Source organism: Micromonospora sp. NPDC005979 (assembly GCF_040614415.1).
Classification (GTDB): domain Bacteria; phylum Actinomycetota; class Actinomycetes; order Mycobacteriales; family Micromonosporaceae; genus Micromonospora.
In genome coordinates this window covers 113460-166067 of the sequence record NZ_JBEXUR010000015.1, presented here as the reverse complement: position 1 = coordinate 166067, position 52608 = coordinate 113460, and the positions used below count along the sequence as shown (strand labels likewise).

General features: G+C 72.3%; 43 protein-coding genes (1 of these 43 cut by a window edge). 18 read left to right on the top strand and 25 right to left on the bottom strand.

All coding sequences use genetic code 11. From position 1 onward, the window contains the following. Positions 1–97: 97 nt before the first annotated feature. Positions 98–1108: a hypothetical protein gene (locus tag ABZ272_RS24105; RefSeq protein WP_355052174.1), complete on the bottom strand. Its 1011-nt coding sequence runs from the start codon at positions 1106–1108 to the stop codon at positions 98–100. Between the two features lie 358 nt (positions 1109–1466). Here ABZ272_RS24105 and ABZ272_RS24100 point away from each other — a divergent pair, with 358 nt between their 5' ends. Next, the gene (locus ABZ272_RS24100; protein ID WP_355052173.1) at positions 1467–1823 is read left to right on the top strand and encodes a hypothetical protein; all 357 of its coding nucleotides are present in this window, start codon (positions 1467–1469) and stop codon (positions 1821–1823) included. 112 nt (positions 1824–1935) lie between these two features. Here ABZ272_RS24100 and serA read toward each other — a convergent pair whose 3' ends face one another. From serA to ABZ272_RS24075, 5 genes are all read right to left on the bottom strand, one after another. Further along, positions 1936–3534, bottom strand: a complete 1599-nt coding sequence (gene serA, locus ABZ272_RS24095) for a phosphoglycerate dehydrogenase (RefSeq protein WP_355052172.1) — start codon at positions 3532–3534, stop codon at positions 1936–1938. 397 nt (positions 3535–3931) lie between these two features. Further along, complete coding sequence (gene ilvC, locus ABZ272_RS24090; protein WP_355052171.1) at positions 3932–4945, bottom strand: ketol-acid reductoisomerase; 1014 nt, start codon at positions 4943–4945, stop codon at positions 3932–3934. A 56-nt stretch (positions 4946–5001) separates the two neighbouring features. Beyond that, positions 5002–5517 carry an acetolactate synthase small subunit gene (gene ilvN, locus ABZ272_RS24085; RefSeq protein ID WP_355052170.1) on the bottom strand — a complete coding sequence of 172 codons (516 nt, stop codon included), beginning with the start codon at positions 5515–5517 and terminating at the stop codon, positions 5002–5004. An 82-nt stretch (positions 5518–5599) separates the two neighbouring features. Beyond that, on the bottom strand, positions 5600–7480 hold the full coding sequence (locus ABZ272_RS24080) for an acetolactate synthase large subunit (RefSeq protein ID WP_355052169.1): 1881 nt from the start codon (positions 7478–7480) through the stop codon (positions 5600–5602). 188 nt (positions 7481–7668) lie between these two features. Continuing rightward, on the bottom strand, positions 7669–10041 hold the full coding sequence (locus ABZ272_RS24075) for an EAL domain-containing protein (RefSeq protein ID WP_355052168.1): 2373 nt from the start codon (positions 10039–10041) through the stop codon (positions 7669–7671). A gap of 112 nt (positions 10042–10153) precedes the next feature. On the opposite strand from ABZ272_RS24075, the gene ilvD reads away from it, so the two are divergent. Next, a complete protein-coding gene (gene ilvD / locus ABZ272_RS24070; RefSeq protein ID WP_355052167.1) occupies positions 10154–12001 on the top strand; it encodes a dihydroxy-acid dehydratase in 1848 nt (615 codons plus the stop codon). Between the two features lie 118 nt (positions 12002–12119). Here ilvD and ABZ272_RS24065 read toward each other — a convergent pair whose 3' ends face one another. After that, on the bottom strand, positions 12120–14144 hold the full coding sequence (locus tag ABZ272_RS24065; protein WP_355052166.1) for a hypothetical protein: 2025 nt from the start codon (positions 14142–14144) through the stop codon (positions 12120–12122). Continuing rightward, positions 14141–14392: a hypothetical protein gene (locus ABZ272_RS24060; RefSeq protein WP_355052165.1), complete on the bottom strand. Its 252-nt coding sequence runs from the start codon at positions 14390–14392 to the stop codon at positions 14141–14143. Before ABZ272_RS24060 ends, ABZ272_RS24065 begins: the two co-directional genes overlap by 4 nt. Positions 14393–14634: 242 nt before the next feature. On the opposite strand from ABZ272_RS24060, the gene ABZ272_RS24055 reads away from it, so the two are divergent. From ABZ272_RS24055 to ABZ272_RS24020, 8 genes are all read left to right on the top strand, one after another. Beyond that, entirely contained in the window at positions 14635–15519 is an 885-nt protein-coding gene (locus ABZ272_RS24055; protein WP_355052185.1) for a helix-turn-helix transcriptional regulator, read from the top strand. Next, entirely contained in the window at positions 15512–15706 is a 195-nt protein-coding gene (locus tag ABZ272_RS24050; protein WP_355052164.1) for a DUF397 domain-containing protein, read from the top strand. The genes ABZ272_RS24055 and ABZ272_RS24050 overlap by 8 nt, the downstream gene beginning before the upstream one ends. A gap of 86 nt (positions 15707–15792) precedes the next feature. After that, positions 15793–16053, top strand: a complete 261-nt coding sequence (locus ABZ272_RS24045; RefSeq protein ID WP_355052163.1) for a hypothetical protein — start codon at positions 15793–15795, stop codon at positions 16051–16053. Further along, a complete protein-coding gene (locus ABZ272_RS24040; protein WP_355052162.1) occupies positions 16050–16760 on the top strand; it encodes a hypothetical protein in 711 nt (236 codons plus the stop codon). The genes ABZ272_RS24045 and ABZ272_RS24040 overlap by 4 nt, the downstream gene beginning before the upstream one ends. Continuing rightward, positions 16708–17139 (top strand): hypothetical protein, encoded by a 432-nt coding sequence (locus ABZ272_RS24035; protein ID WP_355052161.1) that lies wholly within the window; start codon positions 16708–16710, stop codon positions 17137–17139. The genes ABZ272_RS24040 and ABZ272_RS24035 overlap by 53 nt, the downstream gene beginning before the upstream one ends. A gap of 55 nt (positions 17140–17194) precedes the next feature. After that, positions 17195–17350 (top strand): hypothetical protein, encoded by a 156-nt coding sequence (locus ABZ272_RS24030; protein WP_355052160.1) that lies wholly within the window; start codon positions 17195–17197, stop codon positions 17348–17350. A 163-nt stretch (positions 17351–17513) separates the two neighbouring features. Next, positions 17514–18584, top strand: coding sequence for a TIR domain-containing protein (locus ABZ272_RS24025; protein WP_355052159.1), 1071 nt, complete (start codon positions 17514–17516; stop codon positions 18582–18584). Beyond that, positions 18571–18870: a hypothetical protein gene (locus tag ABZ272_RS24020; protein WP_355052158.1), complete on the top strand. Its 300-nt coding sequence runs from the start codon at positions 18571–18573 to the stop codon at positions 18868–18870. The genes ABZ272_RS24025 and ABZ272_RS24020 overlap by 14 nt, the downstream gene beginning before the upstream one ends. Positions 18871–18967: 97 nt before the next feature. Here ABZ272_RS24020 and ABZ272_RS24015 read toward each other — a convergent pair whose 3' ends face one another. Next, positions 18968–21379 carry a glycoside hydrolase family 2 protein gene (locus ABZ272_RS24015; protein WP_355052184.1) on the bottom strand — a complete coding sequence of 804 codons (2412 nt, stop codon included), beginning with the start codon at positions 21377–21379 and terminating at the stop codon, positions 18968–18970. Between the two features lie 152 nt (positions 21380–21531). On the opposite strand from ABZ272_RS24015, the gene ABZ272_RS24010 reads away from it, so the two are divergent. Continuing rightward, positions 21532–22551, top strand: a complete 1020-nt coding sequence (locus ABZ272_RS24010) for a LacI family DNA-binding transcriptional regulator (protein WP_355052157.1) — start codon at positions 21532–21534, stop codon at positions 22549–22551. Between the two features lie 9 nt (positions 22552–22560). Here ABZ272_RS24010 and ABZ272_RS24005 read toward each other — a convergent pair whose 3' ends face one another. Next, complete coding sequence (locus ABZ272_RS24005) at positions 22561–24906, bottom strand: GGDEF domain-containing phosphodiesterase (RefSeq protein WP_355052156.1); 2346 nt, start codon at positions 24904–24906, stop codon at positions 22561–22563. Between the two features lie 243 nt (positions 24907–25149). On the opposite strand from ABZ272_RS24005, the gene ABZ272_RS24000 reads away from it, so the two are divergent. Next, entirely contained in the window at positions 25150–25542 is a 393-nt protein-coding gene (locus ABZ272_RS24000) for a PH domain-containing protein (RefSeq protein ID WP_355052155.1), read from the top strand. A 23-nt stretch (positions 25543–25565) separates the two neighbouring features. Here ABZ272_RS24000 and ABZ272_RS23995 read toward each other — a convergent pair whose 3' ends face one another. Beyond that, positions 25566–26492, bottom strand: a complete 927-nt coding sequence (locus tag ABZ272_RS23995; RefSeq protein WP_355052154.1) for a 2-hydroxyacid dehydrogenase — start codon at positions 26490–26492, stop codon at positions 25566–25568. A 186-nt stretch (positions 26493–26678) separates the two neighbouring features. Between ABZ272_RS23995 and ABZ272_RS23990 the strand changes: the two genes are divergently transcribed. The 3 genes from ABZ272_RS23990 (at position 26679) to ABZ272_RS23980 (ending at position 31349) form a co-directional block, all read left to right on the top strand. Then, positions 26679–28496 (top strand): SpoIIE family protein phosphatase, encoded by a 1818-nt coding sequence (locus ABZ272_RS23990; RefSeq protein WP_355052153.1) that lies wholly within the window; start codon positions 26679–26681, stop codon positions 28494–28496. A gap of 47 nt (positions 28497–28543) precedes the next feature. After that, positions 28544–29716 (top strand): PQQ-dependent sugar dehydrogenase, encoded by a 1173-nt coding sequence (locus ABZ272_RS23985; protein WP_355052152.1) that lies wholly within the window; start codon positions 28544–28546, stop codon positions 29714–29716. Positions 29717–29777: 61 nt separating this feature from the next. Beyond that, complete coding sequence (locus ABZ272_RS23980) at positions 29778–31349, top strand: metallophosphoesterase (protein ID WP_355052151.1); 1572 nt, start codon at positions 29778–29780, stop codon at positions 31347–31349. 413 nt (positions 31350–31762) lie between these two features. Here ABZ272_RS23980 and ABZ272_RS23975 read toward each other — a convergent pair whose 3' ends face one another. The 6 genes from ABZ272_RS23975 to ligA all read right to left on the bottom strand — a co-directional run bounded on the left by ABZ272_RS23975 (position 31763) and on the right by ligA (position 42686). Next, on the bottom strand, positions 31763–34120 hold the full coding sequence (locus ABZ272_RS23975) for a pyruvate dehydrogenase (protein WP_355052150.1): 2358 nt from the start codon (positions 34118–34120) through the stop codon (positions 31763–31765). Positions 34121–34235: 115 nt separating this feature from the next. Beyond that, the gene (gene gatB, locus ABZ272_RS23970) at positions 34236–35735 is read right to left on the bottom strand and encodes an Asp-tRNA(Asn)/Glu-tRNA(Gln) amidotransferase subunit GatB (RefSeq protein WP_355052149.1); all 1500 of its coding nucleotides are present in this window, start codon (positions 35733–35735) and stop codon (positions 34236–34238) included. 13 nt (positions 35736–35748) lie between these two features. Beyond that, positions 35749–37224: an Asp-tRNA(Asn)/Glu-tRNA(Gln) amidotransferase subunit GatA gene (gene gatA / locus ABZ272_RS23965; RefSeq protein WP_355052148.1), complete on the bottom strand. Its 1476-nt coding sequence runs from the start codon at positions 37222–37224 to the stop codon at positions 35749–35751. A 76-nt stretch (positions 37225–37300) separates the two neighbouring features. After that, positions 37301–37606 (bottom strand): Asp-tRNA(Asn)/Glu-tRNA(Gln) amidotransferase subunit GatC, encoded by a 306-nt coding sequence (gatC, locus tag ABZ272_RS23960; protein ID WP_355052147.1) that lies wholly within the window; start codon positions 37604–37606, stop codon positions 37301–37303. A gap of 123 nt (positions 37607–37729) precedes the next feature. Further along, positions 37730–40396, bottom strand: a complete 2667-nt coding sequence (locus ABZ272_RS23955) for an EAL domain-containing protein (RefSeq protein WP_355052146.1) — start codon at positions 40394–40396, stop codon at positions 37730–37732. A gap of 154 nt (positions 40397–40550) precedes the next feature. After that, positions 40551–42686, bottom strand: coding sequence for an NAD-dependent DNA ligase LigA (ligA, locus tag ABZ272_RS23950; RefSeq protein WP_355052145.1), 2136 nt, complete (start codon positions 42684–42686; stop codon positions 40551–40553). Positions 42687–43388: 702 nt separating this feature from the next. Between ligA and ABZ272_RS23945 the strand changes: the two genes are divergently transcribed. Further along, positions 43389–43934: a type II toxin-antitoxin system PemK/MazF family toxin gene (locus ABZ272_RS23945; RefSeq protein ID WP_355052144.1), complete on the top strand. Its 546-nt coding sequence runs from the start codon at positions 43389–43391 to the stop codon at positions 43932–43934. Positions 43935–44077: 143 nt separating this feature from the next. Here the strand turns inward: ABZ272_RS23945 and ABZ272_RS23940 are convergent, their stop codons facing one another. The 7 genes from ABZ272_RS23940 to ABZ272_RS23910 all read right to left on the bottom strand — a co-directional run bounded on the left by ABZ272_RS23940 (position 44078) and on the right by ABZ272_RS23910 (position 50711). Continuing rightward, a complete protein-coding gene (locus tag ABZ272_RS23940; protein WP_355052143.1) occupies positions 44078–45091 on the bottom strand; it encodes an ADP-ribosylglycohydrolase family protein in 1014 nt (337 codons plus the stop codon). A 31-nt stretch (positions 45092–45122) separates the two neighbouring features. After that, positions 45123–45491, bottom strand: coding sequence for a VOC family protein (locus ABZ272_RS23935; protein ID WP_355052142.1), 369 nt, complete (start codon positions 45489–45491; stop codon positions 45123–45125). A gap of 37 nt (positions 45492–45528) precedes the next feature. Further along, on the bottom strand, positions 45529–46533 hold the full coding sequence (locus ABZ272_RS23930) for a methionine synthase (protein ID WP_355052141.1): 1005 nt from the start codon (positions 46531–46533) through the stop codon (positions 45529–45531). Positions 46534–46676: 143 nt separating this feature from the next. After that, entirely contained in the window at positions 46677–47750 is a 1074-nt protein-coding gene (mnmA, locus tag ABZ272_RS23925; RefSeq protein WP_355052140.1) for a tRNA 2-thiouridine(34) synthase MnmA, read from the bottom strand. Between the two features lie 199 nt (positions 47751–47949). Further along, positions 47950–49125, bottom strand: coding sequence for a cysteine desulfurase family protein (locus ABZ272_RS23920; protein ID WP_355052139.1), 1176 nt, complete (start codon positions 49123–49125; stop codon positions 47950–47952). Positions 49126–49233: 108 nt separating this feature from the next. Then, complete coding sequence (locus ABZ272_RS23915) at positions 49234–49884, bottom strand: class F sortase (RefSeq protein ID WP_355052138.1); 651 nt, start codon at positions 49882–49884, stop codon at positions 49234–49236. Then, complete coding sequence (locus ABZ272_RS23910; RefSeq protein ID WP_355052137.1) at positions 49881–50711, bottom strand: DUF4397 domain-containing protein; 831 nt, start codon at positions 50709–50711, stop codon at positions 49881–49883. The genes ABZ272_RS23915 and ABZ272_RS23910 overlap by 4 nt, the downstream gene beginning before the upstream one ends. A gap of 230 nt (positions 50712–50941) precedes the next feature. Here ABZ272_RS23910 and ABZ272_RS23905 point away from each other — a divergent pair, with 230 nt between their 5' ends. Both ABZ272_RS23905 and ABZ272_RS23900 read left to right on the top strand, forming a co-directional pair. Beyond that, positions 50942–51544 carry a sigma-70 family RNA polymerase sigma factor gene (locus ABZ272_RS23905; protein WP_355052136.1) on the top strand — a complete coding sequence of 201 codons (603 nt, stop codon included), beginning with the start codon at positions 50942–50944 and terminating at the stop codon, positions 51542–51544. Next, positions 51498–52337 carry an anti-sigma factor gene (locus tag ABZ272_RS23900; protein ID WP_355052183.1) on the top strand — a complete coding sequence of 280 codons (840 nt, stop codon included), beginning with the start codon at positions 51498–51500 and terminating at the stop codon, positions 52335–52337. Before ABZ272_RS23905 ends, ABZ272_RS23900 begins: the two co-directional genes overlap by 47 nt. Before the next feature lie 97 nt (positions 52338–52434). Here ABZ272_RS23900 and ABZ272_RS23895 read toward each other — a convergent pair whose 3' ends face one another. Then, a protein-coding gene (locus ABZ272_RS23895) for an electron transfer flavoprotein subunit alpha/FixB family protein (RefSeq protein ID WP_355052135.1) crosses the window boundary here: on the bottom strand, positions 52435–52608 show its 3' end. 786 nt of this gene lie beyond the right edge of the window; only the last 174 of its 960 coding nucleotides appear in the window; its start codon lies beyond the right edge, outside the window; the stop codon is at positions 52435–52437.

Below are 52608 nucleotides of genomic sequence, written 5' to 3'. Positions count from 1 at the left end.
TTCGTCCGGATACCGGTGTTGTATCCGGACGAAACCGCAACGCCGCCGGTCGTCGTCCGGGCCCGCCGCAGGCCGGCCAGTTCTTATGAAACAGGCCCTAGCGTCCCGTGCTGGGGTCCGGCACGGTCACCCGCGCCGGGGTCCGTGCCCCGAAGACGGTGGCGACCAGATCGCTCACCGCGTGCACCCCCACATCGATCCCCTTGCCGGGTGGCAGTTGGTACATGATGGCGACGACGTAGCGCTGGTCGTCGCCGGCGAACCCCACGGTGTTGGTGACCCAGTGCTCTCCGCCCGGGTCCGGCTCGATCGACCAGCCGTCCTTGGTGCCAGGGTGCTTGTCGCTGCCGGCCGCCCAGACACCCCAACGCTGGATCGAGCCGACCGAACGCATCGCGCCGACGAGGTAGGCCCGGTCGGTCGGGTCGAGGTCGTCCAGCACGTACGACATCAACCGCTGCAGATCCTCGGCCGTGCACTTGAGGTGACCCCAGAAGCGCGCGTAACCGGCGACGGTGGTCAGCCCGGTCATGCCGTAGCGCTGCTGGAAGCGTTTGAGCTGTCCGTCCCGGCCGTAGCGGTTCCACAGGGCGGTGGCCGCGTCGTCGGAGGAGAAGTTCAGCATGTCGGCGATCTGCCGACGCGCGGTGCTGTCGAGCGTGATCTCGCCCGCACGTGAGCGCTCCAGCAGCCCGACGGCCATCGCGAGCTTGATGGTGGAGGCCGTCCAGATCGGATGGTCGGTGGTCCCCGCCCGCCAGGACTTGCCGGTGCGCCGGTCCCGTACCAGGATTCCGAGGACCCCCGGCTTGCTCTTCAGGAGGGTGGCCGCCGCCGCGAAACGGCGGCGTTGGGCCTCGTCCGCGCCGACCGTGCCGGGCTGCCGGCCCCCGGCCGGGCCCAGCCCACTCGTCGACCGCGGCTCGGTGGTCCCCGGAGCAGGCGACGAGTCGCGCGAAGCGGGCGAGCCGGTCGGATCGGGCGAACAGCCGGCCAGCACGAGCACCGCCACCAGGGCCGCGAGGAGCCGCGTCGACCGCAGGGCTCGTCGTGGCGGCGCGGGTCGCCGCAGCCGGGCGACCCGGCGGCCGTTCTGGACGCTTGTCACGGCGGCCGATCATAGTCGGGTCGCACGTCAGAAGGGGTGACCCGCAGCGCGCCGGGATTGCGATCGGCCCCCACGGCCTCGGCAACGGCTGTGGGGGCCGATCAGCGACGAGTGCGCGTGGCTCGCACAATCGAGGGGTGCGGAACCGGTCGGGCCGGACGTCGGCCGCGCCACCCGAAGACGGGCCGGCGCCACGGCCTGGCGGCCAGTAACCGCAGTCGTACGCTAGCGAATCGACGCAACTCGACGCAAGAGTCTCCACAGCGGACGCCTTCGGACGCCACCCGCACGGGTTCGGCGATTGGCCTGCGGCGAGGCAGTTTCGACATGGTGAACGACGGATGGCACGCTGTCCGCCGTGAGTTTCGATCTGAGTGTGTGGGCCCTGGAGGACGGGGCGACGCCCGAGGACGTGCGGGCAGCGGTCGAGGGTTGCCGGCAGGGGCGGCACGTGGACCGATACCCGGACCCGCGCGTCGTCGGCTTCTACCGGGCGATCACCGCGTCCTATCCGGACCGTCACCCCGGCCCGGACAGCCCGTGGGCGGTTGCACCGCTGCACGCCGCCCACGATCACGTCGAGCTGAACCTGCACCCGACCTGCCCGGACCAGGTGCTGCTCGACATCGAGCGGCTGGCCGGCGAGCACGGGCTGATGCTCTTCGACCCCCAGGACGGTTCGGTCTACCCGCCCCCGGCCCGGTTGCCGAACTGACCGCTCCCGGGGCGGAACACCTCCCGGCGTACGACGAAGGGGCCCGGCGCTGTCGCCGGGCCCCCCGTGGTGCTGTCGTCAGTGCCGCCACCTGTCGCGTGGCGGCCGCTGGCTACTCGTCGCGCAGGTCAGCCGCGCTGGCGGCGGTCGCGCCGATCGAGTCGGCCGCCGAGGTCAGCAGATCGGCGCCGAGCGCCTGGTCGACGGTGAGAGTCATCAACGTCTCGCCGCCCGCCTCGCGCCGGGCCACCTGCATCGCGGCGATGTTGATGCCCGACTCGCCGAGCAGCGTACCGACGGTGCCGACGACGCCCGGCCGGTCCGCGTACCGCAGGAACAGCAGGATGCCCTCCGCGGCGATCTCCACGTCGAAGCCGTCCACTTCGGTCAGCCGCGGGACGTCGCGGTTGCCCGCGTGGGTGACCGTCCCGGAGACGCTCACCGCCCGGCCGTCCGGCAGGGCACCGCGCACCGTGACCAGGAGAGGCTGGTCGGCGGTCTCGACCTGACTGTCGAGAGTGACCTCGACGCCGCGCTCGGCGGCCAGGTGCGGGGCGTTGACGTAGGTGACCTGATCCTCGACCACCGAGCTGAACAGGCCCTTCGTCGCGGCCAGCTTGAGCACCGACACGTCGTGGCCGACGATCTCGCCGCGAACCTCGACGGTGACGCTGGCCGCGACCCCACCGGCGACGGCGGTGAAGGCCCGGCCCAGCTTCTCGGCCAGCGGCAGCAGCGGGCGGACGTCCTCGGCCACCACGCCGCCGGCCTGGACGTTGACGGCGTCCGGCACGAACTCGCCCTGCAGGGCCAGCTTCACGCTCTTGGCAACCGCCAGACCGGCCTTGTCCTGCGCCTCATGGGTCGAGGCGCCCAGGTGCGGGGTGGCCACCACGTTGTCGAACGCGAACAGCGGCGAGGAGGTGCAGGGCTCCTTGGAGTACACGTCGACGCCGGCACCGGCGACCCGCCCCTCGGCGATGGCGTCGGCGAGCGCCTGCTCGTCGACCAGGCCACCGCGGGCGGCGTTCACGATGCGGACGCTGGGCTTGACGAGCGCCAGCTCCTTCTCGCCGATCAGACCGACCGTCTCCGGGGTCTTCGGGAGGTGGATCGAGATGAAGTCGCTCTCGCGCAGCAACTCCTCCAGCCCGACCAGCCGTACGCCGAGCTGCGCCGCCCGAGCCGGCTGGATGTACGGGTCGTACGCGATCAGCCGGGTGCCGAACGCGGCGATGCGCTGCGCGAAGAGCACCCCGATGCGGCCGAGCCCGACCACACCGACGGTCTTGCCCTGCACCTCGACGCCCGTGTACTTGGACCGCTTCCACTCGCCCGCCTTGAGCGCCGCGCTGGCGCTGGCGGTGTTGCGGGCGACGGCGAGCAGCAGTGCGACGGCCTGCTCGGCGGCGGAGACGATGTTCGAGGTGGGTGCGTTGACGACCATCACGCCCCGCGCGGTGGCCGCCGGCACCTCGACGTTGTCGAGCCCGACGCCCGCGCGGGCGACCACCTTGAGTCGCGGCGCGGCGGCGACCGCCTCGGCGTCGATCTGGGTCGCGCTGCGCACGATGACGGCGTCGGCCTCGGAGAGCGCCGAGAGCAGGGCCGGACGGTCGGTGCCGTCGACGTGACGGACGTCGAAGTCGTGGGCGAGCACCTCGATGGCGGCGGGGGCGAGTTCTTCGGCGATCAGTACGACAGGATTCATCGGTCCTCGTAGAGGTCGTGTTTGCGATCGGCGCGGGTGGCGGGGCGCCGCACTGCACCCCGTGCTGATCCGTGCCGTGGCCGTCAGGTGCCGGCTCAGCGCACCTACCCGCGATCGTAGGGGCCGCGCTGGCCGGCGTGTTCCGGTCTGCGGGGTGAGTGCCCTCACACGCCCGGACAAGCGACCGACATCAACCGTTCACCACCCCGAAACCCCACCCACCCCCGCCGCCCCATCCCCGCGATCTTGCACTTTCTGCTGCGACGTAAGGGGCCAACCCCCACAAATCGCCATCCGAAAGTGCAAGATCGACGAGGGCGAGGGCGAGGGCGAGGGTGGGCGGGCGCGGGCCCCGGGCGCGCGCTTGGGAGAGCGCGCGTCCGGGGCCTCGGGGTGGTCAGGCGGTTTCGGTGATCGGGCGGTCGACCCAGCTCATCATGCCGCGCAGCTTCCGACCGGTCTCCTCGATCGGGTGCGCCGCGCCCTCGGCCTGCCACTTGGTGAAGTTGGGGCGGCCGGCCTCGTCCTCGGCGACCCACTCGCGGGCGAACTCGCCGGACTGGATCTCGCCCAGGATCTTGCGCATCTCGTCCTTGACCCGGGAGTCGATGATGCGCGAGCCCCGGGAGAGGTCGCCGTACTCGGCGGTGTCGGAGATGCTGTACCGCATCTTCGCGATGCCGCCCTCGTACATCAGGTCGACGATCAGCTTCAGCTCGTGCAGGCACTCGAAGTAGGCGACCTCCGGGGCGTAGCCCGCCTCGGTGAGCACCTCGAAACCGGTCTGCACCAGTGCCGACGCGCCGCCGCAGAGCACCGCCTGCTCGCCGAAGAGGTCGGTCTCGGTCTCCTCGGTGAAGGTGGTCTTGATCGCGCCGGCCCGGGTGCCGCCGATCCCCTTGGCGTACGCGAGGGCGAGGGCGAACGCGGTGCCGGTGGCGTCCTGCTCGACGGCGACCAGACAGGGCACGCCCTTGCCGTCGACGTACTGGCGGCGCACCAGGTGGCCGGGGCCCTTGGGGGCGACCATGGCAACGTCCACCTCGGCCGGCGGCTTGATCAGGCCGTACCGGATGTTGAAACCGTGGCCGAAGAAGATCGCCTTGCCGGGGGCCAGGTGCGGCTCGATCGACTCGGCGTAGATCTTGCGCTGGGCGGTGTCCGGCGCAAGCACCATGATCACGTCCGCCTCGGCCGAGGCCTCGGCCGGCGTGAGCACCCGAAGGCCCTGCTCCTCGGCCTTGGGACGGCTCTTCGAGCCCTCCGGCAGACCGATCACCACGTCGACGCCGGAATCACGCAGCGACAGCGCGTGGGCGTGACCCTGGCTGCCGTAGCCGATCACCGCGACCTTCTTGGCCTGGATCAGGCCGAGGTCGGCATCGTCGTCGTAGTACACCTCAACGCTCATGAGAACTTCCCTTTCGTACGACGGCCTGAGTGCCCGTCGTGGTCTTTGCGGATGGGTCAGGCGGCCCGCAGCGCGGGACCGGCGGTGATCGAACGCGAGCCGCGCCCGATGGCCACCAGCCCGGACTGGACCATTTCCTTGATGCCGAAGGGCTCGAGGTCGCGCAGCAGCGCGTCGAGCTTGTCCGGCGTGCCGGTGGCCTCGATGGTCAGCGTGTCCGGTGCGACGTCCACCACCCGGGCCCGGAACAGGTTGACGGTCTCCAGCACCTGGGACCGGGCGGCCCGGTCGGCGCGGACCTTGACCAGCAGCAACTCCCGGGCGACCGAGACCTGCGGATCCAACTCAACGATCTTGAGTACGTTGACCAGCTTGTTGAGCTGCTTGGTGACCTGCTCCAGCGGGGACGAGTCCGCGTTCACCACGATGGTGATCCGGGAGACGTCCGGGTTCTCGGTCTCGCCGACGGCGAGGCTGTCGATGTTGAACCCGCGGCGGGAGAACAGGCCGGACACCCGGGCGAGAACGCCCGGCTTGTTCTCCACGAGCACGGACAGAGTGTGCATAGTCATGCCACGACCTCGCTTCGCTCGGTCGCGCCCTGACGACCCGCATCACTGAGCTTGATGATTCGTTCGCTTCGCTCACTCATGATCAGATGTCATCCTCGTCGAAGACCGGGCGGACGCCGCGGGCGAACATGATCTCGTCGTTACTGGTGCCGGCGGCGACCATCGGCCAGACCATGGCGTCCTTGCCGACCACGAAGTCGATCACCACCGGGGCGTCGTTGATCTCCATGGCGGCGGCGATGGTCTTGTCCACGTCCTCGGCGGTCTCGCAGCGCAGCCCGACGCAGCCCAGCGCCTCGGCGAGCTTGACGAAGTCGGGGATACGGTGCTTGTGCGTGCCCAGCTCGGTGTTGGAGTAGCGCTCGTTGTAGAAGAGCGTCTGCCACTGCCGGACCATGCCGAGGTTGCCGTTGTTGATGACGGCGATCTTGACCGGGATGCCCTCCAGCGCGCAGGTCGCCAACTCCTGGTTGGTCATCTGGAAGCAACCGTCGCCGTCGATCGCCCACACCACCGCGTCCGGCTTGCCGACCTTCGCGCCCATGGCCGCCGGCACCGCGTAGCCCATGGTGCCGAGGCCGCCGGAGTTCAACCAGGTGTACGGCTTCTCGTAGGAGATGAACTGCGACGCCCACATCTGGTGCTGCCCCACCCCGGCCACGAAGATCGTGTCGGGGCCGACGATCTCCCCCAACCGCTTGATCACGTACTGCGGGGAGAGCGTGCCGTCGGACGGCTCGTCGTAACCCAGCGGATAGCGGTTACGCAGGTCGTCGAGCTGGGTCCACCAGTCGCCCAGGTCGGTGACGTGCCCCCCCGCGCGCTCCACGGTGACCGCCGCGATCAGCTCGTCGATGACGTGCTTGGCGTCACCGACGATGGGGACGTCCGCGTGCCGGTTCTTGCCGATCTCGGCGGGGTCGATGTCGGCGTGCACCACCGCCGCGTCCGGAGCGAACGAGTCGAGCTTGCCGGTGACCCGGTCGTCGAACCGCGCGCCCAGCGCGACGATCAGATCGGCCTTCTGGAGGCCGTACACGGCGGCGACGGTGCCGTGCATGCCGGGCATGCCCAGGTGCTGCGGGTGCGAGTCGGGGAACGCGCCGAGCGCCATCAGCGTGGTGATGACCGGGATGCCGGTCAGGTCGGCGAGCCGACGCAGCCCCTCGGTGGCGCCGGCCTTGAGCACCCCGCCGCCCACGTAGAGCACCGGCCGCCGGGCGCCGGCCAGCAACCGGGCCGCCTCGCGGATCTGCTTGCCGTGCGGGTGCAGGGTGGGCCGGTAGCCGGGCAGGTCCAGCGTGGGCGGCCAGGTGAAGGTGGTCGACGCCTGGAGCACGTCCTTCGGGATGTCGACCAGCACCGGGCCGGGCCGGCCGGTGCTGGCCAGGTGGAACGCCTCGGCCAGCACCTGCGGGATCTCCTCGGCGGTCTGCACGAGGAAGTTGTGCTTGGTGATCGGCAGCGTGATGCCCTGGATGTCCGCCTCCTGGAAGGCGTCGGTGCCGATCGACGGGCGAGCCACCTGACCGGTGATCGCCACCATCGCGACCGAGTCCATGTACGCGTCGGCGATCGGCGTCACCAGGTTGGTCGCGCCCGGGCCGGAGGTGGCGATGCAGACGCCGACCCTGCCGGTGGCCTGCGCGTACCCGGTCGCCGCGTGACCGGCGCCCTGCTCGTGGCGGACCAGGATGTGCCGGACGGTGGAGTCGTAGAGCGGGTCGTACGCCGGCAGGATCGCGCCGCCCGGGATGCCGAAGACGACGTCGACGCCGAGCGCCTCGAGGGACCGCACCAGCGAGCCGGCGCCGGAGACCTGGGCCGGGGCGGATGTCCGTACGGCCGGGACTGCCGGCGTGGCCGCGGCGCGGGTGGCGGGGTCGGCGGCGCCGGCCGGGTCGGCGGTCGCGCGGGCCCGCCGGGCGGTGTGGGCGAGGGTCTCGGGCGTTGGTCTCGTCATGGTGGTTCTGGCCTTCGGCTGGAGTGGCTGGGGCTTGTTCAGCGATGCGACGTGGGCGTGGGCCCGTCGCGACAGGTTCCGACGGCAATAAAAACGGCCCTCGTGCAGATGCACGGGGCCAGCGCACTCTCGACGGAGGAGAGTGCGCTCAGATAAGTACTCGCAGCGACCGGTACGACGACATGCGGCTAAGCCTGACGCATCTCACGCGATGAGTCAACTGATCCCACATGTTGGTTAACGGACGGCGGCGCGTCGGCCGACGCCGCGCCGCCACCAGGGGGCATGACCTGCCCGGACCCCCCGGGCGCGCGGCGCTGGACGGGCACCGGACCGGGCCGTGCGCCCGGCGAGGTGGCCGCCTCCAGCATCGCCTCCAGGTGCTCCGCGGGCACCCCCCAGCCGAACAGCGCTCCCTGACCGAACCGGCAGCCCGCGGCGACCACGGCGGCCAGCTCCGTCGGCGTGGTGACGCCCTCGGCGATGACCTCCATGCCCAACTGGTGGCCCAGCCGCATGACGATGTCGACCATGGGCGCGAACGCCGGACCGTCCTTGCCCACCGGACGGACCGGCTCGTGCTCGGCCACCAGGCTGTGGTCGATCTTCAGGATGTCGATGGGGAGCCGGCGTAGCTGCCCCAGGGACGAGTACCCGGCGCCGAAGTCGTCCAGCGCGATCCGTACGCCGGTCAGCCGCAGCGCGGTCAACCGCCGGATCAGCTCGTCCAGATCGGTGGCGACCGCGTGCTCGGTGACCTCCAGCACCAACCGCTGCGGCGGTACGTGGTGGGCACGCAGGGCCTCGGCGACCTGGACCACGTACTCCGGGGCGTGCAGCTCGCGCGGCGAGACGTTCACCGAGACCCAGACGTCGTGCCCGTCGGCCAGCCAGCGGGAGAGCTGGTAGCAGGCCTGGTGCAGCACCCAGGCGCCGAGCGTGGAGATCATCCCCCCCTCCTCGGCGAGGGGGATGAACTCGTCCGGGCGGACGTTGCCCAGCTCGGGGTGGTGCCAGCGGAGCAGCGCCTCGGCGCCGACCGGCCGGACCGACGGCAGCGACGCCACCGGTTGGAAGGCGAGCCGCAGCTCGTCGCGGTCGATCGCGCCCCGCAGCTCGTGCTCCACGGTGGTGCGGCGGCGCAGCAACTGGTCGTACGCCGCGTCGTAGCGCTCGATCCGGTTCTTGCCGCGTTGCTTGGCGTAGCGCAGCGCCAGGTCGGCGTGGCGCAGCAGCAACTCCACGTCCGGCTCGGCGGCCCACCCGGCCACGCCGATGCTCACGGACAGGAAGACCGGGCCCTCCGGCTGGTCGTACGGGCGATTCAGCACCCCGAGCAGCCGCTCGGCCACCCGGTCCGCCTCGGCGGGGCGGGCCGGCATGAGCACGGCGAACTCGTCGCCGCCGAGCCGGGCCGCCACGTCGCCGGGACGGAGGTTGCCGCGCAGCCGACGGCCCACCTCGGCCAGCACCGCGTCCCCCACGTCGTGGCCGCGCATGTCGTTGACGTTCTTGAAGCCGTCCAGGTCCAGACCGAGCAGGACGCACGGGGTGCCCGCCGCCGCGCCGTCGTGCAGCGCCCGCAGCAGCCCGCGCCGGTTGGCCAGCGACGTCAACGGGTCGGTGTGCGCCAGCTCACGGAAGTGCGCCTCCCGCTCGACCAGGCGGCCGGCGTAGTCCCGGACGTCCTTGAGGGTGAGGTACTGCCGTGCCACCAGGGCGAAGCCCTCCACGCTGCCGGCCAGGATGCCCGGCGCGGTGAAGCGGCCGTCCTGGAGCAGGTGGTACATCGCCGACGCCGCCATCGCCAGCATCGGGGCGAGGGCGTACTCACCGTCCCGACCGATGAGGTCCAGCGCGACCTCCCCCGGCTGATCGGCCCGGCGCACCTCGAGCGCGACGGCCAGCAGGCCGGCCGACAGCAGCGCCGCGCCGGCCAGCGCCATGGTCGGCCCGGACTGGCAGAGCCCCGCGCTGAGGCCCAGCCCGCCGCAGCTCACCGCGGTAATGCCGGTCGCGAGCACGGCCAGCCGGCGACGCGGGGCGGCGGCCCGGAAGACGACGATCACGGCGAGGCCGGCCCCGAGCGCGGCGCTCACCGTCGTGACCAGGATCGCCGGACAGGCCATCGGGGTGGCGGCGCCGAGCAGCCGGGTCGGCTCGGAGAAGAGCACCCAGCCGACGAACCACAGCGCCGCCGCCACGGTGACGCCGTCCAGCGCGAGCCGGGCGGTCCCCGCAGCGGTGGCGGCGACCCCCGGCAGCCGGAGCAGACCAGCCGCGAAGGCCAGCCCGGCCAGCGCCATACCGATCGCCGTGGCGGTGGCCCATCCGGTCCGCTGCCCCTGCTCGTGCGCCCAGTGGTCGCTCGCCGACAGCACCGCCACCACGCCGGCCAGCAGGCTGACCAGGGACACCCCGGCGGCACCCGCGAGTAGCACGTGCGCCGGTCGACGCGGCCCGGTCCGCTGCCCGACGACCATGGTGAGCAGCGCGGTGGCCACGGCCGCGACCAGCCCGCTCAGCGCCGCGACGGCGACCATGCCCGGGGGGAGATGCACGACAACAAGAGTGCCGGATGAGCGCACGTCGCGGGAGACCGGATGTGCATCTGTTGGGACACGGGCCCTCTACCGCGGGGTCCCGCGCGGCGGCGGTGTCATGCTGGTACGCATGCCTGAGCTGCGATCGAGGACGTCCACACACGGTCGGACGATGGCCGGCGCCCGGGCCCTCTGGCGGGCCACCGGGATGACCGACGACGACTTCGGCAAGCCGATCGTCGCCATCGCCAACAGTTTCACCCAGTTCGTGCCGGGTCACGTACACCTCAAGGACATGGGTGGCCTGGTGGCGGACGCGGTGGCCGAGGCCGGCGGCGTCGGCCGGGAGTTCAACACGATCGCGGTCGACGACGGCATCGCGATGGGGCACGGCGGCATGCTCTACTCCCTGCCCAGCCGCGAGCTGATCGCCGACGCGGTGGAGTACATGGTCAACGCGCACTGCGCGGACGCCCTGGTCTGCATCTCGAACTGCGACAAGATCACCCCAGGCATGCTGCTGGCCGCGCTGCGCCTCAACATCCCGACCGTCTTCGTCTCCGGCGGCCCGATGGAGGCCGGCAAGACGGCGGCGATCGAGGGCATCGTGCACAGCAAGATCGACCTGATCGACGCGATGATCGCCTCGTCGAACGAGGCGGTCACCGACGCGCAGCTCGGCGAGATCGAGCGCTCCGCCTGCCCCACCTGCGGCTCCTGCTCCGGCATGTTCACCGCCAACTCGATGAACTGCCTCACCGAGGCCATCGGGCTCGCGCTCCCCGGCAACGGTTCGACCCTCGCCACCCACGCCGCGCGCCGGTCGCTGTTCGTCGAGGCCGGCCGGACCGTCGTCGACATCGCCAAGCGGTGGTACGACGGCGACGACGACTCGGTGCTCCCGCGCACCGTCGCGTCCAAGGCCGCCTTCGAGAACGCCGTCGCCCTGGACGTGGCGATGGGCGGCTCCACCAACACGGTGCTGCACCTGCTCGCCGCCGCCCGCGAGGCGGAGCTGGACTTCGGCGTCGCCGACATCGACGCCATCTCCCGGCGGGTTCCGTGCCTGGCCAAGGTCGCCCCGAACTCCCCGAAGTACCACATGGAGGACGTGCACCGCGCCGGTGGCATCCCCGCCATCCTCGGTGAGCTGGACCGGGCCGGCCAGCTCAACCGGAACGTGCACGCCGTGCACTCCCCCTCGCTCGCCCAGTGGCTGACCGACTGGGACGTGCGCGGTGGCTCGCCGACGCCGGAGGCGGTCGAGCTGTTCCACGCCGCGCCGGGCGGGGTGCGGACCGTGGAGCCCTTCTCCACCACCAACCGCTGGTCGTCGCTCGACACCGACGCCGCCGAGGGCTGCATCCGCGACCGCGAGCACGCGTACTCCGCCGACGGTGGCCTGGCCATCCTGCACGGCAACCTGGCCCCGGAGGGCTGCGTCGTGAAGACCGCCGGCGTGCCGGACGACTGCCTGACGTTCCGCGGCCCGGCAAAGGTGTACGAGTCGCAGGACGACGCCGTCACCGCGATCCTGGCCAAGGAGGTCGTCGCCGGGGACGTCGTGGTGATCCGGTACGAGGGCCCCAAGGGCGGGCCGGGCATGCAGGAGATGCTGTACCCCACCTCGTTCCTCAAGGGACGCGGGCTGGGCCGGTCCTGCGCGCTGCTCACCGACGGCCGCTTCTCCGGCGGCACGTCCGGCCTCTCCATCGGGCACGCCTCCCCCGAGGCCGCCTCCGGCGGGTTGATCGCGCTGGTCCGCGAGGGCGACGAGATCGTCATCGACATCCCGGCCCGGTCGATCGAGCTGAACGTGCCGGAGGACGAGCTGGAGGCACGACGGGTGGCCGAGGAGAAGCGCGACAAGCCGTACACCCCGACGGATCGCCAGCGCCCGGTGTCGGCGGCGCTGCGCGCGTACGCCTCGATGGCAACCTCGGCCAGCGACGGCGCCTACCGCCGCGTCCCCGAGTAAGCCGCGCCCGCACTCCAGCGGCTCGGCCGCTTGATCAACGCGACTTCGCCGATGTCGCGGTATCCCTGGCAATGGGATGCCACGACATCGGCGATCTCGTGTCGATCACCTGCCCGACTCAATCTGTCGAGAGGTCGCGCAGGTCGCGAGCTTCGGCGATGAGGCGTACTACGTCGTCGCCGTGCCGGTGCACGGTGCAGCCGGCGCGGGTGAAGCGGATGGTGACCACCTCTCCGGCGTGCTGGGCGGCCAACCGCAGAAGCTCCTGCTCGGGGTCGGCGACGTCACGTGGCCCCGAGCAGGGCAACGGGATCGGCGTCGTCGGGTCAGACGGAACAGCCCCGGCGACGGCGTCGGTCAGGCACTCCGCGCACCAGGCGAGCGCGGCCGCCAGGCTCGGCCGGCAGGGAAAGGCGTCGGGGCGGACGGGCGCGTCCCGAGGCGCGATCTCGACCGACCAGCTCAAGCCGTCGGCCAGCAGCGGGTCACAGGCGTCGTGCCGGTCGTCGCACACGCTCACCACGAGGACCAGGTCGAGGCCGAGGGCGAGCCGCACCAGCTCCGACAGCGGCGGCGCTTCGGGAGGGGCCACCGTCACGATCAGGCGGCCGGCGGCTGCGCCGCGCCCGGCCTCGCGCACGTACTCACCGACCGGATCGGCGCCGGCCCACGGCAGTGTGACGTACCCGTCGCGTAGGGACTTGCCGATGGCGAACCCGCCGTCGGCGTCGGCGAGGTGTTCGGGTCGCCCACCGAGGGCGGCTGCCCACGCGCCGAGCCGATAACGCTCGGGAAGCTGCACCACCGGCTTGCCGCCGGGCTGGGTGGCGACCAGCGGAGCAGCCTCGGGTGTACCGGCGTCCCAGGCCAGGTGCACCACGCGGTGCCGCAGGTCGGTGAGGGTGACCAGTACCGTGCGATGGAGGCGATGGGTGCCGCCACAGGTGAAGCAGGGAAACGCCGAGGGGCGCAGGCCAGCGCCGCAGCAGTGCGGGCAGTCGGGCTCGGCGGTACGCCCACCGAGTTGGCAGTCGCAGACGCGCAGCCGACTGCCGGGGCGGCAGTCGGGGCAGGGCCGCCAGGCGACGGGTTCCCCCAGCCACGGCGGGGCTGGTGGCTCGTAGCCACGGGTCAGCGGCACCCGCACGCGGCGGACCACCTGACCGGTGGGCTGCTCCGCGAGTACCTCCTCCGGCTCGCCGGGGCGCAGGGTGCTGTGCCACCACCAGCCGTCCCGCCGGATGGCCTGCGCGCCGGGCAGGTCGTCGCCGCCGATCGGGTCAACGCAGTCGGCGAGAACCCGGCGTTCGAGCTGGTCGACGTCGGTGGCGGCGACGCCGGGCGCGCGCGGCGAGTCGGGTCGCAGCCTCCGGGCGGGCGCGGCCAGGCCACGCGCGGCGAGGCCGGTCAGCGCGCCGGCCACGTCGGTGTGGCTCAAGGCCTCCTCCAGGCTGGGGTACCAGCCGGTCGTACCGGCCGCCACCGGGCTGCCGGGCACCTCGTACCGGACGTCCCAGCCGAAACCCCCACCCTGCCGGCGAGCCTCGACGACCAGGTCGAGCAGCAGCAGGTCGGCCAGCGCGCAGAACCGAGCCAGGCGGGCGGCCGGGTCGACCGCGGGCGCGGCAACGGACCGGCCCAGCACCAACCGCCAGGGCGCATGATCCGCCCGCAGGATGGCCTCGGCCTCCAACTCGTACCGCCGGGCGGCCGGCAGCTCGGGTCGCCATTCGGGGGTCAGCCACAGCGCCGGCACGTCGGCCTCCGACACGACCGCGCCGACGTCGGCGGCGAGGTCGCGTACCCGATCGGTCAGGTCGACCACCCACGCGCCCGCCGGGTCCCGGCGGGGGTCGAGGCCGCCGGGCACGACCTGGTGGGACGCGACCGCACCGGTGTCCAGGTTGGCGACGCTGACCACGAGCTGCGCCCGCCGCCGGCCGCGCCTTCCGCAGCGGTGACAGGGGTACGCGACGCTGCCCGCACCGCGACACTGCTCGCAGTTCCGGTACGCCTCCCGGCGCGGCCCGAGCCCGTCTCCGTCGACGAGGAATTGGTCGCCGTAGGTGGTGCACCGGCACGGTTGCAGCGTGAAGGTCGCCCCGTCGCAGTCCGGGCACACGACGACGGGCGCGGCGCTCACCGACACCACCGCGCCGCGCAGCCACCGTCGTGCTCGAAGCGCCGCCCACACCGCCGGCCGCCGTCGAGCGGCAGGTCGCAGAACACCCGATGGCGTACGTCCTGGGCGTCCTCGGCCGACACGGTGGTCTCCCCCGGGTCCACCTCGGACAGGAAGCTCAACGAGCGGGCCAGGGTGCCGGCGAAGTGCTGGGCGGCCGGCAGGTCGGCGGCGGTGAACGGCAGGTGCGCCACCCAGCGGGCGCTCACCGGCGGGCCGCCAGACGACGGAGAAATGCGCGCACGAGGCAGCACCACCCTTCCTCGTAATTGTTCGACGTTCAGCGGCGTGGGAATTGCGCGTCCATCGCCGTTGTCGGACCAATCTTGTAGGGTCGGAAGCGCCATCACAATGAATGTCCACTCACACTGTTTCGCTATTTGTGCGCAACATTCCCCTGTTGCAGATCGGCCGTTGGGATGTTGCAAAACTCAACAGGAAGGAGAGCCGGGTGGCCGATGACATGGGCTCGACGGTGCCCCGCCGCCAGCTCGGCAGGGCACTGCGTGACCTGCGCACCGAGGCGGGTGCGACCCTCGACGCGGTCGCCGAGGCGCTGGAGTGCAGCCGTCAGAAGGTGTGGCGGATCGAGAGCGGGCTCGGCTCGGTGCGCGGCGTCGACGTCCGAGCGATGTGTGAGCTGTACGGCGCGACGGGCGAGCTGACCCGGGCGCTCATCTCCCTGGCCGGCGAGACGAAGGCGAAGGGTTGGTGGCACGCGTACGGCGACGCCGTCCCGGAATGGTTCGAGCTGTACGTCGGGCTCGAATCCGCCGCGTCGAGGCTCCGCTTCTACAAGAACACTCTCGTGCCCGGCATTCTTCAAAGCCGGGACTATGCCCGGGGCATCTACCGCATCGACCAGCCTGACATGGACGACGACGACCGGGAACGCGCGGTCGAGCTTCGACTGCAACGGCAGTCCCTGCTGACCCGTCGCCTGCCCCGAGCTCCGCAGGTGCAGGTGGTGCTCTGCGAATCGGTGCTCCTGCGCCCGGTCGGCGACGCCGAGACCATGGCCGGGCAGCTTCACCATCTACTGGCGATGACCAGGCTGCAGAACGTGTCGATTCGCGTGTTGCCGCTAATCGCGGGGCCGCATCACGGCACCGTTGCGGGCGAGTTCGTTCTCCTTGACTTTCCGCTCGGGAACCGAACCACCCCTGAGCCTCCCTTGGTCTACAGCGAGGCGATCACCGGCGCCCTCTACCTCGACCGTCCTCACGAGTTCGCGACCTACGAGAAGGTCTGGTCGAGCCTGCTCTCACTCACCCTGGATGAGGGACAATCGTTCCAACTGATCAATAAGATCATCGGGGAGGTTCACCATGGTTGACCTGACGCGCGCTACCTGGCGCAAGAGCACCCGAAGCGCGGGCAACGGCGGCGAGTGCGTCGAGGTTGCCGACAACCTGCCCGGCATCGTCGCCGTACGCGACAGCAAGGACCCGCACGGCCCTGCCCTTACCTTCGCCCCCGCCGCCTGGGCCACCTTCGTCCAGGCGACCGCCACCTTCCGCTGAGGCTTCGGTGGGTGTCGCGGGATTCGCCTGGACACCCACCCACCTTCGGGGCTGCGCTCCATGCCGGGGTTCGCTAACGTGCGGCAGTGACCATCGGCGATGTCAAGGTGACCATCCGCAAGGGCGATCAAGCGCTCGACATGGCCCGGATGAGTATCGAGAAGGCCAGTGCCAAGCTCGCCGACGCGTCCGCACTGGCGCTCGCCACCCTGCACGACAGCGAACGTGGTGAGGCGCAGCAGTCACGCGAAGCACTTCGTGAGGCGGCAGACGAAGTCGATCTGGTGCTTCGCCGCATCGTAGCCGCTAAGAACCATGCTGCCGCCTACCTGACCGCCATCGGATGAGTGGAAGCCTCGGCGAGGTCGTCGCTCAACTGCGCAGTGCCATCAACTCCCTCCGCAGCGCCGCAGTCATCGCGAGCCGCGCGCAGGCCGACGCGGAAGAAGCCTTGGCGCACTACAGCGAGGCGGCACAGGGCAGCAATCATCCGCAGCTCACGAGCGCACTGACCGAGAGCAGAACTGCTGCCGAGAAGGCTGGCAAGCTCGCCCGCCTGATCAGCGAGGCAGCTGACCAAGTCAGTTCCTACTCCAACGCGGTCGCTCCTGGCTCCGCACCGACCCAGCAGCCGAGCGATTCAGCCACGCCGTCGGGCGAGGATCTGCTCACCGAGGCCGTGGAACGCGAATCCGCACGGAAGAACGTAGCGTCCTTCCTGAGTACGATGACCAGAAAGGCTGAGGATCTTCAGGACAACACCCAGAAGTCCGTGGCGGTGGTCAGAAAAGCGTTCGAGATCGTTCGCGGTCCACAAGGTCCGGCAGGCGCTCAGCAAGCCGGCACCACAATGCCAGCGGTCGGGCCTACCGTTACCCAGCGCCTGCTCAACGAGGCACCGGACGCGGCGGGGCATCTCGTCGTGGTGGGGCTGGTGGCGAGCGTCGCCCTCCACCGCTCTGTTCAGTCCATCCGCAAGGGGATAGCGAGGTTACGAGATCGTGAGCGTACGGACCGAGTTCAGCGACCTGATCCGGGCGATGGCACGGCGTGACTGGGGCATGGTGGACCAACTCCTGGATGGGCTGGAGACGTCCGGCTGGCAGGGCGGTAACCAGGTGATCGGGGCGGCGTTCGCCATCGCGGTCAACGACCGCTTCGCCGCCGACCACTCCCCTACCACTGTCGCCCGGTTCGTCGCCGAGACTCGCGACCAGTTCCCCGGCGCGGAGTCGCTGCCCACGCTGGAGATGGAAGGTCTCGTTCGCGCAGCTCTCGGTGAAGTCGGCCTCATCGACAACCTCAGCCCGGAGACGGCTCTCCAGATGCAGATCGTCTTCCTCGGCAAGTTGCTTCAGGACCGCGACCCCACCGAGGCGCAGCTGGAGGAGTTCATCGCCGACGTGGAGCGGACGGCCGCCGAATACCTTTAGCCGAGGGCTGTGTGCCAGCTTCCCCGTCCGATAGTGTCCGCCCGACCACGCAAACGTGAACTCGCTGGAGGCGCGGCGGGTGGCAGAAGAAAAGCGCGACAAGCCGTACACCCCTACCGACCGGCAGGGGCCGGTGTCGGCGGCCTTGCGCGCGTACGCCTCGATGGCCGCCTCGGCCAGCGACGGCGCCTACCGCCGCGTCCCGGAGTGACCTTCGCCTGCCGCCGGTCCGACCTGGAGTCACACCCCCGGGATGCCGCACGGGAACCCATCGTCCACACTTATATTGCGAAGAGCTGAAGGTCGCCATCTCACAGACCGACGGCCTCGCCTGCGAACCTCCTAGCCAGTACACACTGTCAGGGGCGATCGGTATGGAAGAAAACTCCACCAGACGAGCGTCGCCAAAGACGGCCCGAGCCGAACGACTTCCCCGTGTCTTCATCGGATCCTCGTCCGAGGGCGCTGACTGGGCCAGCGAGTTGCAGGCAGAGCTGCGTAAGGTTTGCTCCCCCATTGTGTGGTCCCAGGGCGTGTTCGGGCGGAACGGACTGTCCACGGCCTTGCAAGATCTGACCGCGTTTCTGGCGACCTGCGACTTTGGCGTCCTGGTCGGCACACCTGACGACCTGACTTACAGCAGAAGCAACGAGTCGGCTTCGGTACGCGACAACGTGTTGATCGAGATCGGCCTGCTGGTCGGCATCCTCGGGCCCGAACGTGTCATGCTGCTGCTGCCCGAGGACGTCGATGTCGCAATACCTTCGGACCTGGCCGGCGTGATACCCCTCGACTTCCGGTTCAACGTGAGCGAGGACGAAATGCGAGCCAGCATCGGACCTGCGGCAACCACGATCAGGCATGCAATCAGAAGCCTTGGGCGGCGTCCAGATGTCTCTGCGAGTCCCCTGCTCACGGCGCGGGCGGCGACCTTCGCCATCGACCTACTCGGCGACGTGATGCAGGACATCGGCCAGGGGACGAGCGCCACGACGCTCAACGCCAGGTGGACGGAACACTTACTCGAACGGATCCACGGCCTCTTCGTCGATCGGGCGGACGATCTGGTCGTCTCGTGGCTCAGACCGAACGCCAACAACAAGCTCGCGCCGTACGAATGGTACGGAAAACCCTACGAGGACCACTACGAGTACGCGGCTGGGGAAGGGCTGGCCGGACGGGTGTGGAGTTCCGGCGTGGCTGACATGCACAGCCCGTCTGCGCCTTCGCCGCGGTGGCTGGCTCGCACCGGCTGCGAGAACGCGGTCTACCTGTGCGCACCAGTCGGTGGCAGCCTTGGCGATCTCGGAGTTGTCGGGGTGGGCTCAGACAAGGGCTTTCCGATCAGTTCGGATGACCTGCTGCGCATGCAGTTGCTCGTTCAGGTGCTGGGCGTGGCGGTTCGCGTCCGCGACAACAGAGGGGCTTCCCGTGACGACCGGTAACACCAGCGGAGGTGACGTCGTCGCCCACGTGGACGCGTCGGCGCAACTGGTCAAAATCTTCTACCGCAACTACCGCGGCCAAGAGAGCTGGCGGACTGTTCGGCCGATCCGCATCAGATTCGGTTCGAACGAGTGGCACCCTCACCCCCAGTGGCTCCTTGATGCGATTGATGTCGCTCGTGGCGTGGAGCGGTCCTTCGCTGTCCGCGACATCGCCCGCTGGACACCGCAGGCAACCGGCTGCGGCTCCGTCGAAACCCCGTCTGGATCGGTCAACCTGCCCTGACGAATGCCTGGGAGCATCACTCCCAACAGACCAGGTGGCCGGATACGGGCGACCGATGGTCGTGCCGTCCCCCCAGAGCGAGCGTGATCATGGGACGTCAGCCGATGTCGTTGACGCAGCGCAGCACCGGGCGCGACGCCAGCGCGTCGGCGTCCAGCGCGGCCCCGGCCCGGACGGAGAACGTGGCCGACTCGCCCGGCAGCAGGGTGACCAGGGCCTTGTCGACGGATGCCGAGGCGTCCAGCCGGTCCGGGAAGAGGGTCAGGTCGCGCAACACCGTGCGAGCCGTCACCCGGACCCGCTGCCCGCCGTCGACCGGCTCGACCGTCGCGTCCCAGGCCGCCACCGGCCAGTCGACCTCGCGATCCTCGGCGAAGAACCACAGCGCCCGCTCCGCCGTGTCGCCCGCCTCCGCGACCAGCAGCTCACGACGGCTCTCGTCCGGCCGCGCCAGCTCCGCCGGCAGCGTCAGCACCACCGAGGAGTACGCCGGGATGTCCACCTCCACCGTCGTCTTTGCCCGAGGTTCGCCGCTCAGGGTCAGCCGGGTCACGGGAACAGATGCCTGCCACGGCCGAGCGGTCTCGTTCACCGCGACCAGGGCCAGCCCGCCGTCGCGCGGCTGCACGGTGAGCAGGCGGTCGGCGTATGCGTGGCGCAGCGCGTACCACAGGGGTTTGCGGCGGCCGTCGCCGTCGACGGCCGACCAGGAGGTCACCGGCCAGCAGTCGTTGAGCTGCCAGACGATCGTGCCGGCGCAGACGTCGCGGTGGGAGCGGAAGTGCTCCACCCCGAGCTGGATGGCCCGCGCCTGGTTGAGCTGCGTGAGGTAGTGCCAGTCGTCGAAGTCGGCCGGAGCGGGCAGGTGGGCGTCCAGGCCCCGCTGGAGCTTGGTGTCACCGCCGGCCGCCTTCTGGTGGTGGGCCATGCCCGGCGAGTCGGGCGCCAGGGGTTCGTCGCTGAGCGCCCGCCGCAGGGTCGCGTACGCGGGTGGCGCCTGGTAGCCGAACTCGGCCACGAAGCGCGGCAGGTACTCGCGGTACTTCGCGTAGTCGTCGGTGTTCCACACGTCCCAGATGTGGGTGGTGCCGTGCGCCGGGTCGTTGGGGTGGATCGTCTCGCTCCCCGACCAGGGGCTACCCGGCCAGTACGGACGGGTCGGGTCCAGCTCGCCAACGATGCGCGGCAGTAGGTCGAGGTAGTAGCCGCGTCCCCAGGTGCGCCCGGCCAGGGCTTCCTGCCAGTCCCAGTCGTGCCAGCCCCAGATGTTCTCGTTGTTGCCGGTCCAGAGCACCAGCGACGGGTGCGGCGTCAGGCGGGTCACCTGCTCGCGGGCCTCGGCGGCCACCTCACCGCCGAGACCACCGAACGGCTCCTCCTCGGGGTACGCGGCGCAGGCGAAGAGGAAGTCCTGTTGGACCAGGAGGCCGCGTTCGTCGGCGAGGTCGTAGAAGTCCTCCGACTCGTACCGGCCGCCGCCCCAGACGCGCAGCAGGTTGACGTTGGCGGCGGCGGCCTGGTCGAACCGGTCGGCGAGCCGGTCGCGGGTGATCCGGGTGGGGAACGTGTCGTCGGGGATCCAGTTGACGCCCCGGACGAAGACGGGCACGTCGTTGACCGAGAGCGCGAACGGGGTGCCGTGCTCGTCGGGCGTGGTGTCCAGCCGGACGGAGCGGAAGCCGATCCGCCGGGACCAGGTGTCCAGGGCCTCGCCGTCCGGCGCGTGCAGGGTCACCTCCAGCAGGTGGCGGGCCTGTTCGCCGTACCCCCGGGGCCACCAGAGCGCGGGCTCGCGGACGGCGAGGGTCAGCACGGCCGTGCGCTGGCCGGCCTCGACGACGACCTCGGCGCGGACGCCGCCGACGGCGGCCCGGACGGTCAGCGGGACGTCCGCGACCCGCTCGACCTCGATGTGCACCTCGACCCGGCCGTCGCGGCCGTCGAGGGTGACCAGCGGGCGGACGGTGGCCAGCCGGGCGGTGGACCAGGCGTGCAGGGCGATGTCCTGCCAGATGCCGGCGGTGACCAGCGTGGGCCCCCAGTCCCAGCCGAAGTTGCAGGCCATCTTGCGGACGAACTGGAAGGGCTCGGGGTACGCGTTGGGTCGGTCGCCGAGTCGGTCGCGCTGCGCCTCGGCGTAGCGGTACACGGAGTCGAACGCGACGGTCAGCTCGTTGTCGCCGGCCCGCAGCAGCGCGCGGACGTCGAACCGGTAGCCGCGGTGCATGTTCTCGGTGCGGCCGACCTCGACGCCGTTGACGCTGACGGTGGCGACGGTGTCCAGGCCGCCGCAGACCAGGTCGATCCGGTCGTGGTCGCCGGCCGGCGGACGGAAGGTCGTCCGGTAGCGCCAGTCGGAGCGGCCGATCCAGGCCAGCGACAGCTCGTTGTCGTCGAGGTACGGGTCGGGGATCAGCCCGGCGTGGAGCAGGTCGGTGTGGACACACCCGGGCACGGTGGCCGGTACGGTCCGGTCGGCGATCTCCGCGGGAACGTCCACGTCGGACATCGCCCGCAGCGTCCAGCCGTCGTGCAGGGCCTGTCGGCTCACGATCCACCGCACCTTCGTGATCGAGACGTTAGCTGAACCGGATAAGCTCAGCCACCGTACGATCCGACCCCCGGGGTGTCAAAACCCTCGAAGCGTTAAGGAGCACGCCGGTGAAGCGGCCGACCATCGCGGACGTCGCCCGACGGGCGGGGGTGTCCAAGGGCGCCGTGTCGTACGCGTTGAACGGGCAGCCCGGCGTCTCCGAGGCCACCCGGCAGCGCATCCTCGCCATCGCCACCGAGATCGGGTTCAGTCCGAGCAGCGCCGCGCGGGCACTCTCCGCCGCCACTGCCCGGGCCGTCGGCCTGGCCCTGTGCCGCCCCGCGCGGACGCTGGGCGTCGAACCGTTCTTCATGGCGCTGATCAGTGGTGTGGAGGCCGAACTGTCGGCCCGCTCGTACGCGCTGACGTTGCAGGTGGTGGCCGATCACGACGCCGAGATCGCGGTCTACCGGCGGTGGTGGGGCGAGCGCCGGGTGGACGGGGTCCTCGTCTGCGACCTGCGCACCGACGATGCGCGCATCCCCGCCCTGGAACAGTTGCGCCTGCCGGCCGTGGTCATCGGCGGGCCGGGCGGCACCGGGGAGCTGGCCAGCCTCTTCTCGGACGACGCGGCGGCGCTGACCGAGGCCGTGGAGTACCTGGTCGCGCTCGGGCACCGCCGGATCGCCCGGGTCGCCGGCCTGCCCGACCTGCGGCACACCAAGATCCGTACCGACGCCTTCGCGGCGGTGTGCCGGCGTCTCGGCCTCTCCGACACGGCCACCGTCTTCTCCGACTACACCGGCGAGGAGGGCGGGCGGGCCACGCGACGACTGCTCAGCGCCACCTCCCGGCCCACCGCGGTCATCTACGACAACGACGTGATGGCCATCGCGGGACTCTCGGTGGCCCAGGAGATGGGCCTGACCGTGCCGGCCGACCTGTCCATCGTGGCCTGGGACGACTCGCCGCTGTGCCGGCTGGTGCACCCGCCGTTGACGGCCCTGGGCCGCGACATCTCCGCGTACGGCGCGCACGCGGCCCGCCACCTGCTCGGCGTCATCGCGGGCGAGCCGGCGACCCGGTTGCGGGACGAGACACCGCAGTTGACCCCGCGTGGCAGCACGGCACCGCCCCGGGAGAGGTGAACCGGTTCATTACCGGTACGCCGAGGGAAACTCCTCGAAGTACGCCTCGACGCGCTCGGCGGTCGCCGGACGGGACAGCGCGAAGCCCTGCCCGTAACGGCAGCCGGCCCGGTGGGCGCCCTCGACCTGGGTGGGCGACTCCAACCCCTCCGCGACGATCTCCACACCCAACCGCTCACCGACGTTGACCACCACGTCGATCAGCGGCGGCTGCCCCGTAGGCTCGGCCCCGACCAGGTCGGGCCCCACCTTGAGCAAGTCGATCGGCAGCCGGCGCAGGTGGGCCAGCGAGGCGTGTTCGGGCCGGAAGTCGTCGAGCGCGGTGCGTACGCCCAACGACCGCAGGCCCGCCAGCCGGGCCACCACCGTCGACAGGTCGGCAGCGACCCTCGGCTCGGCCACCTCCACCACCAGGCGCTCGGGCGGCACCCCGTACGCGGCCAGGACCGCCGCGGCGCGCTGCACGAAGTCGGGCGTGGTCAGCTCGCGGGTGGTCACGTTGACGGCCATCCACAGCTCCCGGGGGCCCGCCGACCAGGCCGCCAACTGCCGGCAGGCCCGGTCCAGCACCCACCACTCCAGCTCGCCGACCAGATCCAGATCCTCGGCGACCGGCAGCAGCTCGGCCGGGAGCACCGTGCCGAGCACCGGGCTACGCCACCGCAGCAGCGCCTCGGCGCCCACCGGCTGACGATCGGTCAGGTCGAGCACCGGTTGGTAGACCAGGTCCAGTTCGCCCCGGGCCACCGCGCCCGGCAGCTCCCGTTCCAGGTCGAGCCGACGGACCAGCTGCTCCTCCAGGAACGCGTCGTACCACTCGACCCGGTCCCGGCCCAGCTGCACCGCCCGCCGCCGGGCCAACTCGGCCTGACGCAGCACGTCGGCCGGCCCCGCGCCGCCCACCTCGGCCAGCCCGATGCTCGCCTGCACGCGCAGCACCGACCCGGCCAACCGGTACGGCGACGTGAGCGTGCTCAGCAGCCGGGTGCCCAGCGCGTACGCCAGCACGGGCCCCGCGCCGGTGACCACCGCGAAACCGTTGCCAGCGCAGGCGGTCACCAGATCGCCGGGCGCGACGACCGCCCGTGCCCGCAGGGCGGCCTCGGCAAGCGCGTCCTCGCGGGCCACCGGGCCCAGCCCTTCGATGCCGTGCAGCTCCACCAGCAGCAGCGCACCGGCCGGAGCGGGCACGTCGCCGATCGCGGCGAGGGCGGCGAGTAGGGCCGCCCGGTCCCCCGGCCCCTCGCCGGCCGGGCCGAAACCATGGCGCGACCAGGAGACACCCGTGTCGGGCCACGTCGCGTCGACGCCGGACGCAGGAGACCACGAATCGGTTGCCGGGGCCTGCCACGGCGGTTGCGACTCCCGTCGGCGGACCGTGTGGTCGGCGGCCCGACGGTGCGCGGCGGGCCGCTCGGGAACACCCCCGTCACCGCCGCGCAACAGCTCCCGCAGGACCAGAGGTGGCACCGCCGCCAGGGCGAGCAACAGGCTCGTCCGGTCCGGAGTGCGGCCGGAGCCGAGGTGCAGCCCCGCCGCAAGCAGCAGCACCGAAGCCGGGAGAACCGCCCGTGGCCAGGTCGTGGTCGGTGAACCGGACGGCGGCGTCGAGCTGGCCGACGTTACCGCCGAGGTCGCGCCCAGAGCCGTCAGCAGCATGCCGAGCACCAGCGGCGGCACCGCGAGAAGCGGCGCGCGCCCCGACGACGTGGGCGGCAGGATCGTCAACAGCGCCAGACCGACCAGGGTGAGCAGGAGGCCTCCCCGGCAGATCGCGTGGCCCGAGCGCCGCCCGGCGCCCGTGAACGCGCTGAGCGCGGCGATGCCCAACCCGGCCGACACCAGCGCCGCGACCAGCCGGGCCGGGGCGGGGAGAGTGTCCACGGGCAGGAGCAACCACCCGGCAAGGGTCAGACCGATCGTCGGTCCCGTCGCCTCGACCAACTCCCGCAGTCGGGTCGGCGAGGGCGTCCGTGCCGGGAGCCCGCGCAGCCCGGCCACGGCCAGGGCCGCGACGGTGAGCGACCCGAGCAGCGCGAACGCGCGCTGCCGGGTGTCGACCAGCGGCAGCGCGGCCGCGACCCAGCCGGCGGCCACCACCGCCGCGTCGAGCAGGACCAGCCGCACCCGCCCCGAGTAATCGCTCGACGGCGGTGCGGGCCGACCGGCGGCCAGCCGGGAGAGTCGTACGCCGGCCAGGGTGGCGCCCGCGCCGCCGGCCAGCGCGATCACCACCGGGGGCGGGACCATCCCCGCCACCCCGGCGAGGACGAGCAGCGCCACGGCCGTGGACACGGCGGCCTCCGGGGCCGCCCGACGGGAGACGAGGAAACGGAACGGATACGCGAGGAGCACGGCGGTCGCCTTCGTGAGGGGGCACGGGGCGGTGCGGCGGTGCGGGTGGTGCGGGTGGTGCTGCGGTGGCGCGGGTGGCGGATGTTGCGAGTCCGCAACCCAACACTGGAAAACGACCGGCGACCGGATTGGTTACGCGTCGGTCATCGGCACGAAGCAGTGACCCGTGTCACTGTACGCGTGCGGGCACCCGTGACACCGCCCGCCGCGACCCCGGCCGACCAGGGGTGGGATCATCGCGGGGTGAGTACGCCCGACACGGTCCGCTTCCGTTTCAACCAAGCCATCCTGGTCGCCTCGGTCATCGCCTTCATCGGCGCCCTGCCGCTGGCGAACGCCCGGGCGTACCTGCTGCCGGTGCTGCTCGTCCCGCTGGGCGTCGGGGTGTGGGCCTGGCGGGCCGGCACCGACGCCGACGCGCGGGAGCTGCGCCTGCGGGCGCTGTTCGGGCAACGCCGGATCGGCTGGGACCACGTCGTCGAGTTCGCCACCGACGCACGCGGGCGGGCCGTCGCCCGACTCGACGACGGCCAGCAGGTCGTCCTGCCGGCGGTACGCGGCACCGACCTGCCTCGCCTGGTCTCGGCCACCGGCCAGAGGATGCCGGACGAGTCCGCCGAGACGCCCGGCGCGTAGGCGGCCCGCTCCCCGCCGCCGGCTCAGTAGCCGTCGACCACCGTGTTGACGAGCGGTTCACCGGCGGCGAACCGCCGTACCTGCTCGCCGACCAGCCGGTACGCACGCGGCAGCAGACCCCGCACCGACCCCGCCACGTGCGGCGTGAGCAGCACGTTCGGCATCGTCCACAGCGGAGATTCGGCGGGCAGCGGCTCCGGGTCGGTGACGTCCAGCGCGGCCGAGATCCGACCCGTGGCCAGCTCGGCGACGAGCGCGTCGGTCCGGGCCACCGGGCCTCGGGCCGCGTTGACCAGCAGCGCCCCGTCGGGCATCGCGGCCAGGAAGTCCTTGTCGATCAGACCACGGGTCTGGTCGGTGAGCGGCACCAGCACCACCACCACGTCGGCGTGGGGCAGCAGTCTCGGCAGCTCCGCGACGGCGTGCACCGACTGCTCCGGCCGGGCGCTGCGGGCGACCAGGGTGAAGCTCACCCCGAACGGCGCGAGCCGGTCGCGCACCGCCGTGCCGATCGAGCCGGCCCCGACGATCAGCACCCGCTTGCCGGTCAGCTCGTCGGTCGGCGCGTTGCCGTCGTACGCCCACCGCCGCTGCCCCTGAGCGCGGGCGAAGGCGGGAAACGCCCGGAGCTGGGCCAGGATCGCGGTGACCACCCATTCGGCGGTGGAGGGATCGTGCACCCCCCGGGCGTCGCAGAGCGTGACCCCATCGGGCACCCGACCGACCCAGGCGTCCGCTCCGGCGGAGAGCAGTTGCACCACCGCCAGGTCGGGCAGCTCACCCAGCAGTGCGGTGGCGTCCGAACCGCTCAGGAACGGCGGCACCCAGAAACGGACGTCGGCCACGGCGGACGGCAGGCGGTCGGCGCGTTCGGCGACCTCCACCGTCACGCCCGAGGGCAGCTCGCCGACGAGGTCCAGGCCAGCGTGGTGCGGAATCCATACCTTCACGTCCGCCGACGATAGCCGCCGGCGTGACGGCCGGTGCGGGCACGGCCGCGAACCGACGCCCCGGGGGATGGCGCACCGGAGCGGGACGGGCGAGACTCGGCACACCGACGTTCGGTCCCGGCCACGACGAGGTATAACCAAGGATCGGAGGGCCGGTCGGCCTCCGCCCCGGCAGACAGGTGTTCGATGACCGACGGCTCCCCCGCCAGCGCGCGACGCTCGAACGCACCACCCCCGGCGCTCGGCGACGCGGCGCGGCTGCGTGCGCTCGCCGACACGGGCTTGGACGCCGCCCCGGACGAGGCGTTCGACCGGTTCGCCCGACTGGTCAGCGACCTGCTGGAGGTTCCGGTCGCGCTGGTCTCGCTGGTCTCCGCCGACCGGCAGTTCTTCCCGGGGGCGGTCGGTCTGCCGGAGCCGTGGTCGCAGCGGCGGCAGACGCCGTTGAGCCATTCGTTCTGCCAGCACGTGGTGGACATCGAGGTGCCCATGGTGCTGCCGGACGCCCGGCTCTACCCCCGCGTGCGGGACAACCTGGCCATCGACGACCTCGGCGTCGTCGCGTACGCCGGCATGCCACTGACCGACCTCTCCGGCCGGGTGCTCGGCTCGCTGTGCGCCATCGACAACAAGCCCCGGGCATGGACCGCCGGGCAGCTGCGGACGTTGTCCGACCTCGCCGCCGCCTGCTCGTCGGAGCTGCGCCTGCGGATCGCGCTGGACGGGGCTCAGGAGGCGCGTCGGCGGGTCGTGCAGGCGCACGAACGACTGGAACTGCTGGCCGGTGTGAGCGAGACGCTCGCCGGCACGCTGGACGTGGGCACGTCGCTGCGCCGGCTCGCCGACGCCATGGTGCCGGTGCTCGCCGACTGGTGTCTGCTCACCCTGGTCGGGCCATCGGGGCAGCCCCGGGAGGCGGTCGCGGTGCACCGCGACCCGGCCCGAACGCCGGACGTGGACCGCTTCGCCGAGCTGCTCCGTACCGGCCTGAGTCCGGAGTCGGTGATCCGGACGGTGCTGCGAACCGGACAGCCTCGGCTCGGCGGGGTGGCGTCGCTGGCCGACGTGGCCCGGGGCACCACGGTTCCGGAGATGACGACGATCGCCGAGCGGTTGGGTATCACCTCCTACCTCAGCGTGCCGGTGCCGGCCGCCGGGGGCACCGTGCTGGGCGCGATCACCCTGATCAACGGCCCCGACCGGCAGCAGTTCGACCACCCCGACCTGCTCACGGCCGTGGACATCGGCCGCCGAGCGGGACAGGCCATCGGCAACAGCTCGATGTACGGGGAGCAGCGGCACGTCGCGGAGGTCCTGCAACACAGCATGCTGCCGCGGTTGCCGCTCGTGCCGGAGTTGGAGCTGGCGGCCCGCTACCAGCCGGCCGCCGACCGGGTGGAGGTCGGCGGCGACTGGTACGACGCCTTCGTGCAGCCCGACGGCGAGCTGATCGCGGCGATCGGGGACGTGGCCGGGCACGACATCGAGGCCGCCGCGACCATGGGTCAGCTCCGCAACCTGGTACGCGGCAACGCGTTCGGCCGGCCGGACCAGGTCGGGGCGCTGATGAGCCACCTGGACGGCGCGATCCGCGGCCTGCGGCTGCCCATCGCGGCCACCGCCACACTGGTACGGATCGGCCCGGCGCGCTCCGAAGTCCACGAGGTGACGTGGTGCAACGCCGGGCACCCACCGGCCCTGGTGGTCCGCGCGGGCGGTGCGGTGGAAGTCCTCGAGGCGACGCCGGAGCCGCTGCTCGGCCTGGCCCGACCCACCCCGCGGACCAGCCACTCGACGAGCCTCGCTGCCGGAGACACCCTGCTGCTCTACACCGACGGGCTGATCGAACGCCGGGACCGGTCCATCGACGACGGCCTCGCCGAGCTGGTGGGCCGGCTGGCCGGCACCGACGCGGTGCCCCTGGACGAGCTGTGCGACCTGCTGCTCGCCGCGATCCAGCACCGCGAGGACGACACGGCGCTGCTGGCCGTCCGGGCCCGCTGAGAGCGGAGGACCCCGGCCCACCCGGCCGGCGGGCTACGCTGGGCCGGGTGAGAGCCCGTCCCCCGTACCCTCGCGTCCGCCGCCTCCGGGCGGTCCTCGCGGCGTCCTGCGCGGCGCTGCTGTTCGCCTCGGGTTGCAGCTTCGGCGAGCCGGACCCCGATCCGGCGGGCGAGCCACCCAACCTGCCGACCCCGTCGGCGTCGCCGAACGCGGGCGGCGCGGGCCAGCAGGCGGTGACCACCGTGCTGGCCAAGGGACTGCGGGTGCCGTGGGCCATCGCGTTCCTGCCGGACGGCGGGGCGCTGGTCACCGAGCGGGACACCGGCCGGATTCTCCAGGTGGGCCCGGAGTCCGGTCCGGACGGGCTACGGGTCCGGGTCGTGCAGACGATCGACGACGTGGCGGCGGCGGGTGAGGGCGGCCTGCTCGGCATCGCCGTGTCCCCCGGCTACGCCCAGGACCGGACGGTCTTCGTCTACTACACCGCCGAGCAGGACAACCGGGTCGCCCGCCTGCAGATCGGCGGGCAGCCCACCCCGATCCTCACCGGTATCCCGAAGGCGAACGTGCACAACGGCGGCGGCCTGGGGTTCGGGCCGGACGGGCAGCTCTACGTCAGCACCGGTGACGCGGGAGAGCGGCCCAACGCGCAGGACACCAAGAGCCTCGGCGGCAAGATCCTGCGGATCACCGCCGACGGCAAGCCCGCGCCGGGCAACCCGTTCCCCGGTTCGCCGGTGTGGTCGTTCGGCCACCGCAACGTGCAGGGGTTCGCCTGGGACGCGGCCAAGCGCATGTACGCCGTCGAGTTCGGCCAGAACACCTGGGACGAGATCAACCAGATCACCAAGGGCGGTAACTACGGCTGGCCGGAGGTCGAGGGGCGGGCCGGCGACAAGCGCTACACCGACCCGATCACGCAGTGGGCGACGTCCGACGCGTCCTGCTCCGGGCTCGCCGCGACGGACCGGCTGCTCGTCACCGGCTGCCTGCGTGGGAAGCGACTGTGGGTGATGGAGTTGACCGACACCGGCACACTGCTCGGGCAGCCGAGCGAGCTGTTGACCAACCGGTACGGGCGGCTGCGCGCGGTGGCCGCGGCGCCCGACGGCTCGCTCTGGGTGAGCACCTCCAACCATGACGGGCGGGGTGACCCGGCGGCCGACGACGACCGCCTCCTGCGGGTGGTCTTCGCCGGCGGCGACGGCGGCCGCAGCTGACCTGCGTCACCTTCCGCCCAGGTTTGCCAAGATCCTTCGACGGGCAGGTCAGAATCTCAGCATGGACGGGCAACGCGACGAGCAGCACGGCGACGCCGAGGGCCGGGACGACCCGGTGACCGGCGGCGAGCCGTCGCGCCCGGCCCGCCGACGGATCGGCCGCCCCGGCGGGCCGGTGCGGCGCACGGGCATGATCCTCGCCGTGCTGGTGGTGGCCCTGGCCGGGGCGGCGCTCGGCGTGCTGGCCGGCGGTCGGGTGAACACCGACATCGGGCCGTTCCGGGCCAACCTCACCCTCTCCCCGGCCACCGACGGCGGGACGACGATCGACGTACCGCCGCTGGGCGCGCTGCTGCTCGACAGCCACAGCGGGCCGACGCACCTCACCGTGCGACTCGGCGCGCTCGACCAGGGACGCACCGAGGCGCTGCTGGACGACCCGGCGAGCATCAGTCGGGCCAGCCAGAGCGCCGTCGAGGACGTGCGCTCCGGGGTCATGCGGCTCGGTCTGCGTACCCTCGCCTCGGCGGTGCTGGTCACCCTCATCCTGGCCGCGTTGGTCTTCCGGGACGTGCGCCGTACGGCCTGGGCCGGCGGGTTGGCGCTGCTGGTCACCGCCGGCAGCCTCGGCACGGCCGCCGCGACACTGCGCCCGCAGGCGATCGAGGAGCCGCGCTACGAGGGTCTGCTGGTCAACGCGCCCGCGATCGTCGGCGACGCCCGTCGGATCGCCAACGACTACACGAAGTACGCCGAGCAGCTGCAACGCATCGTCGGCAACGTCAGTCAGCTCTACACGACGGTGTCGGCGTTGCCGGTGCTGGATCCCGCGCCCGGCACCACCCGGGTCCTGCACGTCTCCGACATGCACCTCAACCCGACCGGCTGGCAGCTGATCCGCACGGTGGTGGAGCAGTTCGGCATCGACGTGGTCATCGACACCGGCGACATCACCGACTGGGGCAGCGAGCCGGAGGCGTCGTTCGTCGGCTCGATCAGCCTGCTCAAGAAGCCGTACGTGTTCATCCGGGGTAACCACGATTCGGGCAAGACCGGCGCAGCGGTGGCGCGCCAGCCGAACGCGATCGTGCTGAACAACTCGACGACCACGGTCGCGGGGCTGACCATCGCCGGCATCGGCGACCCGCGCTTCACCCCGGACAAGAACACCTCGCCGGCCGGCAGCGGGCTGACCCAGGAGGTCGCCGACCAGGTTATCGGCGCGGGTGAGCAGCTCGCCGCGACGATCCGCAACTCGCCGCGGCCGGTCAACATCGCCCTCGTGCACGACCCGGCGTCGGCCGGGCCGCTCGCCGGCACCTGCCCGCTGGTGCTGGCCGGGCACACGCACGCCCGGCAGGTCTCCAAGTTGCCGCAGGCCCCCGGCCAGCAGCCGACCGCCCTGTTCGTGGAGGGCTCCACGGGCGGGGCCGGGCTGCGCGGTCTGGAGGGCGAGAAGCCCACCCCGCTGTCGATGACGGTGCTCTACTTCGACCAGCAGAAGATGCTCCAGGCGTACGACGACATCACCGTCGGCGGCACCGGTCAGGCCCAGGTCAACCTGGAACGCCACATCGTGCAGGACCCGAGCGCCGGCGCGCCCGCCTCGGTGACCCCCACGCCGACCCGCTGAGCGCCGGCTACCGCCAACCGCCCACCGGCTCGGCGGTGCCCGCCCGCCCGCCCACCCACCCAGCTGATCCGGAGCCGGAGCCGCAGGTGCGTGCGCAGCCTTTGCTCTGCTTCAACGGAGGCAACAGTTACGACGGGTTACTCCGCTCTCGCCGCGCGCACCCGAATTTCCGCAGCTCAGCACGGTGTTGCCTATGTTGAAGCAGAGCAAAGGGCGGAGAGAGCCCGGTAGGTGGGCGGACACCCCTCACTGTCTGTCGCGGCGGCACTGAGATACGAAGGCCGGCACACGCGAACCGGCCACACGCGAACCGGCCACACGCGAACCGGCACACACGGGCCGCCACGCACGAACCGCCACGCACGAACCGGCAGCCGCCGCCACGCGGGCGGAGCCCGCGCTCGCTGGCGCGGTCAGCGCAGGGCGAGGGCGGCCAGGGCCGCGTTGACGATGCTGCCGGGGAGCAGGTCGTGCAGCTCGTACAGGTCGGCCACGCTGCCGGACTGGCCGAACTCGTCCACCCCGAGCGGCACCGCCGGGGCGCCGAGCGCCGACCCGAGCCAGGCCATGGCGTGCGAGGCCGCGTCGTGCACGGTCACCACCGGGACCCGGTCGGCGAACGCGGACCGCAGGGCGCCCGGCACGCTGGGCACGGTGGCGGTGCGTACGCCCTGTCGCAGGGTGCGCTGCCAGGCCCGGTAGAGCCGGTCGAGGCTGGTCACGTCCACCACGTGCGCGGCGATGCCCTCCTCGGCCAGTTCGGCGGCGGCGGCCAACACCTCGGGCAGCACCGCGCCGGAACCGGCGAGCTGCACCACCGGCGCGTCGGCCAGGTGTGGGTACGCCTGGTGCGCGTCGACGAGCCGGTACGCCCCGGCGACCACCTGCCGGCGCAGCACCGCGTCACCGAGCCGGGTCCGGGCCGCCTCGAACGGCGTCTGGTCCAGCGGACGGGTGCTGAGGCGGAAGTAGTACGCGCCGTCCTCCGCGGGGGCGGCGGTCGCGGCCGGGGTCGCCCCGCCGGCGATCTGCCCCAGCGCGTCGCAGAGCAGCCAGTCGAGGCTGCCCGCGTACGCCGGCTCGACGAACGTCACCCCGGGCAGCTCCAAGCCGACCGACGCGGTGATCGTGGACTGGTGGGCGCCGCCCTCGGGGGCCAGGGTGATACCGGACGGCGTGCCGGCCACCACGAACCGCGAACCGGAGTACGTGCCGTAGAGGAACGCGTCGAGGCCCCGCAGCACGAACGGGTCGTAGACCGTGCCCACCGGCAGCAGCGGCTGACCGGACAGGTCCCAGGAGAGGCCGAGCTGACCGAGCAGCAGGAACAGGTTCATCTCCGAGATGCCCAGCTCGATGTGCTGCCCGGTGGGGCTCTCGGTCCAGCGCAGCATCCGGTCCTCGGTCCAGGAACGCTGCTCGGTGGGGGCGAACACGCCGGTCTTGTTGATGAACCCGGCGAGGTTGGTGGAGGTGGCCACGTCCGGGGCGGTGGTGACCAGGTAACGGCCGACCTCCCGGTCCCGCGCCAGGTCCACCAGCACCCGACCGAACACCTCCTGGGTGGAGATGGGCTTGTTGGCGCGTACTCCCGTGCTCTCCGGAACGGTGACCCCCAGCGCGCGCTCGCGCGGCGCGCGGGACAGCGCCTCCCGGCGGGCGCCGGCCCGGACGCCGGCCGGGGACGCCGGGTCGAGGCGGTCCCACTCGGTCTCGGCGGTCAACCCGTGCGCGGCGCGCAGCGTGTCGACCTGCTCGGTGCTGAGCAACGCGGAATGGTTACGCGGGTTGCCGGCGATGGGCAACCCCCAACCCTTGACGGTGTACGCGAAGACGACGCTCGGCCGGTCGGTAACCGCGTCGCACTGGGCGCAGGCGTCGAGCATCGCCGAAAGGTCGTGCCCGCCCAGGTCGGTGACGAGCGGGCCGAGGTCCTCGTCGGTGATGCCCTCGATCAGCTCGGCGATGCCGGCCGGCGCGCCGTCCAGGAACTGTTTGCGCAGCGTGTCGCCGGCCAACCCGAACAGCGACTGGTACTGCTCGTTGGGCATCGCGTCGATCCAGTCGCGCAACGCCCCGCCGCCCGGCCGGGCGTACGCCTCGGCGAGCCGACGGCCGTACTTGACCTCCACGACGTGCCAGCCGGCCGCCTCGAACTGCCCCCGCCACTGGTTGATCCGGATGCCGGGCACCACCCGGTCCAGAGACTGCCGGTTGAAGTCGACGAGCCACATGACGTTGCCCAGCCCGGTGGTGGCCGGGTCGGCGACCGCCTCCCAGATGTTGCCCTCGTCCAGCTCGGCATCGCCGATCAGCGCCACGAATCGGGAGCGCGGCCGGGCGCCGAAGTGCGCGTCGACGTACCGGCGGGTGGCGGCGGCGAAGAGCGGCGCCGCCGCGCCCAGACCGACCGACCCGGTGGAGAAGTCCACCTCGTCGGGGTCCTTGGTGCGCGACGGGTACGACTGGAGGCCACCCCGTGCCCGCAGCCGGGGCAGGTAGGACCGGTCCAGGTTGCCCAGCAGGTACTGGATGGCGTGGAACACCGGGGAGGCGTGCGGCTTGACGGCCACCCGGTCCTCGGCGTCCAGGTGGGCGAACCAGAGCGCGGTCATCGCCGTGACGAGCGAGGCGCTGGACGCCTGGTGGCCACCGACCTTCACCCCGTCGCCGGTGGCCCGGTCGTGGTTGGCGGCGTCCACGATCCGGGTGGCGAGCCAGAGCACCCGCCGCTGGATCTCGTCGAGGACGTCAAGGTCGTGCTCGTTCACGGTGCTCCATTCAGGCGTCGCCGTTGACGCCGCAGCAAAGTGGTGCAGAGGGGATGCAAGGAAGGGCCCCTTCCTAACGCCTGGTGCATAGGAGGGGGCCCTTCCTGACAACGGGTCAGCCCTGGACGCCCAAGCGTTCCAGGATCAGCGTGCGGACGGCGGCGGCGTCGGCCTGACCACGGGTCGACTTCATCACCGCGCCGACGAGCGCGCCGGCCGCCGCGACCTTGCCGCTACGGATCTTGTCGGCGATGCCCGGGTTGGCGGCGATGGCCTCGTCCACGGCGGCGGTGAGCGCGCCGGTGTCCGAGACGACCTCCAGGCCCCGGCTGGTCATGATCTCGGTGGGCGAACCCTCACCGTCGACCACGCCCTCCAGCACCGTGCGGGCCATCTTGTCGTTGAGCTTGCCGGCGTCGACCAGGCCCTGCAGCTCGGCGACCTGCGCCGGGGTCGCGCCGATGTCGGCCAACTCCACGCCACTCTCGTTGGCCCGGCGGGACAACTCGCCCAACCACCACTTGCGGGCCGCCGCCGGCGTGGTGCCGGCGGCCACGGTGGCCTCGATCAGCTCGACCGCGCCGGCGTTCAGCACCGACTGCATGTCCAGGTCGGACAGGCCCCACTGCTGCTGAAGCCGACGCCGGTGCACCCGGGGCAGCTCCGGCAGGGCGGCCTTCAGCTCGGCGACCCAGGCCGGGTCCGGGGCGACCGGCACCAGGTCCGGCTCCGGGAAGTACCGGTAGTCGGTCGCCGTCTCCTTCGAGCGACCCGGGGTGGTGTCACCGGTGTCCTCGTGGAAGTGCCGGGTCTCCTGGGTGATCCGGCCGCCCGCGTCGAGCACCGACGCCTGCCGCAACATCTCCGAGCGGACCGCCCGCTCCACCGACCGCAGCGAGTTGACGTTCTTCGTCTCGGTACGGGTGCCCCACTCCTGCCCCGGCAGGTTGAGCGAGGTGTTCACGTCGCAGCGCAGCGAACCCTCCTCCATCCGCACGTCCGAGACGCCGAGGGTACGGATCACGTCGCGCAGCTCGGCGACGTACGCCCGGGCCACGTCGGGGGCGAGCGCGGCGGTGCCCGTGACCGGCTTGGTGACGATCTCGACCAGCGGGATGCCGGCCCGGTTGTAGTCGACGAGCGACTCCGTCGCGCCGTGGATCCGCCCGGTGGCGCCGCCGACGTGCAGCGTCTTGCCGGTGTCCTCCTCCAGGTGCACCCGCTCGATCTCGATCCGGACCGTCTCGCCGTTCACCTCGACGTCCAGGTAACCATCGACGCAGATCGGCTCGTCGTACTGGCTGATCTGGAAGTTCTTCGGCATGTCCGGATAGAAGTAGTTCTTCCGGGCGAACCGGCACCACTCGGCGATCGAGCAGTTCAACGCCAGACCGATCCGGATGATCGCCTCGATGGCGGCCTTGTTGGCCACCGGCAGCGACCCGGGCAGGCCCAGGCACACCGGGCAGACCCGGGTGTTCGGCTCGCCGCCGAAGTCGGTCGGGCAGCCGCACCACATCTTGGTGTTCGTGCCCAACTCGACGTGGGTCTCCAGGCCGATCACCGGTTCGTAGCGCGCGACGACCTCGTCGTACGCGGGCAGCGTCGTCGTCATCTGGGCTCCTGCCTCACAGTGCCGGTGGGGTGAACGTGCCGACCGCGGACTCCAGCGCGGCCGCGACCCGGTACATCCGGTCGTCGGCCATCGTCGGGGCCATCACCTGCAGGCCCACGGGCAGCCCCTCGGAGAGACCACAGGGCACCGAGATGCCCGGACCGCCGTACAGGTTGGTCGGAATGGTGAACAGGTCGGCCAGGTACATCTGGTACGGGTCGGCGGTGCGCGCGCCGATCGGGAAGGCCGTGAACGGCGTCGTCGGCGAGATCAGCGCGTCGACCCGCTCGAACGCGGCGGTGAAGTCCCGCGTGATCAGCGTACGGACCTTCTGCGCCTGCCCGTAGTACGCGTCGTAGTAGCCCGACGACAGCGCGTACGTCCCGATCATGATCCGGCGCTTCACCTCGGGGCCGAAGCCGGCCTCGCGGGTCAGCGACATGACCTCCTCCAGCGAGCGGTTGCCGTCGTCACCGACCCGCAGGCCGAACCGGACGCCGTCGAACCGGGCCAGGTTGGAGGAGCACTCGCTCGGGGCGATCAGGTAGTACGCCGGCAGCGCGTACGCGAACGTCGGGCAGGAGATCTCGACGACCTCGGCGCCCATCTTGGTCAGCGCGTCCACCGACTCGCGGAACGCCGTCATCACGCCCGGCTCGGCGCCCTCGCCGACGAACTCGCTGACGATGCCGAGCCGTACGCCGGTCAGGTCGCCGGTCGCGCCGAGCTTCGCCGCCGCCACCACGTCCGGTACGGGCTGCGGGATCGAGGTCGAGTCGCGCGGGTCGTGCCCGCCGATCACCTGGTGCAGCAGGGCGGCGTCGAGCACGTTCCGGGCGCACGGGCCGGGGGTGTCCAGCGACGAGGAGAACGCGACCAGTCCGTACCGGGAGGTCCCGCCGTAGGTGGGCTTCGCCCCGACGGTGCCGGTGACCGCGCCGGGCTGGCGGATCGAGCCACCGGTGTCCGAGCCGATCGCCAGCGGCGCCTCGTACGCGGCCAGCGCGGCGGCGCTGCCACCACCCGAACCACCCGGGATGCGGCTCAGGTCCCACGGGTTGTGCGTCGGGCCGTACGCCGAGTACTCGGTGGAGGAGCCCATCGCGAACTCGTCCATGTTCGTCTTGCCCAGCATCACCGTGCCGGCGTCGCGCAGCCGCTGCACGATCGTCGCGTCGTACGGCGGGCGCCAGCCTTCGAGGATCTTCGAGCCGACGGTGGTCGGCACGCCACGGGTGGCGAGCACGTCCTTCACCGCGACCGGCACGCCCGCGAGCGGGCCCAACTCCTCACCGGCGGTCCGGCGCTCGTCCACGGCGCGGGCGGCGGCGAGCGCGCCCTCGCTGTCCACGTGCAGGAACGCGTGCACCCGGTCGTCGACCGCAGCGATCCGGTCCAGGTGCGCCTGGGTCACCTCGACGGCGGAGGTCTCCCCGCCGGCAACCAGGGCAGCGATTTCCGTCGCGGTCATTCTGGTCAAATCGCTCATGCCGTCACTCCGCTTCGCTCCGTGACGTCACGAGACACCACGGCACTGCACCGATGATTCGCTCGCTGACGCTCGCTCATGACGCCACGTCCTCGCTCAGAATCCGGGGTACGCGGAACCGCTGCTCCTCGGCGTCGGGCGCACCGGACAGCACCTCCTCGGGGGTCAGGCACGGCGTGACGACGTCCTCGCGGAAGACGTTCGTCAGCGGCACCGAGTGTGAGGTCGGCGGGATGTCCGCGGCGGCGACCTCGCCAACCTGGGCGACCGCCTGGAGGATCACGTCGAGCTGGCCGGCGAACGTGTCCAGCTCCTCCTCGGTGACGGCGAGCCGCGACAGGCGCGCCAGGTGCGCGACCTCCTCGCGGGAGATGGCGGCCATCCGTGCCCCCTTCTGATGTCCTGCTGGTCGGGCGGTGTGCCGGCCGCGCGACGGGTGCAGAGTGACGCGCGGTGACCGGAGCGAGTCTATTGTTCCGCGCCCCGCGCCGGCTGCTCGGGTGGGTCAGCGCGTCAGCCGGCGGCCGGAGTCCGTCTCCGGGCCGCCGCTGGGGCGCACCGGCCGGTAGCGGGCCAGCCACGTGACCAGCTCCTCGGCGGGCATCGGACGGGCGTAGAACCACCCCTGGGCCGCGTCGCAGCCGGCCGCGTAGAGCATCCGCCAGGTCCGCTCGTCCTCCACACCCTCCGCGACCACCCGCAGGCCCAACGCCCCCGCCAGCTCGATCGTCGAGCGGACGATCGCCGCGTCGTCGGCGTCCTCGGCCATGCCCAGCACGAACGAGCGGTCCACCTTCACCTCGGACAGCGGCAGCCGGCGCAGGTGCTGCAAGGACGAATAGCCGGTGCCGAAGTCGTCAAGCGCAATGGCCACCCCGATCTGGTGCAACCGGGTGATCGTCGCCAGCACCCGACGCGGATCGGCCATCAGGGCGCCCTCGGTGATCTCCAGTTGCAGCCGCTCGGCCGGCACCCCGTAGCGGGCCAGCCGATCGGCGATCTGGTCGGCGATCTCGCCGGTGTGCAGGTCACGCACGCTCACGTTGAGCGCCGCGCGCAGCCCGATGCCGGCCGCCGACCACTTGGCGAGTTGCTCCACCACGTCGTCCACGACCCGGCGGGTGAGCAGCCGCATCACCGCGCTCTGCTCGGCGACCCGGATCAGCTCCTCCGGGTCGACCATGCCCCGGCGGGGATGCCGCCAGCGCAGCAGGGCCTCGACGCCGACCACCTCGCCCGTCGCGATGGCGATCTGCGGTTGGTAGTACATGGTTATCTCACCGGCGTCGTCGACCGGCTCGCCCTCGCGTGACCACCCGGTCGGCCCGATCGTCCGCCCGCCCGTAGGGGACCCGCCGTCACGCCCCGGACGGCGGTCGCCCGCCGCCGACGGCGCGCCACCGTTCGGCGAGCGCCGCCCGTGGCCGCCGGCACGCCGGTCCCGGCTCAGGCCGGGACGGGTACCGGGAATCGTCGCGCGGCTGTTGCGGCCCCGGATCGGATCGGCCCCGGTGGCGATCCGATTGATCAACTCATCGGCGTGCGCCACCTCGTCGCCGGCACGCCGACGGCGGCCCCACCACCGCCCGCCGGTCACCGGCGGCAGGGCGATCACCGGGGCGGCCCCGGCCGGCAGCGCGGCGCCGTCACCGCCGCGCACCTCGGCCTCCACCGCGAGGGGTACGTCTGCCGTCCGCTCCGAACCACCCCGCTCGGCGTGCCGGGCAGGCGCCGCCTCGCCCGCTGGTACGACCTCCGCCGCGTCCACGGCGTGGCCTGCCCTGTCGGCGTGACCTGCGGCGGCCGCGTGGCTCGCGTCGGCCGCGTGGCTCGCGTCGGCCGCGTCATCCGCCTCGGCGGCGGGTGAACCGGATTCGAGCACTCGTCGGAGGTCGGCGAGGAGCCCGAGACGCTCGGCCGAGTTGTGGTCGGACTCCGGGGCGTACACGGCGACCGTGTCGTTACGGTGCTTGGCGTCGTACATTGCCACGTCGGCGTGCCGCATCAGGGTGGCGAAGTCCTCACCGTGCTCGGGGAAGAGGGCGATCCCGATGGAGCCGCCGACGTCGAGCGGCAACCCGTCCAACGGCACCGGCTCGGCCAACGCCCCGACCACCCGGTCGGCCAGCTCACGCGCCTGACCGACGTCGGACAGCCCGGTCATCACGATGGCGAACTCGTCCCCACCCAGCCGGGCGATCATCTGCGGTCGGGGTTCCACGTCCGCGAGTCGGGCACTGACCTCGACCAGCAGCCGGTCCCCCACCGCGTGCCCGAGCGCGTCGTTGACGTTCTTGAAGCGGTCCAGGTCGATGAGCAGCAGCGCCAGATGTCCACCGGGCTCGCCCCGGGCGGTCCGCTCGGCGTGCAGGTGGACCTGCTCCGCCACCTCGGCCAGCAGCGCCTTGCGGTTCGGCAGCCCGGTCAGCGGGTCGGCGGCGGCGAGGTGCTGCTGTTCGACGGTCAACCGGGCCATCCGGTACACGGCGAACAGCGGCACCAGCACCAGCGGGATCAGCGCCGCACTGAGCCGGGCGGCGGCGACGAGCACCGGCGCGAGCAGCAGCAGCGAGCCGGTGGAGAGCAGTTCGAAACCGACGCCCTGGCGAACGGTGGGCCACCAGCGACCGCCGAAACGCAGTCGTACGGCCCAGCTCACCAACCCGTAGTTCACCGAGAACCAGGCGAGCGTCGCGCCGCCGACGGCGACCACGTCGGTCCAGTGCAGGCGTCCCCCGGAGAAGATGGTGCCCGGCCCGAGCTGGACGACCCCGTACGCGGCGGCGAGCGCGCAGGCGTACTGGCCGACGTTGAACGCCGTCCGCCAGGCGGCGTTGCCCATCCGCCATCCGGAGACGATCACTCCGAGGGCCTGCACCGCCACCGCCGGGCCGAGCCCCCAACCGAGCAGGATCGCGAAGGTGAAACAGGTGGACGGGAAGACCGCCGAGGTCTGCCGTCGCCCGGGTGGGACGAACGGGCGCGCGTCGCAGATCACCGCGAGCGCGGCCATCGTCCAGAACGCCACCGGCAGCCGGGACAGCTCCCCGGGGAGCGTCGCGAGTGGACCAGCGGCGGTCAGCGCCGCCACCACCAGGATGCCGACGACGAAGGTGGCGAACGGCGCCACCCGCCCAGGTGGGAGGGAGTTGCGCGGGTCGGCGACCTCCATCACACCTCCCGAGGAACCGTCGACGTGTCGGTGAGCACGCCGTGACCCAATGAAACGCCCTCGGCCCCGAGTTTCCCGGTATGACAGTCACGAATCGGTAGTAGTCGTAATTAAGTTGGTATACGCGGCGGCCGACCTCGGCGACGTGGCGGCGTCAGCCCTCGACTCGGGCGACCTCCCGCGCGGCGTCCGGACCCGCGTCCAGCAGCAGCCGGAACCCGTCCTCGTCCAGCACCGGCACCTTGAGGCTGGCGGCCTTGTCGGCCTTGGAACCCGGGTTGTCCCCCACCACGACGAAGCTCGTCTTCTTGGAGACCGACCCGCTGACCTTGCCGCCCCGGGTCTGCACGGCCTCGGCGGCCTGGTCCCGGGAGAAGCCGGCGAGGGTGCCGGTCACCACGACGGTCAGCCCCTCCAGCGGACGCGGGCCCTCGTCGACCGCCTCCTCGGCCATCCGTACGCCCGCGTCGGCCCACTTGCGGACCACCTCGCGGTGCCAGTCGACGGCGAACCACTCCCGGATGCTGGCCGCGATGGTCGGTCCGACGCCGTCGACCGAGGACAGCTCCTCCTCGCTGGCCGCGTCGATGGCCTCCATGGATCGGAAGTGCCGGGCCAGCGCCTGGGCGGCGGTGGGACCGACGTGCCGGATGGAGAGCGCCACCAGCACCCGCCACAGGTCACGTTCCCGGGCGACGGCCAGGTTGTCGAGCAGCTTGACCGCGTTGCTGCCGAGACTGCCGTCCTTGTTGACGAAGAACGGCGACCGGGACAGTTGGTCGGCGTCGAGCTGGAAGAGGTCACCCTCGTCGGCGATGATCTCCGCGTCGAGCAGCGCCCCCGCGCCCTTGTAGCCGAGCACCTCGATGTCGAACGCGCCACGGCCGGCGAGGTGGAACACCCGCTCGCGGAGTTGGGCCGGGCAGCTGCGGGTGTTGGGGCACCGGATGTCGACGTCCCCCTCCTTGGAGGGCGCGAGCGGGGTGCCGCAGGACGGACAGGTGGTCGGCATGACGAAGGGGCGGGCGTCGGCGGGCCGCAGGTCGACCACCGGACCGAGCACCTCGGGGATCACGTCGCCGGCCTTGCGCAGCACCACCGTGTCGCCGATCAGCACACCCTTGCGCTCCACCTCGCGGGCGTTGTGCAGGGTGGCGAGCGCGACCGTGGAGCCGGCCACCCGCACCGGCTCGAGCACGGCGAACGGGGTGACCCGACCGGTACGCCCCACGTTGACATCGATGTCGAGGAGCTTGGTGGTGACCTCCTCCGGCGGGTACTTGAAGGCGATCGCCCAGCGCGGGGCTCGACTGGTCGAGCCCAGGCGGCCCTGGATGGAGACCGAATCGACCTTGACCACCACACCGTCGATCTCGTGCTCGACGTCGTGCCGGTGCTCGGCGTAGTAGGCGATGTATTCCGCGACGCCGGACAGGTCGGGCACGACCCGCCACCGGTCACTGGTCGGCAGCCCCCACGCCTTCAGCGCCGCGTACGACTCGGACTGCGCGGCGGGCTGGAACCCCCGACGCGCGCCGATGCCGTGCACCACGAGACGCAGCGGCCGGGAGGCGGTGACCCGCGGATCCTTCTGCCGCAGGCTGCCGGCAGCGGCGTTGCGCGGGTTGGCGAACGGCGCGCGCCCCTGCTCGACCAGGCCCGCGTTGAGGTCGGCGAACGCGGCGACCGGGAAGTAGATCTCGCCCCGGACCTCCAGCAGCTCGGGGATCGTCGGGAACTCGGCGGACGGCGTGAGCTGGCCGGGCACGTCCCGGATGCTGCGCACGTTGGCGGTGACGTCCTCGCCGGTGCGGCCGTCGCCCCGGGTGGCGGCCCGGACCAGCCGCCCGGCCTCGTACGTCAGATTGATCGCCAGACCGTCGACCTTCAACTCGCAGAGGTAGGGCACCGGCCCGCCGGCGTCCCGTTCGACCCGCTCGGCCCAGGCCGCCAGCTCCTCGTCGGCGAAGGCGTTGTCGAGCGAGAGCATCCGCTCGGCGTGCGTGACCGGGGTGAAGTCGGTGGAGAACGTGCCGCCCACCCGCTGGGTCGGCGAATCCGGCGTACGCAGCGCGGGAAACTCCTGCTCCAACGCCTCCAGCTCGCGAAGCTGCTTGTCGAACTCGGCGTCGGTGATGATCGGCGAATCCAGCACGTAGTAGCGGTACTGATGCTCGGTCAGCTCGCCACTCAGCGTGGCGTGCCGCTCCCGCGCCTGCGGCGTCGGCTCCGCGCCGGCCGCCGCTTCCTGAGCCGGGCTGACCTGCTGACCGATCTGCTCCTCGGACACCCCGCCACCTTCGGACACGCCTGCGACCTCCCTGATCACGCTACTAAGGCACGGTATCGGTCCGGGCTGACAATCCGCCGCCCACCCGCGCCGACGGTGACGCCCCGCGCTCCCGGTCCCGGGTCCCGCTGCGCCTCGCCGCCGAACCCCGCGATCTTGATCAACTCCAGATCGCCGATGTCGGGGTGTCCCGCCGCCCGGATGCCCCCACATCGGCGATGCGGAGTGGATCAAGGCCCGCCGTACCCCCGCGGACCCGGCGGGACCGTGCGCGCAACCCGGCCGGGGGCGCCGCCAGCGGGGTGAACGCGGCCTCGCGGGGACCCCGGCAGCCCCGGCGGCGGTACCCCCGCGAAGGCAGAGACGGGCCCGTCGCCAACCTCCCGGCGATCTTGCAGTTTCGGTCGTCGATAAGGGCGGGATGCCCGAAATATCGCAGCAGAAAGTGCAAGATCCGCGCGGGTGCGGGCGGGCCGGCGCGCGGGCGGGCGGGCGCGCGGGCGGGTGGACCGGCGCGCGGGCGGGTGGACCGGCGCGCGGGCGGGGCGGGGGATGGCTGCTGACCGTGGCGGTTCCGGCCGCCCCGGACGGCGGGGACCCCTGCGGCACGAGCGGCGGTGTCGTCGACGGGCGGTGGGGGCGGTGACGTGCGAGGATCGCCGCACGAAGCGGCCGGCGTGCCGCGTGGGCACGGAGGTGGCGATGAACGAGACGCTGCTCTGGGCGGTGGCGATCCTGCTCGCGGTGGCCGCCGGTTGGGCGTGGAACAGTTGGCGGCACCGGGCGGGCACGCGCCGACCGTCCGACCGAACCGGTCCGGGTGCCACGACCCGCGCGGGTGGGCGTCGTCCCGGCCCCCCGAGGCCGCGCGGCACCGATCGACCGGGCGCGACGCCCCGCTCCCGTGACACCGATCGGGCGGCCGACGCTCCGGCGGCGGGCGATATCTGGTGGGCCGACGTCCCGTACGCCGACGGCAGCGGCTCGAAGATCCGCCCCTGCCTGGTGCTACGCGCCGACTCGCGGGGCGCCGACGTCCTGAAGATCACCAGCCAGGACAAGAGCGACCGCGACGACCACGTCCGGATTCCCACCCGGGACTGGGATCCCGGTGCCGAGCACGACAGCTACCTCAGCCTGACCGAGCCGGTCCGGATCAGCTCGGCCGACTTCGCCGACCGCGCCGGCCGCTGCGACGCCGACCTGTGGCGCAAAGTCCGCAGCCTGCGCCACCTGCCCACCAGCTGAGGCCAGCCGAGCCGAAGGCGCCCCGACCGCACGCCATGATCCACTCGACTTCCAGTAAACCGGCCTATCTACCTGTCAGTAGCACCCCGACTTCCAGTAAATCGAGTCGATCATGGGCAGCCGCGCCGGGCCAGGCCGCGCGGTCAGTCCCAGCTCTCGCCGAGGGTGGCGAGCTGCTCGGCGTACTCGATGCGCTCGGCCCATTCGGACGGCCAGCCGGCCATGCCCGCCGCCGCGCCCACGAAGGCGCCGGCCAGGGCGGCGATCGAGTCGGAGTCGCCGGCGGTCCTCGCGCCCCGGGCCAGCGCCGCGACCGGATCGTCGGCATGGCGTACGGCGCAGAACAGCGCGGTGGCGAGCGCCTCCTCGGCCACCCAACCCTGCCCGGTGGCCCGGCACGGGTCGCCGCCGTCGTCCGGCGCACGCAGGGCGGTCGTCAGCCGGCGCAGCGCGGTCAGGCACTCGTCCCAACCGTGGGCGATGAACTCCTCCGGCGTGTCGACCCCGGGGCGTCGCCAGAGGTCGCCCAGCCAGTCCTGTCGGTAGACGCGGCGTTGGGCTCGCGCCCGCTCGGTGAGGATCGCGGGCAGTTCGGGCAGCGTGACGCCACCGCGCAGGGCGACGACCGCGTACGCGGTGAGTTCGCTGGCGGCCAGACCGGTCGCGTGGCCGTGGGTCAGCCCGGCCTGCAACTGGGCCAGACCGGCCATCGTGTCGAGGTCGACGTCCAACAGCCCCACGGGCGTGACGCGCATGTTCGCGCCGCAGCCCTTCGAACCGGCGACCGTCGCCAGCTGCCAGCGCAGCCCGCGATCCAGGTCGGCGCAGGCGCGTAGGCAGGTCATCCCGGGGGCGCGGTTGTTGTCCGGGCTGACCGACCAGGCCACGAAGCGGCGTCGCAGCAGCGGCTCCACCGCGTCCGGTGTGAAGGTCCGGGCCTCGTGCAGCGCCCAGCCCACCGCCAGCGCCATCTGCGTGTCGTCCGTGACCAACGCCGGGTCGCCGGTCAGCTCACGTGGGCCGGCCGGACCGTAGCGGCGTTCGATGTCGGCGACGGTCAGGAACTCGGTGGGTTTGCCCAGCGCGTCGCCGTAGGCGAGACCGAAGAGCGAACCGGAGGCGCGCAGCACGGCGGTGGAGGTCACGGCGGCCATCATGCCCGGCCGCCGTGACCGCCGTCGGACGCGGTCAGTCCCAGCAGAGGCAGAACGGGTGGCCGACCGGATCCGCGTAGACCCGGAAACCCTCGCCTTCGCCGGGCAGCCGCCGCGCACCGAGCGCGAGCGCCGCCTTCTCCGCGCTCTCGATGTCGTCCACGGTCACGTCCAGGTGGAACTGCTGCGGGCGCTCCGGGTCCGGCCAGGCCGGCGTACGCAGGCCGAGCGCCCGTTGGAAGGCCAGTCGCGGCTGGTGGCCGGGTGAACCACCGAGCACCACCCAGTCGTCGTCCTCGGAGGCGGCCTCGGCGAAGGGGATGCCGAGCAGCTCGGAGTAGAACGCGGCCAGCGCCTGCGGATCGGGGCAGTCGATCACTACTGAACGTAGCTGTCCAATCATGACGGCCATCCTGCCCAGCGGGTACGACAGGAAAACCTCACTCCTCGGCGAACCGGCGGCCGGCGTCCCGGCAGGCCGCGAGCACCGCCCGGGCGTACTGCGGGGTGGCGCCGGCCAGGCCACACGCCGGGGTTACGACCACCTGCTGGGCGAGCTGCCGGCGGGGGAAGCCGAGGCGGTCCCAGATGTGGCGTACCCGATCGGCGATCTGCCCGGAGGTCGGCGCGCCACCGGCCGACGGCGGACGGGTCGGCGCGGCGCCGGCCAACAGCCCGAGGCCGGCGTCGATCGCTTCGCCCAGCGGATCCAGGTCGGTGACGAAATCGAGGTCGAGGGCGACCGCGACGGCCCCGGTGGAGCGGATCAGCTCCAACGGCACGTCCGGGGCGCAGCAGTGCACCACTGTGGGTACGGCCACCGCGTCGACGACCGTGCGCAGCAGGGCCGCCGCGTCGGCCGACTCCACCGCCCGATACGCGCCGAGCCCGCTCTCGGTCGGCACCTGCCCGGCCAGCACGGTCGGCAGCGACGGCTCGTCCAGTTGCAGCAGCACCGACGCCTGGGGCAGCCGTCGCGCGACCGCCGCCACATGCTCGCGCAGCCCTTCGGCGAGCGAGCCGGTGAGGTCGCGTACGGCACCGGGGTCGCGCAGCAGCCGGCCACCGATCGGCAGCTCCAGCGCGGCGGCCAGCGTGAACGGGCCGCCTGCCTGCACCTTGATCGGGCCGGCGTACCCCTCGGCCTGCTCGGCGAGCTGGTCCAGGTCACGCTCCATCAGGTCCCGGGCCCGGCGCAGGTCACGGCCGGCGCGGGGGGCGACCCGCCAACGCCCGGTGTACAGCTCGACGGGCAGTTCGACCAGCAGCCCGGCGCTGCGCCCGATGAGGTCGGCTCCGGGGCCTCGGGCCGGCAGCTCGGGCAGGTGCGGCAGGTCGGGAAGCTCGCCGAGAACCACCCGCTGGGCCTCGGCGATGTCGGTGCCGGGCAGCGAACCGATACCGGTCGCCGAGCCGGCCGGCCAGGGCCACGCCTGATCTGTCACGGCCGAAGGCTATCCCGGCGCCCCTGCCGGCCGTGCGACGACCGCCCGACCTGCACGCCGCGCCAACGACCAGCAGACGTGCACGCCGATCGGCTGGGCGCCGTGCCGATCCCGACGTCGGTCGCTGGCCAGCAGCCGCCCGTTCAGCCGGCGATCGTGGCCGAGCCGAGGACGATGTCGCCGTCCGGGTTCGGTCGGTAGGCCACCAGGGCCTGGCCGGCGGCGACGCCGCGGACCGGCCGGCGCAGCTCGGCGTGCAGCGCGTCGCCGTCGAGGTCGACGGTCGCCGGCACCACGTCGCCGTGCGCGCGGAGCTGCACCTCGCACTCGACCGGCGCGTCCGGGCGGGGGCCGCCGGTCCAGACCGGACGGACGGCGCGGACCTGGGACACCTCCAGCGCCTCGGCCGGACCGACCGTCACGGTGTTGGTCTTGGGCGTGATGGAGAGCACGTAACGCGGCCGCCCGTCCGGGGCGGGCCGGTCCAGGTGCAGGCCGCGGCGCTGGCCCACCGTGTACGCGTACGCCCCGGTGTGGCTACCGACGACCGCCCCGGTGCTCGCGTCGACGACGTCGCCGGGCGCCTCGCCGAGCCGACCGGCGAGGAAGCCGCGGGTATCGCCGTCGGCGATGAAGCAGATGTCGTGGGAGTCCGGCTTGTCGGCCACCGCCAGGCCGCGCTCGGCGGCCTCCACGCGGACCTGCGCCTTGGTCGAGTCGCCGAGCGGGAACATCGAGCGGTCCAGCTGCTCGCGGGTGAGGACCGCCAGCACGTACGACTGGTCCTTGGCGATGTCGACGCTGCGGCGCAGCAGCCCGTCCGGGCCGAGGCGGGCGTGGTGACCGGTGACCACCGCGTCGAAGCCCAGCGCGATCGCCCGGTCCAGCACCGCCGCGAACTTGATCTTCTCGTTGCAGCGCAGACACGGATTGGGCGTACGACCCGCGGCGTACTCGGCGACGAAGTCGTCCACCACGTCCTCGTGGAACCGGTCCGCCATGTCCCAGACGTAGAACGGAATGCCGATCACGTCGGCGGCCCGGCGGGCGTCCCGGGAGTCCTCCAGCGTGCAGCAACCGCGCGCCCCGGTCCGGTACGTCTGCGGGTTACGGGCCAACGCCAGGTGCACGCCGGTCACGTCGTGACCGGCCGCCACCGCCCGCGCCGCCGCCACGGCCGAGTCAACCCCGCCCGACATCGCCGCCAGAACTCTCACCAGCGAACCCCCTTCCCCAGCCCAACCCTAACGACCGCCCCGCCAAACCCCCACCCCGCCTTATCGGGTCGATCATGGAGTTGTGGTGGTTGACAAAGGCCTCTGAACCCCACACTCCGGGCACCACAACTTCATGATCGACCGCACCGGGGGCGCGGGGCCGAGGGGGCGCGGGGCCGGGGGGCGTTTCGCGGCGGGTTTAGCGGGGGGTTCGGGGGGCGGCGGCGCGGCGGGCTCGCTCCACCGCCGCCGGGAGGGCTGCCACCAGGGCGTCGATCTCCGCCTGGGTGCTGGTGTGGCCGAGGGTGAAGCGCAGCGAGGAACGGGCGCGGTCGTCGTCGGCGCCCATCGCCAGCAGCACGTGCGAGGGCTGGGCGACGCCGGCCGAGCAGGCCGAGCCCGTCGAGCACGCGATGCCCTGGGCGTCGAGCAGGAGCAGCAGGGCGTCGCCCTCGCAACCCGGGAAGGAGAAGTGCGCGTTGCCGGGGAGCCGGTCGGTCGGGTCGCCGTTGTAGATCACCTCGGGCACCGCCCGGCGGACCCGCTCGATCAGGTCGTCGCGCAGGGCGGCCACCCGGGCCGCGTACTCCTGCTGGCCCTTGACCGCCCTCTCGACGGCGACCGCGAAGGCGACGATGCCGGCGGTGTCCAGCGTGCCGGAACGGACGTCGCGCTCCTGACCGCCGCCGTGCAGCAGCGGTACGGCGGCCACGTCCCGGCCGAGCAGCAGGGCGCCCACCCCGATCGGACCGCCCAGCTTGTGACCGGTGACGGTCAGCGCGGAGGCCCCGCTGGCGGCGAAGTCGACCGGCACCTGGCCGACGGCCTGAACGGCGTCGGTGTGGAACGGCACACCGTGCTCGGCGGCGACGGCGGCCAGCTCGGCCACCGGCTGCACGGTACCGACCTCGTTGTTGGCCCACATCGCGGTGACCAGGGCCACCCGGTCGGCATGCGCGCTGAGCTCGGCGCGCAGGTCATCCGGGTCGAGCCGGCCGGTGGAGTCCACCGGCAACGAGCCGACCTCGGCGTTCTCGTGTTCGGCCAGCCAGTCGACCGAGTCGAGCACGGCGTGGTGTTCGACGGCGCTGGAGACCACCCGCCGACGGTCGGCGACGGCGTCCCGGCGGGCCCAGAAGATGCCCTTGACCGCCAGGTTGTCGCTCTCCGTGCCACCGCCCGTGAAGATCACTTCGGATGGCCGGGCGCCCAGCACCGCGGCCACCCGTTCGCGCGACTCCTCGACCCGGCGACGGGCACGACGACCGGCCGCGTGCAGTGAGGACGCGTTGCCGACCTCGCGGGCGGTGGCGACGTACGCCTCCAGTGCCTCGTCGAGCATGGGGGTGGTAGCCGCGTGATCCAGGTAAGCCATCACCCTTCAGCGTACGGCCGGCCGGCCGGAGACCTGAGGGCGGAGTGGACTCCGCGCGACGTGCCGGGGTGTGAGTGCCACCCCGGCACGCAGGCGGACGCGGCCCGCTCAGGCGGGCACCGCCGTGACGACGATGTTGTCGCGGTACCTACGGGCCTTGGCGTCGAACGGCCCACCGCAGGTGATCAGGGTCAGCCGCGGCTTGCCGTCCCGGGCGAAGTAGCGGTCCAACGGGATCTTGGTCTTGGCGTACTCCTCCCGGGCGACGACCCGGTACCGCCGCGGCTTGCCGTCACTGCCGGTCGCGGTCAGGGTGTCGCCCTGGTCCAGCTCGCGCAGCCGGTAGAACGCGCCCTTGCCCTGCCTGGCGCTGTCCACGTGCCCGGCGATGACCACCGATCCCGCGTCGGCCTCCAGGCCAGGGCCGTAGCGGTACCAGCCGATCTCGTCGACGCTCGGCGGCACCTCGAACTCGTTGGTGCGCTCGTTGATGCCGACCGCGTTGACCGTGGCGGTGACGCCGATCTCCGGGATGACCAGCCGGACCGGCGGGACGGCCTCGGCGTCGGCGGGCAGGTCGCCGACGGTCACCGGCACCGACGGGAGGGCCACGGTCGGGGTGGGGCTGGCCAGCGCGGTCGCCTCTTCGGTACCGACGTTTCCGGCCGGCTGTGAGTTGCACGCCACCAGGGTGGCGACGGTGAGCGCGGCAGCGCCGGCGGCCAGGGCCGCCAGCGCGCCGCGGTTGCGCACCGTCACTTGCGGCCGGTCCGCGCGGTCGCCATCCGCGCCCCACCACCGACCAGCAGGAGTACGCCGGCGCCGGCGAGCGCGTACCACCAGGCGCCCACGCCGGTACCCGCCTGACCACCGTCACCGCTCGGCACGCCGCCCGGTGCCGAGTGCAGGCCGGTGATCGTCTGGGCCACCACGTCGAGGTTCTTGCCCTCGGCGGAGCCGATGGCGTAGACGATCGTCGCGGTGCCCTCCTTGAGGTTCAGGTCCGCCGGGCCGATGGCCACGGTGTCGGTGCCCGCCAGCACCACGTCCGCCTTCACCGCGCCGGCGTCGACGTCGCCCTTGGCCTCGTTCGGGTTGGTCAGGCCCTTGAAGACCGGGGTGCCGCCGGCCCGTACGTCGACCGCCGGGGCGGCCGCCGTGTGCCGGACGATCAGGCGGGCCTTGCCGGCGTCGACCTTGGAGACGTCGTTCACGAACGGCGTGATCGTCGGCTTGCCGGCGGCGTCGAGGTGTGCGGCGATGCTGATGTTCGCCCCGCCCGGGACCTTGGCGTCGTCGGCCTTGAGGATCGCGCTGCCGACCGGCTCGCCGGGCTTGGTGAGGGCGATGTCGTACTCCCCCTCGGCCAGGTTCAACGGACCGGCGACGTCACCGGGCTTGAAGTTGTCCAGCGTCTTCTTGCCGTTGACGTAGACGTCGACCGGGGTGTCCGGGATGCCGTGGACGACGGAGACCTTCGACGTGGCGGCGTACGCGGGGGTGGCGGTGAACGCGCCGACACCGGCGAAGGCGAGCGCGGCGACCGCGCCGCCCGCGGCGACCCGACGGAAGTACGAGAGCTGCATGTCTGCCTCCTGGTGATTGGTGCTGATTCGTCAGGCCTGGCTTGCAGAACGGGTTACGCCGGCTTCGCGACGGGCGGATGCGCTCTCGACGCGTTTCTTTTTCTCGGTTCCGAGCGCATCCAGATCACCGTCGGCGGCCGAAGAGCAGGTGAGATGACTTTGACCGGGAGAGTGGGGCGAGGGCTGTGGCAGCTACAGTCGGGCATGCCCCATCGAAGGCGGGCCACCCCGTGACGGCGCTGCCACCGCAACCGGACCCACCGGCGGACGACCTCGCGGCCCGGTTCCGGGCCGGCGACGAGGCGGCGCTGCGTGCGGCGTACGAGCGCTACGGCCGCGCCGTCCTGCACCTGGCGACCAGCATGCTGGCCAACCGGGCCGATGCCGAGGACGTGACCCAGGCGACGTTCGTGGGCGCGTGGCTGGGCCGGGAGACCTTCGACCCGGCCAAGGGCTCGCTGGTCGGCTGGCTGCTCGGCATCGGCCGACGCAAGGTGATCGACCGCCTGCGCGCCTCGGCGCGGGAAACCCGGGTGGTGGAGACGGTCCGGCAACTGCCCGAGCCCGCGCAGACCGGGCCGGACCCGGACCGGGTGGTGGATCGGCTGGTGATCGCCGACGAGCTGGCACGCCTCCCGGACGACCAGCGGCGCATGCTGGAGTTGGCCTTCTACGACGACCTGACACACCAGCAGATCGCCGCGGTGACCGGGGTGCCGCTGGGCACCGTGAAGAGTCACATCCGGCGCGGCATGGCGAGCTTGAAACGCAGATGGGAGGTGGATGGTGCAGCACCTGGAGCACGAGCGGCTGGTCTTTCTGGCGCTCGGTGAGAGCGAGGCGGACGACGGGGAGCGCACCCACCTCGACACCTGCGCGCAGTGCCGGACGGAGCTGACGACCCTGCGGCAGGTGGCCGGGCTCGGCGCCGAGACGCAGGGCCTCGGCGACCTGCCCGACCCGCCGGCGCACATCTGGCAGGGCATCGAGGCGGAGATCCGAGCGGCCGAGGGCGACGTGGTCCAGGCCCGCACGGTGGGGGCCGTGGCGGCGCTGACCCGGGCCGGCCGGCCGCAGGTGCCCGCGCAGGCCCACGGGACGACGGCCGAGGACGCCGACGACAGCGCCGCCTCCTCGACGCTCACCCGGCTGGACGCGACGCGCCGGCCCCGCCGATCTCGCGGCTGGTCCCGGTGGGCGGCCACGGCGGTGACCGCCGTCGCGGCGGCGGCGATCGGGGTCGTGGGCACGGTGTCGGTGCTCGAGCCGACCGAGCCGACGCCTGCGAAGACGCCGACGGTGCTGGCCAGCGCGCCACTGGCGGCCTTCGGCTCGACGCCGAAGTCGGCCCAGGGCGACGCGCGCGTCCTGCAGGGCGGTCAACTACATCTGCATGTGGCGAATCTCCCGCGCGTGCCGGGGTACTACGAGGTCTGGCTCATCAACCCGACGACCATGGAGATGTTCTCGATCGGCACCCTCGGTGGCGACGCGGACGCTCTACTGCCCCTGCCCCCGAACGTCGATCTCAAGAGCTATTCGGTGGTCGACGTATCCGCCGAGCAGTACGACAACAACACCCGCCACTCCGGCAACAGCCTGTTGAGGGGCACCCTGACGGGCTGATCGGCGGGCCGGCTCAGCTCCCCGGCCCGCCGATCAGCTCCCCGCAGAAGAAAGTGGCCGCCCGTCGCGACGGGCGGCCACTTTCTGCGTCACACGCTCACTTGCGCTTGCGGATCTCCTCGGCGGCCTGCGGGACGATCTTGAACAGGTCGCCCACCACGCCGAAGTCGGCCAGCTCGAAGATCGGCGCCTCGCCGTCCTTGTTGACGGCGACGATCGTCTTCGAGGTCTGCATGCCGGCCCGGTGCTGGATGGCGCCGGAGATGCCCAG

Coding starts and splice junctions, on each gene's coding strand:
- serA (WP_355052172.1), bottom strand. CDS start 3,534: ATGAATCCTGTCGTACTGATCGCCGAAGAACTCGCCCCCGCCGCCATC.
- ilvC (WP_355052171.1), bottom strand. CDS start 4,945: ATGAGCGTTGAGGTGTACTACGACGACGATGCCGACCTCGGCCTGATC.
- ilvN (WP_355052170.1), bottom strand. CDS start 5,517: ATGACTATGCACACTCTGTCCGTGCTCGTGGAGAACAAGCCGGGCGTT.
- ABZ272_RS24080 (WP_355052169.1), bottom strand. CDS start 7,480: ATGACGAGACCAACGCCCGAGACCCTCGCCCACACCGCCCGGCGGGCC.
- ilvD (WP_355052167.1), top strand. CDS start 10,154: ATGCCTGAGCTGCGATCGAGGACGTCCACACACGGTCGGACGATGGCC.
- ABZ272_RS24050 (WP_355052164.1), top strand. CDS start 15,512: ATGGTTGACCTGACGCGCGCTACCTGGCGCAAGAGCACCCGAAGCGCG.
- ABZ272_RS24040 (WP_355052162.1), top strand. CDS start 16,050: ATGAGTGGAAGCCTCGGCGAGGTCGTCGCTCAACTGCGCAGTGCCATC.
- ABZ272_RS24025 (WP_355052159.1), top strand. CDS start 17,514: ATGGAAGAAAACTCCACCAGACGAGCGTCGCCAAAGACGGCCCGAGCC.
- ABZ272_RS24015 (WP_355052184.1), bottom strand. CDS start 21,379: ATGTCCGACGTGGACGTTCCCGCGGAGATCGCCGACCGGACCGTACCG.
- ABZ272_RS23990 (WP_355052153.1), top strand. CDS start 26,679: ATGACCGACGGCTCCCCCGCCAGCGCGCGACGCTCGAACGCACCACCC.
- ABZ272_RS23980 (WP_355052151.1), top strand. CDS start 29,778: ATGGACGGGCAACGCGACGAGCAGCACGGCGACGCCGAGGGCCGGGAC.
- gatB (WP_355052149.1), bottom strand. CDS start 35,735: ATGACGACGACGCTGCCCGCGTACGACGAGGTCGTCGCGCGCTACGAA.
- gatA (WP_355052148.1), bottom strand. CDS start 37,224: ATGAGCGATTTGACCAGAATGACCGCGACGGAAATCGCTGCCCTGGTT.
- gatC (WP_355052147.1), bottom strand. CDS start 37,606: ATGGCCGCCATCTCCCGCGAGGAGGTCGCGCACCTGGCGCGCCTGTCG.
- ABZ272_RS23955 (WP_355052146.1), bottom strand. CDS start 40,396: ATGGAGGTCGCCGACCCGCGCAACTCCCTCCCACCTGGGCGGGTGGCG.
- ABZ272_RS23945 (WP_355052144.1), top strand. CDS start 43,389: ATGAACGAGACGCTGCTCTGGGCGGTGGCGATCCTGCTCGCGGTGGCC.
- ABZ272_RS23940 (WP_355052143.1), bottom strand. CDS start 45,091: ATGATGGCCGCCGTGACCTCCACCGCCGTGCTGCGCGCCTCCGGTTCG.
- ABZ272_RS23935 (WP_355052142.1), bottom strand. CDS start 45,491: ATGATTGGACAGCTACGTTCAGTAGTGATCGACTGCCCCGATCCGCAG.
- ABZ272_RS23920 (WP_355052139.1), bottom strand. CDS start 49,125: ATGGCTTACCTGGATCACGCGGCTACCACCCCCATGCTCGACGAGGCA.
- ABZ272_RS23910 (WP_355052137.1), bottom strand. CDS start 50,711: ATGCAGCTCTCGTACTTCCGTCGGGTCGCCGCGGGCGGCGCGGTCGCC.